Here is a 54,346-nt window from a genome sequence, read left to right as displayed (position 1 = left end):
GCAGGTGCCCTCGATGTAGCGGTCGGGCAGGGTGCGCCCGGTGGACGGGGAGATCGCGCCCATGGTGGTCTTCGGCACGATGTAGCCGTTGCGGTACATCCCCTCGAACAACTCCTGCACCACCGCGTAGTGGTTGCGGGTGGTGGTGCGGGTGAACAGGTCGTAGGAGAGACCGAGGCCGTGCAGGTCCTCGACGATCACCTTGTTGTACCGGTCGGCCAGCTCGCGCGGGGTCACCCCGTCGGCGTCGGCCTGCACCTGGATCGGGGTGCCGTGCTCGTCGGTGCCGGAGACCATGAGCACGTCGTGGCCGGCCATCCGCATGTACCGGGCGAAGACGTCGGAGGGAACGCCGAAACCGGAGACGTGGCCGATGTGGCGGGGGCCGTTGGCGTACGGCCAGGCCACTGCCGCGAGAACGTGACTCATGAGCAGTGAGCCTAGTGACCCGTCCGGGGCGTTCGCGAACCAATGGGGGGTGCCGGACCGGCGGACCGGGCCGACCACCTCGCCCGTTGGTCCGATTTGTCGTCGACACGCGGCTCACCTGCCCGTTTCACCTCCTGGCCCGGTGTGCAATGAACATCGTGACGGGCAGAGGAGCGGCACGGGACCACGAGGACCGTCCCACCGGGCCGGCGGTCGGCGACGACCCGGGGCCCGAGCCCGCCGCGTCCCGGGTCGCCGGGGTCGCGCCGCAGCCCCGGCTCGAGCCCAGCGCCGACCCGGGTGCGCAGCGGCCCACCCCGGCGGGGAGGTCCGCCCCGGCCCGCCCCACGCCGACGGCGCCGGCGCCCACACCGACCCGTCCGACCCCGGGGGCACCCGTACCCAGCCCGGTCCGGCCCGGCTCGTCGGGCCCGCCGGCCGGCGCGGCACCGGCCGGCGCGGAGCCCGTCGAGGTGGAGCCGACCACGGGCGCGCCGGTGGACGCGGTGCCGCGTCGGGTGCCGGTCCGGCAGCAGGGCCGCCGGCAGCGCGACAATGGGCCCGACGGCGACCCGCCGGACGACGCCGGCGCTTTCTGGGCGCCCATCGAGCAGGTGCACTGGGACGGCACCCCGGTCCGCAAGGACGCGGCACCGGCGCGGCTTCGCGGCTTCCGGCTGGCGCTGCGCCGGGCGCCCAGCCGCACGCCCCCACCGCCGGATCCGCTGCCCGGGCTCGCCGCGCTGGTGGTGCTGAGCCTGGTCGCGGCCTTCTTCGCCTGGGTCAGCGCCGGCCCGTTCTGGCTCGCGGTCGGGCACGCCCGGACGGGCACCGTGGTGATCGACGACTGCTCCGGCGGCGGGCTCACCCTGCGGTGCCGGGGGCTCTTCACGGCCGAGGACGGGCGGTTCATCGCCCATGGCGTCCGGGTCAGCGGCGTGCCCGTCGATCAGAGCACGGCCGGCACCGCGCTGCCGGCGCGGATGACCGGCCCGGACAGCGGCACCGCGTACGCGGACGTCGGCGTGGGCCGGCACCTGCGGTGGCTGCCCGGTCTGCTGGTGGTGGTGGCCTGCACCGGCGGCATCGTCCGGTGGACCGGGTCGGCCCGGCTGCCCGGTCGCCGGCACCGCCGCTGGGCCGTGGCCGCCGCCATCGCCGGCCCCACGCTGATCACCATCGGCTTCCTGGCCGCCGCGTGGTGAACCCGCCGTCCGGCGAACCGGACCTCCTCGGTCAGCTGTGCACGATCGTGTAGACGTCCCGGCGGCGCAGCGCGTACTCGGTGGCGACGTCGGTGATGGCGTCCCGGCGGGACCGGCCGGCGGCCTCCCGCTCGGCGACGGCGGCGCGCAGGGTGTCGTCGTCGGGGCGTTCGGCCGCGGTCACCGGGGCTCCGGCCACCACCAGGGTGATCTCTCCGCGCGGGTCCCCCTCGGTGGCCCACCGGGCCAGCTCGCCGAGGGGGCGGCGGAGCACCTCCTCGTAGGTCTTGGTGAGTTCGCGGCAGAGCGCGGCCGGCCGGTCCGCCCCGAACGTGTCCGCCAGGTCGGTGAGCGTCGCGCCGATCCGGTGCGGAGCCTCGAAGAAGACCAGGGTGCGCTCCTCGGCGGCGAGGGCGCGCAGCCGGGATCGGCGGCCGCCGGGGGTACGGGGCAGGAAGCCCTCGAAGCAGAACCGGTCGCAGGGCAGCCCGGAGACGGCCAGCGCGGTGGTGACCGCGCTGGGCCCGGGGGCGACGGTGACCGGCGCCCCGACATCCAACGTGGCACGGACCAGCCGGTAGCCGGGGTCGGAGACGCTGGGCATCCCGCCGTCGGTTACCAGCGCCACCACGTACCCGCCGAGGATGGCCTCGACCAGCTCGGGGGTGCGCCGCTCCTCGTTGCCCTCGAAGTAGGAGACGATTCGACCGCCGACGGTGAGATCGAGATCGCGGGCCAACCGGGTGAGCCGGCGGGTGTCCTCGGCGGCGACCACGTCGGCGCTGATCAGCACCTCCCGGAGTCGGGCCGAGGCGTCGGCGGGGTTGCCGAGTGGAGCACCGAGCAGAATCAGGCGCCCAACTTCGGACATTTCACCCACGGATTCGTCTCCTTCATTGCTGGGAATACCGGTATCAGGGACGACGGACGCCACCGGACACCCTGGCAGCCTACGATCGCCGGGTGACGAGTGCGTCGACAGCGCAGAGCCCGAGCGCCGATCCGGACAAGATGATCCAGATGACGGGCGAGCCCAGTGCCAACCAGGAGCCGACGCCACCGAGCGCCGAGGGCGGCGGGGTGGCCGCGGTGGTCCGGCGACGGTTCGCCACCGTCGACACCCAGGTGGACCGGTTCTCCTGGCTGGCCACGGCAGTGGTGGTGGCCATCGCGGCGATCGTGCGCTTCGTCGGGCTGTCCAGCCCGAAGGGCAAGATCTTCGACGAGACGTACTACGCCAAGGACGCCTACGGGCTGATCTCGCGTGGCGTGGAGTGGAACTACAAGGACAACGTCCCGTCGTACGTGGTGCACCCGCCGCTGGGCAAGTGGTTGATCGGCATCGGCGAGTGGGCGTTCGGCTATCAGGACGCCGATTCCAAGGTCTCCGTCCCCGGGCACCTGATGACCACCGCGCCGGAGTTCGGCTGGCGCTTCTCGGCGGCGGTGATCGGCACGCTGTCGGTGCTGCTACTGGTCCGCATCGGTCGGCGGATGTTCCGCTCGACGGTGCTCGGCTGCGCGGCCGGCCTGCTGCTCGCCCTGGACGGCTTCCACCTGGTGCTGTCCCGCGCGGCCCTGCTCGACATCTTCCTGCTCTTCTTCGTCCTGGCGGCGTTCGGCGCACTGGTGCTCGATCGGGACGCCCGCCGTCGGCGCTGGGCACGGGCCCTGGACGACGGGCTCGATCCGAGCCAGCCGGGCCGGGCCGGCCGTCCGCCGACCGGTTGGCGCACCTGGCCGTGGTGGCGGCTGGCCGCCGGGGTGCTGATCGGCTGCGCCTGTGCGGTGAAGTGGAGCGCCCTGTACTTCGTGCCGGCCTTCGCGCTGCTGGTGCTCTTCTGGGAGGTCGGCGTCCGCCGCTCGGCGGGCGTCCGCCGGCCCTGGCGGGACACGCTCGTCGACGAGCTGCCCTGGCTGGTGCTCGCCGGCGTGCTCATGCTGGGCACCTACCTCGCCACCTGGTCGGGCTGGCTGCTCACCGACGACGGTTACTACCGGCTCGCGTCGTCCTACCCGGGCTCCCGGCTCAGCGACCGGCCGGTGATCGGCCCGCTGATCAATCTCTTCGAGTACCACCGCGCGGCGTACGGGTTCCACGCCCAGCTCGACGATGCGCACAAGTACCAGTCGTGGCCGTGGCAGTGGCTGCTGTTGGGCCGGCCGGTGGCGTTCCACTACGCCGGCGACGGCGTCTGCGGCGCGGCGAGCTGCGCCTCCGAGATTCTGCTGCTCGGCACCCCGCTGCTCTGGTGGTCGTTCCTGCCGGCCCTGGTGGCGCTGGTCTGGCTGGGTGTGGCCCGTCGGGACTGGCGGGCCGGCGCGATCCTGCTCACCGTGGCCGCCGGGCTGCTGCCGTGGTTCTGGTTCGCCCTCGACGGCCGGACGATGTTCTCGTTCTACGCCGCGCCGGCGGTGCCGTTCCTGGTGCTGGCCGTGGTGTACGTGCTGGGCGCGCTGATCGCGCCCGCCGGGGGTGACGTGGGTGCGGTGGCGCCGCTGGTGCCGGGTGACCCGAGTTATGAGCGCCGGCTGGTGGGCAGCATCGCGGCGGGGGCGTACGTGCTGCTGGTGGCGCTCTGCTTCGCGTACTTCTATCCGATCTTCGTGGGTCGGGTGATTCCGTACTCGGACTGGCTGTCCCGGATGTGGCTCGACGGTCGGTGGATATAAGCATCGACACGCGACGCGCCGCACAGCGCGACGGAAGAAGGGCCCGCACGCCGAAGCGTGCGGGCCCTTCTTGACAAAGACGCGCGCCCCGATCGCCTGCCACGGGGGAAGCGGGCGATTGGGGCGCGCAAGAAGAGCTTAACCACCGCGCACCACCGGCACAACGGGTCGACTTGGGTCAGATTTCCGACGGATGCTGGCCGAGCCGACACCTTCCCTCGCACAGTTGACCGAGGGTGACCCGGCGTGGACCCTGAGCGCGGGCGCGGCCGGTCAGAGGTGGTCCCCGGCCCAGCCGGAGTCGTCGGTTCCGCACGTCCGCACCCAAACGATCATCCAAAGTGGATCTCACTACACTGCGGATCGTGATCAACTTCAGACGATCGACGGCGGTCCTTCTCGGACTGTTGGCGACCACCGCGCTGACCGGGCCGGCGCAGGCCGACGAGGAGCCGGCACCCGAGCCACCCCGCGTCGAGCTGGTGCTCGACGTCAGCGGGTCGATGCGCGCCGCCGACATCGACGGACGCACCCGGATATCGGTCGCCCAGCAGGCCTTCAACGAGGTGGTGGACGCGCTGCCCGAGGAGACACAGCTCGGCATCCGGGTGCTCGGCGCGACCTACCGCGGCAAGGACAAGAAGGTCGGTTGCCAGGACACCCAGCAGATCGTGCCGGTCGGGCCGGTGGACCGGTCCGCCGCCAAGGCGGCGGTGGCGACACTTCGACCGACCGGGTTCACTCCGGTCGGGCTGGCGCTGCGCTCCGCCGCGCAGGACCTGGGCACCGGGTCCACCACCCGGCGGATCGTGCTGATCACCGACGGCGAGGACACCTGTGCTCCGCCGGACCCGTGCGAGGTGGCCCGGGAACTGGCCGCCCAGGGCACCAGCCTGGTCGTCGACACCCTCGGTCTGGCCCCCGACGAGAAGGTTCGCCGGCAACTGCTCTGCATCGCCAGCGCGACCGGCGGGACCTACACCGCCGCGCAGAGCGCCGAGGAGCTGACCGACCGGATCAAACAGCTCGTCGAGCGGGCCGCAGACACGCACACCCGGGCCCCGACCGTGGTCGGCGGCACGAGCGCGTGCGACTCGGCGCCACTGCTCGCCCCCGGCGTCTACGCCGACCGGGAGGCGTTCTCCGAGCATCGCTACTACCGGGTGCCGATCCGCCCCGGGCAGGAGCTGCGGGCTTCGGTGAGCATGGCGTTGGACCGGGCCGTCAACCGGGACTACGGGGTGCTGCTGCGGGCCACCGCGGCCGACGGCCGGGAACTCGTCCGGGGGGCGGACGCCGGCAGCGGGCGGGCCGACGTGCTCTCCGCCGGACTGCGCTGGTCGGCTTCCGCCGACGACGAGGACGCCGCCGAGACCGAGCAGAGCTCCGCGCCGGTCATCGAACCCACCACGGTCTGCCTGGTGGTCAGCAACTCGTTCGCCCCGCGTCCCGGCACCGCGGCCACCCCGGGCATGCCGGTGGAGTTGACCATCGACGTCGTCGCCGCCGCACCCGCACCGGACGGACCGGACCTCGGCCGGGGCTGGGTGCTGCTCGCCCTGCTCACCGTCGCCGGACTGATCACCGGTCTGCTCGCCGGTCTGCTCACCCGCTGGTGGGTCGCCACCTGGAGGGAGAACTGATGCGTACCGCACTGTTCCGGTCGACGGCGGCGCTGCTCGCCGCCGGCGTGGCCGCCCTGCTCCCCGCTGCGGCCGTCGCCGCACCGACCCCCTCCCCGGGTGCCACGCCGGTGAACCGTGCCGGCACGTCGTTCCTCACCGCCACCCCGATCACCGCCGGCCAACCGGTACGGGTGGACGCCTCGATCGGTGACCACCTCTACTGGTCGTTCCCGGCGACGGCCGGCCAGGTGCACGAGATCAACGCCACCGTCACCTTCCCGAAGGGACGTAGCGGCGCCTCCACCTGGACGGTGGACGTCTTCGACGGGCTGCGCCGACGCCAGGCGTGCACGGCGGGAGCCCAGACCCCGACCGTGGACGCGAAGGCGTCGAACGTGGTGCTGGGGTGCACGCTGCGCGAGGTGCGGTCGTGGGCGGAGCCCTGGTCGGCCGACCCACTGCCCGGCACGTACGTCGTCCGGCTCTCGGTGATCGAGCTGCCCGAGCCGGATCTGGGTGCGCCAATCGACGTCGACCTGCTGGTCGGCACCATCGCCGACCGGGGCGCCTCGGCTGACGACGGCGAGTTGGCCGCCCCGCTGGTGCCGAACACCAAGGCCGGCACGGTGCTCAACGCCGTACCCCCGGTGGACGCGGAGGCCGACGACGAGAGCGGCTCGCTGGCGGACTGGTTGCCGGATCTCGGCTCGCGCTGGGTCTGGACCGGCATCGGCGGCGTGCTCGCCGCGGTGGCCGGCGTGTTCGGCTTCGCGGTGACCCGACGCCCTCGACGTCGCTGAACGCCAGTCTCTGGTGGCCCCGCCCAACGGCGGGGCCACCAGAGACTCAGCTACGCCGGGAGCCGCGCGGCAACCAACCGATGAACCGGTCCTGGAGCGACATCACCGGGGCAGCGCGCAGATCCTCGGTGGCGGCGGCGAGGCAGGAGCCCAGATAGACGCTGAGCATGGCGCGATCACCCTCGTACTCCGCCAGCAACCGGGTGCGCTTCGTCGCGCACGGCCACTCGTCACCGCAGGAGCCGCAGCTCCAGCAGGGGGTCTTCGGGGCGTGTTCGTCAGCCCGCACCCCCGGCCGTTCCAGGCCATCGGTCATCGCACGTCCTTCCAGATGTCCACGGGACTGGCGGCTGCCGCGCCGGCCAGCATTGATGGTGGTCCCCCCGGAGCCATCAGGGAAGGCGCTGCGCGTCCCTCCGGTGTTACATCTTTGCGGTACCTTCGGCGGTCGTGGGAGTCGGAAATTTGACGGTTAACTCTCTGCGTCATTCCTACCGACCAGTAGGTCAACGGAATGCGTGACCTGCTGCCATCGACTGTCGCCGTTGCCGTCGCCGGGCCGGAGGACTGGACGGGCGAATTGCTCCCCGCTGAGCAGGCATGTCTCGGCGAGCGGGCGGTGCAGACCCGTCGGCGGGACTTCGCCGCGGGGCGGATCTGCGCCCGCAGGGCATTGCGCGACCTCGGCCTGCCGACGACCGCCGTGCCGGCCGCCGCCGATCGCGCGCCGGTCTGGCCGGCCGGGGTGGTCGGCAGCATCACCCACACCGCCGGCTACTGCGCCGCCGCGGCGGCGCACACCACCGACATCCGGTCCGTCGGAATGGATGCCGAGCAGCACCGCGAGGTCAATCCGGGAGTACGCCGACTCGTGCTGCTGCCCGAGGAGGAGGCAATGTGTGTTCGGCTACCCAGCGGCACCTACTGGCCGGTCGTGCTGTTCAGTGCGAAGGAGACCGTCTACAAGGTGTGGCATCCGGTCGTCCGCGGCTGGTTGGACTTCCACGACGCCCAGCTCGACATTGATCCGGATGCCGGCACGTTCACTGCCCGGATCGCACCGGCCCGGGTGGACGCGGCGGGGGTCGACGACCCGCCGACATCGATCAGCGGCCGCTTCGTGATCGCTGACGGGCTGGTCCGCACCGCCGCCGTACTTTTGGCACGTTGACCTCGCCTGGTTACTCATGGCGATGAATAAGATACCGATCCACATTGGCGTTCGGTGACCGATTGAACACTGTCCACGCTGGCCAGAGCGGTTTCGGATCCTCGCGGTGGGAAGCCCTCCGGCGTGGCCACTGGACGCTCCGCCACCCACGGTAACGTCGAAGAGTTCCCGCACCGCACGTACCGAAGCGTCAAGGAGTACGGTGACCCACCCCCAGCCCCGCGTCAGGCCGCACGACCCCCAACAACCGAACCCGCAGCCGCCGACCCGCTCGTTCGCGGCGACACCGCAGCCGCCGTTCTCGGGGGCTGCGTACCCGGCGGCCGGCGGGTACACGGGCGCTGGCGGCGGATATCGGGCACCCGGTGGCCCCGGCTACCCGATCATCGCACCCCCCCTGGCGCAGACGGACCGCGCCAAGAAGTCCGTCGTGCTCGTCGCGGTCACCGCGGCCGTACTCACCCTGCTCACCTGCGCCGGCGGCATCGTGGCGGTCGTCATCGGCACCAAAGGCACCTCGACCACGGTGAGCGAGGCACAGGCCACCCCGCCGACCCCACCGCCGGCGAGCGGCGACACCCGCGACATGTCGCCGGGCGACACCCTTGTCGTCAACAGCTCGGCAGGCACCGTCGAGATCACCGTGACGAAGTTCAGCAGCGCCACCAAACCATGCAAGTCCCACGGACTGAAACCCGGCGAGGGCATATACGTGATCGCCGACGTGACGGTGGCCGTCACCAAGGGCACCGCCTCGACGAACCCGCTCTACTTTCAGTGGGTCGCCGCTGACGGCACCAAGACCACAGCGATCGGTGGAGCCTTCTCCGGCTGCGGCAAACCGATGCCGGCCGTCGACGACCTGACCGCTGGCACCAGACGCACGGGCAGCGTGGTGTTCGACGTGCACGACACCTCGGGCGCGTTGGAGTACCAGGACCAGTTCCAGACCGCCGGTTCCTGGAAGCCGTGACGCGCTGACGCGACGTGGGGCCGACCCCGTCCGGGCCGGCCCCACGCGGTGGGAGAGTCGGTGGGTCAGCAGCCCGTCCAGCGCACCGGAGTCAACCGGTCGGCGAGGACGTTGCGGAACCCGACGATGGTGCCCGAGTCGGAGATGGACCTCGCACCGACGGCCACCCCTTCGCCGCCACCCGGCAGGACCCGGGAGGTGGAGCCCCTGGCCACGCGGTCATCACCCACCACGACGCCCTTGGCGTTGACATCGGTCACTGCCGGTATTTCCTGGTCGAGCAACGTGTGCGAGCCGTTCCGAAGGTCCCACCGCACGCCGGTCGAGCTGGTGCCGCCGTCCAGCCATACCTGGCCGATCGCCCAGCGGCCCGCCGCCGCGCCGGCCGTGCTCCACTCGGCGCCGGGGAACGTGAGCGCGCCGATCCGGCCGTTCGGCCGGCGGACCCAGCTGTTCCAGTCTCCGAAGGGCCCGGCGCTGCCGACGATGGTCCCGTTGTCAGTGATCCCACCCGCCTGGGCGTCGACCGGGGCGTCGAGCACCTCCACAGTGCCCGGACGGGCAGCCGGCCAGCGCAGCGCGACCATTTCCCCGGAGACGATGTCGGAGCCGTGGCCGACGATGTCGCCGGCATCGTTGATGGCGCTGACATACGTGGCGGTGGACGGCAGCACCGGCAACTGCTCGAGCTTGCCGTCGCGGTACCTCCACGGCTGCCCGTAGCCGGTCTCCGCCGATCCGTTGCCGATCACGACGCCGTCGGCGTTGATGTCGACGGGGGTGGCCGAGGCCTCCGACTCCAGCTCGGTGACCCGCTGCCCGTCCCAGAACAGCAGCAGGTACTGGTTCTCGGTCTCACCGACCCGCAGCGCGGTGCCCGCGACGTAGCGACCCGTCGGGTCGACCGCGTTAGCGTCGGCGCGATAGGTGTCGGTCGGGTACGGCAGCGTACTGATCTTGCAGGTGCGGAGGGCCGCCCCGCCGGGCGCGGCGGTCGCGGTCGCGGAGACAGCGACGCCGAGAGAGGTGGCCAGCAGACCGGTTGCGGTGGCTGCGAGCATCCGGCGTCGAGTGCTTCGATTCATCCTTGCTCCCCGTGTGCAGCCCGGGTACTCCCGGGCATTCGGTTGATACTCGGCTCCACAGGTGAGCTGGCTTCCCGGTTGCGTACTGTCAGCCAAGGGACAGAAGTGGATCCGCCGGAGCTACCGTCCCCATGCCTCGGTGGCGGTGACGACCGGCTGGCCGGCGCGTATTGATTCTTCGATGGCGAGGCTGATCAGGTGGTCCTGGCAGGCCTCGGCGAGGGGATACGGAGCAGGGCCCTCCTCCCGCGCCCACGCCCCGGCGCGGGCGACGATGTCGGCCACCGCGATGTCGTCGTCGGACATCCCGCTGCCGACGAACGGATTGCGGTAGACCACGTCGCCGTCGAAGCTGATGTGCTTGAGGTCGAGCCCTTCCAGGTTGAGGTCGAGACCGGTCTGCCGCCGGGTCAGGAACGACTCCACCGGCGTGCTCGGGTCGACCAGGCGGACCAGCCGGTCGTCCACCAGCTCACCGCGCGAGCCCCGGACCACCAACCGGCGGGTGCGCAGCGGGTTCCACCACTGGTTGTCGGTGAAGTCGTACAACCCCATCCGCCCGCCGAAGTCGATGGTCGCGAGGGTGGTGGAGAGCTGCTGCGGGGTGTCGTCGCCGCTCCAGCCGGCCGGCGAGAGCGGGTTGGCCAGCGGCGTGACGAAGGCCCGCGCGCTCACCTCGGCGCTCTCGTGACCGACGCCGAGCAGACCCCGGATCAGGGAGACCGCGTGGTACAGGTGGGTCGAGGAGATCTGGACCGAGGTCGGCTCACCGAGCACCCCGGCGCGGACCAACGCCAGCCGAGCCGCGTGCCCGGGCATCAGCAGGTACTGCTCGGCGACCTGCACCAGGCCGCTGCCTCCGACGTCGGCCCAGAGCGAGCGCAGACCCGCCAGGTCGGGGGCGGGCGGCGTCTCGGCGAGCACCGGTACGCCGACAGCGACCAACTCCCGGGTCGCCTCTGGTGTCACCGGCCACGGCACCGACACGATGACGAAGTCCGGCCGCTCGTGGGCGAGCAACTCGCCCGTCGTGCGAAAGCTCGGCACACCCCAGTCGGCCGTCACGGCAGCTCCGCGCGATTCGGTACGCGTCACCACCCCGGTCACCCGGAACCGCTCGGGGAGCAGCCGGGCCAGGCGAAGGAAGAACTCACCCCGCCAGCCACTGCCGATGATGCCGAACCGGGTCTGGGCCACCGAAGTCATCTGGGCTCCTCACGTTGGGGTCCGGATGCTAACCGTTCTCCTTCGCTACGGTTGTGCTGATGACCACCGAGCCGTTGCGCGCCGTGCCCGTGCTGATGCCCGACGCGGGACCGTCCCTGGACTACTACCTGGTCCTACCTCGACTCGACAACCACGGCCCGGCCACCACTGTGGAAGGGATCGTCGTCGAGGAGTTCACCCGCCACCACGACTTCACCACGACGGGGCTGGACAGCGCCGGCTGGACGCCGGAGGCCGGCTGGTGGAGTTCCGCCGCGCTGAGTCGCGGCATGCGCACCGACCCCGAGGTGCTGGCGCGGGTGCTCCCCACGTCCCGCCGGGAGGCCGAGGACGTCCACCGCGCGCTCGGTGGTGGGCAACTGCCGGACGAGCCGCTGCTTCGTACGCACTTCCTCGACCATCAACCGATCGCCACCGCCCCGCCGCTGCGGCTCGGCCCGGCGCAGCCACCGGTCGGCTTCCACGAACGGCGGGTGTACCGGGTCCTCTTCGCCAAGGATCTCCGCGCCGAGCAGGTGGCGAGCCTCCGGACGGCCTGGCGGTCACCGGCGGGCGGCACTGTCGCGTCCGCCGCGAGCGGTCGTCTCGTCGAGCACGGCGACCAGTTCACCTGGGATCTGCGCCGGGTCGGCCACTCCCTGGCCTGGTGCCTCGACGTGACCGCGCTGCTGAGGACCGATGGCACCGCGGCGCTCGGCTCGACCCTGTCCGAGCTGACGAACGTCCTGCGACAGCACGGCTTGATACCGGTGACGACCGAACGCTTCGCCTAGGTGGATCAACGCTTGGTCTGCCCGGCGGGGACGTCGGAAGGTCGGTCACGCACCTGGAAGATCGCAAAAGGCCGTCTCCGACTCGCGGAAACGGCCTTTGACCTGGGGTGGAGCTGAGGGGATTTGAACCCCTGACCCCCTCGATGCGAACGAGGTGCGCTACCAGTCTGCGCCACAGCCCCCCGCCGGCGAACCGGCTTCGGTCCCACCCGGCTTACACCGGGCGGGCCGGCAGCAAGGCTAACAGGTCGTCGGCCTTCACCGCGAATCCGCCCCCTGCCCGGCCCTGCGACCCGCCCGAAGATCGACTCGGGTTCCTGGAAACCGGGGCATCCCGGACGCCACAACCACCCGACTTCCAGGAACCCGAGTCGATCAAGCCGGCCGGGCACGGCCGGGACCGAGGCACGGCCAAGCCCGGGGCACGGCCAAGCCCGGGGCACGGCCAAGCCCGGGGCACGGCCAAGCCCGGGGCACGGCCAAGCCCGGGGCACGGCCAAGCCCCGGGCACGGCCAAGCCCCGGGCACGGCCGGAACCAAGGCACGGCCGAGACCCGCGTCAGGCGCCTCGGCCGGCCTCGTAGGGGCGACCGCGCAGGCCGCCCGACCGCCGGTACGAGACCGATCCGCCGTTGACCGCCGCCGGCAGGTCTCCCGGACGGTCCAGGCCCATGGCGGCTCGGCGTACCCCTTCGCGCTGGGCGGCGAGGCGGCGCTGCGCCTCCCGGCGGGCCGCGGCCCGGCGGGCCTGCTCCCGGCGCACCTCGGCCTGCCGGGCGGCCAACCAGGCGGCCTCCCGGGCTCGGGCGCGGCGGCGGCGACGCCCGGCGAGGGCCTGGCCCCGCAGGTGCACGACGTACAGAGCCAGGAGCAGGAAGGTGACCCCGAAGCCGACCCAGAAGCCGGGGCTGACGAACAGCACGCCGATCAGCTCGACGACGTTGAGCAGCAGTAGGGCGGCGAGCACCCGGCGACGCCGGTACACGGCGGGGGTGTGCTGTCGGCGCGGCGGCGGGCGGCGACGGGACCGCCTCGGTGCGGCGGGCACGGCGCGCAGTCGACCGGAGCGGCGGACGGCCGGTGGCGCGGAGACCGGCGCGCTCAACGCGCCAGTAGTCGCATCTTCACTGAGGGTGACGATCAGTGAGCGCGGAGGATGGACGGGTCGCCGTCCGGGCACAGTGCGGCGCCGTCGGCGGCGCTGGAGCACCCGCGCCGTCGACTGCGCCCGCTCCGCCACCAGCCGCTCGGTGGCGTCGTACCGGCGAACCAACGCCGGGGCCAGGGCGAGCAGGCCGGCGGCGGCGAGGACGGCGAGGAGCACCGAGGTCGGCACCCTCACCCCTCCCGTCACCGAATTCGAAGCAACCGCCATCCGACCGCAGGATCTTCCATCGATCACGCCTGGGCGCGTGGATCGTCCGGCCGGGGAGCGCTTGCCGCAGCTTGCAGTTACTTGAGGTTACGGCGCACCGACCGGGATGCCACCGCGCCGCGCCGATCCCGTCCGTGGGACGAGTGGGCGGATGTCGGGAAATCCTCCTACCGCGCGTTGGCGCGAACCCGGTGCCAGCGGGCCAGCAGGCCACCCTCGGCGGCGATCTCCTCACTCGTCATCGCGTACCCGATGTGGTCCCGCCACGCGCCGTCGATGTGCATGTAGCGCACGTGGTACGCCTCCTCGCGGAAGCCCAGCTTCTCCACCACCCGGCGGGACGGCCGGTTCTCCGGACGGATGTTCACCTCCACCCGGTGCAGCCCGCCCGGCCCGAACGCGTGGTCCACGGCGAGCGCCAGCGCCGTCGGGATCACACCCTGGCCGGCGACCCGCGCGTCCACCCAGTAGCCGACGTAGCCGGAGCAGAGCGCCCGCCGCACGATGCTGCCCACGTTGATGTGCCCGACCAGCCGGTCCCGGTCGGCCTCACGCAGGCAGACCGCGAACGGCATGCCCTCACCCTCGCGGGCCGAACGCCGCTGGTCACGGTGCACCCAGCGGAACGCGGCCGGCGAGTTCATCTCGTCCCAACCGCCGGGCAGTGACGACTCCCAGGGTGCCAGCCAGGCCCGGTTGGCCCGTCGCACCTCCGACCACGCCGCCGCATCGGAGCGCCGGTAGGGCCGCAGCAGCACTGGGCCGTCTGCCAGCTCCACCGGCCAGCCCGGTGCCCGCGCGGGTCCGAAGAGACTCACCCGCACAGTCTCCCGCGCGGGACCGTGTCGCGCGCAAGTAGCCCCACCACGTTCACCGCACAGATTCGACGATCACCCGACGCGGGCCGCGAGCGGACCGGCCGGAACGCGTCACCGGCGGCGGTCCAGCAGCAGGACGTCCACTGTGGAGCCGGCCGCGGCCGTGGTGACCCGCTCGCCGAGCACCAGCAGCCCGTTGGCCTCGGCCAACCCCGAGAGGGTGAACGGCCCCCCGCTGAGCGGCTGGACCGTGTACCCGCCGCCGCGTCGCTCGGCGACGTGCGCCGGCCGGAACTCGCGCAGCCCCGTCGGCGACGACACGGTCTCCAGCAGGTGTGCCCGCACACTGGGTCGGAACACCGGCTCGGCGCCGGCGAGCAGTTGGATGGCGGGGCGGGCCAGGACCTCGAAGCCGATCAACGCAGCGCCCGGGTCGCCGGGCAGGCAGACCACCGGCACCTCCTCGGCGCCGACCGTGCCGAACCCGAGCGCGGTGCCGGGATAGAGCGCCACGTCGGTGAAGGTGACCGGCCCGGCGCGACCGCCCTCACGGCGGGAGAGGATCCGGCGCACCATGTCACCGGGGCCGGTGCCGGTGCCCCCGGTCGTGATGATCAGGTCGGCGCGCAGCGTCTGGTCCTCCAACAGCCCGCGCAGCCCCTCCGGGTCGTCGTCGCAGATTCCCACCCGGTACGCCAGCGCGCCCACCTCGGCCGCCGCGGCGGTCAGCGCGTGCGAGTTCGCGTCCACCACCTGACCGGGCTGACTGCCCCGGCCCACGTCGACGAGTTCGTCACCGGTGGCCACGATGACCACCCGTGGACTGGGCCGGACCACCACGTGCCCGATGCCGGTCGCCGCGAAGACGGCGACCAGGGCCGGGGACACGTAGGTGCCGGCCCGAGCCAGCAGGGTGCCGGCGGGCAGTTCCTCACCCGCTCGACGTACCCCGTACCCCCGTTTGGGGGTGCGGAAGATCTCCACCGCGGCCATGCCCTGGTCGGTCCACTCCACCGGGACCACGACGTCAGCGGCGACCGGCAGCGGAGCCCCGGCGGCCACCGAGAAGCACGAGCCGGGGGTGAGCCGGACCGGCCGCCAGCTCGCGGCGCCGAGATCGCCGACCACGTTGAGCCGGATGGTGCGACCACCGGGCGTGCCGGAGGGGGCCGGGACGTAGCTCGGCCCCCGACCCCCTCCGGAAATGTCCTCCCAGCGCGCGGCGTAGCCGTCCACTGCCGCCTGGTCGAAGGCCGGGAAGGCGTGCGGCGCGACGACGTCCTCGGCGAGGACGTTGCCGTGCGCCTGGGTGAGGTCGAGGTCGAGTGGCGGCAGCGCGCGCAACCTGCGCAGCACGCTGCCCAGGTAGTCGGCGAGCGGCGTCAACTCGTTCGCGGCCGCCTCGGCGTCGGCCGTCGCGGTCATGTACCAGATCCGCCTGCCGCGTCGGCCTTGACGAAGTCGGCCAGCCAGGACCGGAACTCGGCGCCCAGGTCGTCGCGCTCGGCGGCGATCTGCACCACCGTCTGGAGGTACCCCAGCGGCATGCCGGTGTCGTAGCGGGTGCCCCGGTAGACGATCGCGTGCACCGGGACGCCCTCGGTACGCAGCAGCTCCATCGCGTCGGTCAGCTGGATCTCGCCGCCGCTGCCCGGCTTGGTCCGCCGGATCGCGTCGAAGATCCTGCCCGGCAACACGTAGCGGCCGAGCACCGCGAGGTTGCTCGGGGCGTCCTCGGGCTGCGGCTTCTCCACCATCCCGGTCACCCTGACGACCTCGCCGATGTCGGTCAGCTCCGACTCGGCCGGCTCGACGGAGGCGATCCCGTACCGCTTGGTCTCGGCCGGGTCGACCTCGAAGAAGGCGAGCACCACACCGCCGGTGCGGGCCTGCAACTCCAGCATCGCCGGCAGCAGCGGCTCCGACGGCTTGACGAACTCGTCGCCGAGCAGCACCGCGAAGGGCTGGTCGCCGACGTGCGACTCGGCGTACCCGATGGCGTGGCCGAGCCCGAGTTGCTCGGGCTGCCGCACTGTGTAGATCTCGGCCAGCTCGCTCGGCCGACGTACCGCGGCCAACCGCTCGGAGTCGCCCTTCTCCTCCAACCTGGTCTCCAGGTCCGGGCGACGGTCGAAGTGGTCCACCATCGACGTCTTACCCCGACCGGTGATCAGCAACACGTCACCGATGCCGGCCTGCGTGGCCTCCTCGACGATGTACTGCAACACCGGCCGATCCACCACTGGCAGCAGTTCCTTGGGCACCGCCTTGGTGGCCGGCAGGAACCGGGTGGCCAGTCCGGCGGCCGGGATGACGGCCTTGACCGCCAGGGGACGGCCAGTTGCGGCGACCGTCGATGAGGGGTTCGCTGAGTGCTCCGACATGCCGCGAGACTATCGGCCACGGGTCTGCCGCGGCGGGTGTGGCCCAGAAGACGCGCCGCCACCCGGCCCCGGCCGCGCCGCGTCCGGGCCGGCCCGCGCCGCGCCCGTCGCGCTGTCCGGCGTGTCGTCGGCCGAATCCGGTCGGGCGTGCGCCGGGCCCGCCAGCGATGATTCCGGTACGCCCACCGCCGGGTCGGACCGGGCGGGCCCGCCCGGCTCCCGGCTGGCCTGCACCGGCTGGCCGGCGCGCGGCAGCCCGTCGGGTGGGCTCACCGCACACGCGAGCACGGGAATTTCCCGGGTCGGCAGATCCGAGCGCACCTCGGCGACCCGGTACGTGTCGCGGCCCGCCGCCTTGGCCGCGTAGAGCGCGTCGTCGGCGGCCTCCAGCACCTCCCGCCCGGTGCTGCCGTGGTCCGGGAAGACGGCGATGCCCACCGACACGGTCACCAGGACCGGCCCGGCGTACGCCTCGACGGCGATGGGCGTGTCGCGCACCGCCGCGCCGAGCCGCTCGGCCACGATCGCCGCGCCCCGCGCGTCGGTCTCCGGCAGCAGCAGCACGAACTCCTCACCACCCTGGCGGAAGGCCAGGTCGACCTCACGGATCTCCCCGCGCACCCGCCGGGCGAACTCGGCCAGGACGGTGTCCCCCGCGGCGTGCCCGTAGGTGTCGTTGACGTCCTTGAACCGGTCCAGGTCCAATGCGAGGACGCTGAGCATCCGCCCGAAGCGGCTGGCCCGTTCCACCTCCCGCCGGATCGACTCGCGCAGGTAGCGGTAGTTCCACAGCCCGGTGAGCGGGTCGGTGAGGGAGAGCCGCTGCGCCTCCTCGTGCACCCGGACGTTGTCCACTGCGACGGCCGCATGACCGGCGAAGGTGCGCAGGGTGGCCAGGTCTTCGTCGTCGAACTCGTCGGCGCCCAGCCGGTCGTAGAGAGCCAGCACGCCGAGCGCGGCCGCCGCGTCCGCCTCGTCGACCGACCCGGAGGGTCCGCCGATAGTGGCCGTGGCACCGCCGGCCGGGGCGGCGAACGGAACCGCGACGTAGGTGCGGCAGCGTGGCTCGCCCGTTGGTGCCTCGGTCGGCTCCGCCCTGCCCCGCTGCGGTTCCCCGGTGGCCGCGACCTCACCGACCACGCCGACGCCGACCGGCACCCGGAGCGTCTGCGACCCGTCCGCCTCCTCGGCCGGCCAGCGCCCGTCCAACCCCTCGGTGCACTGCGCGACGAGCACCCCGCCGGTCTCCACCAGCAGTACGGCACCGGCACGCGCGCCGGTCGCCCCGATGGCACTGCGCAGGATCACCCGCAGGATGCGTTGCAGGTCGTGCGTGCTGGCCAGCGTGTCGCCGAGCACCGCGAGATGCCCGCGCAGCTGATCCCGGTTGCTGGTCAACGCCGCGACGTAGGAGCCGGTCTCCCGGGTCATCCGGTTGAACGCGGCGGCCAACCGTCCCAACTCGTCGCGACTACGTACCGGCACCCGGGCGGTCAGGTCACCCTGGGCCACCCGGTCGACAGCACCGGCCAGCTCCGCCAGCGGCCGGGTGGTCACCCGGGCCAGCCGCCAGGCGGTCAGCACCGCGAGCAGCCCGGCCAGCACGACCACCCCGAGAAGCGTGGCGTGCAGCCCCGGTGGCCGTTCACTGGGCACGGAGAGCACCAGTGGCAGCGGCTGCGCGTCGGAGGGCCGGAGCCTGCGCACGTACCGGCCCTCGTTGGTCTCGGTGACCTGCTCGCCCCGGACGCCGACGGCTGCGGCCAGCACCGCGTCGCGGACGTCACGGGACTCGGTCGTGTGGGTGACCCGCGCGGCGCTCGCCCCACTGTCGAGCAGGGTGACCGCCACCCCGGTCACCGCCGCCAGCCGGGCCACGAAGGCCGGGTCGACCAGTTGCGCGGCGGTCACAGTGCCCAGCCGGGTGCCGGCGCGGTCGTGCAGGTCGACCTGGGCCGCCAGCGCACGGACCGGGCCGGCCGAGCCTGGGTTCGAGCCCCCGTTCGCGCCCTCGGTCGAGCCGGCGCAGTCCTGCCACGGGGTCGACGGCGCACCGGGCGACAGGTAGGTGACCTGGCCGGCCACGTCGGTGACCAGCACCGCGGCGGCCAGACCCCGGCCGACCAGTTGCGCGGCGGCGACGGCCGGATCGGCGGTGAGCGCCACCGCGTCGGCGGTGGCGCGTAGCTGCTGGCAGAGCGCGTCGACCGAGGTACGAACGGTGGACGCCGCCACCGCCAGGCGCTCGGTGGAGCGGCTGCGGTCGACCGCCGCGAGGGTGGAGGCGACGAAGAGCGCGCCGAGCAGGACCGGCCCGAGCACCACCACGAGGAAGGCTGCCGTCAACCGCCCGCGTAGCGTCACTCGGTCCCCCCGGAAGTTCCGCCTCCGTTGCTTGCGATGCTGACACAGTGCAACCGTGGGAGAGGCGTTGCGTCAGGAGTGTTGCGTGCCGGAATTTTCTGATGAAGCGGAAGTGACCCGGATGGCGAAGCGGGACGCCCGCGTCGAGCTGCTCGCTCGCCGCCGGTCGCTGCCCGCCGCCACCCGGGCAGCCGCCGCCGGGCGCGTGCAGACCGAGCTGGTAGCACTGGTACGCCGGCTGCGCCCGCACCGGATGACGGCGTACGTGCCGGTCGGTTCCGAACCGGGCGGCGGCGACCTGCCCGAGGTGCTGCGGGCGGCCCTGCCGGCGGACGCCGAGTTGCTGCTGCCGGTGCTCCTCGCCGACCTGGATCTGGACTGGGCGGCCTATACCGGGCCGGATGCCTTGATCGCGGCGGGACGGGGTATCCGAGAACCGGTCGGTGCCCGCCTCGGGGTGACCGCCGTGGCGCACGCGGAACTCGTTGTCGTACCGGCTCTCGCGGTCGACCGCCACGGTCGGCGGCTCGGGCGCGGCGGCGGCTCGTACGACCGCGCACTCGCCCGGGTACCCGAGGCGGCCGTGACGGTGGTGCCGCTGCACGATGGTGAGCTGGTCGAGGCGCTGCCGGCAGAGCCCCACGACCGTCGGGTGCGCGCAGTCGTCACTCCCGCCGACGGGGTGCGTACGCTTGACGGCGGCCCGGGTGCGGCGCGCGGTGTCGCGCCCCACACGTCCGCTGGACGAACCCGGGGCGAATGACGCACCATTGGCACTCGAATACGTCGAGTGCCAACTGGCTGAGCCCAGATCCGGAGGAGAACGTGCCCACGTACCAGTACGCCTGCACCACGTGCGGTCAGCAGCTCGAGGTGGTGCAGTCCTTCTCTGACGAGCCGTTGACCGAGTGCCCGGCGTGTCAGGGGCGGCTGCGCAAGGTCTTCAACTCGGTCGGCATTGTCTTCAAGGGTTCGGGCTTCTACCGCACCGACTCCCGGGCTTCCGGTTCCGAGACGACCGCCGGCGGCACGGCCACCAAGCCGGCGAAGTCCGAGTCGTCCTCCGGTGACAGCTCGTCGTCCTCGTCGTCCTCGTCGGGGTCCTCGTCCTCGTCCGGGTCGTCCTCGGGCTCGTCGTCCTCCTCGGGGTCGTCTTCCGGGTCGTCCTCGGGTGGATCGGGCGGCGGCAAGGCGGCGGCGGCAAGTTCCACGTCCTGATCGCCGAAGGCCCGACCCCCACGGGTCGGGCCTCGATCAACTCGGTCGCCCCCTCAGCAGGCGGGTTGATCCACTCGGGTTCCAGGAAGTCGGCCTGTCCCCGTCGCTCTGGCCACCCGGTTTCCGTGATCGCGAGTTGATCAAGGCAGGTGCCTTAGCAGGTCGAGGCGGCGGATGGGCGTTATCCACAGGCCGCGCGGTTGTCCACAGGCGTCGGCCAGAGGGTCAGTCGAGGCGGCGAAAACTGCCTAGCCTGCCGTCCATGGGTGCCACTGCGGCGCTCGGGGACGGGAGGCGGCAGAGGCGATGGTCGATCCGAATTCCGCGCGGGCGTTGCGCCCGCTGCGCCAGCTCACTCTGCCCGGCGGGCGCACCCTGCTCCGGGCCGGTCTGGTCGCCGCGCTGCTCGGCCTGGCCGCCGCAGTCCTGCACACCCCGACCGGATGCCCGCCGGCCGCCGTGCCCACCGACGCGCCATCGGTGGCAGACGACACGCGGGGAGCTGGTTGAGCCGCCGGGGTCAGTCCCAGTGCGGGGGGCGTTCGGCGAGCAACCAGTCGTCGTTGCCGCCGGACCGCTCGCCCCAACCACGGTCGGTGTCGTCAGAGGTCTGCTCGGGCAGCACCACGAAGTCCTCGCTCAGGTCGACGGCGCGGTCGTCGTCTCCACGTACGCCGCGCGTGCCGGGGTCTTCGGTGCTCACGAGCGGCAAGACTAGCGCAGCCGACGACGGTAGACCTGACCGTCGACCGTGGCACGCCGGCCAGAAGCGACCGGGCCGCCGGTGGCGTTGGTAGCGTCGGACGGCGTGACGACCCCCAGCGGTGGCAGCACCTCGGACGACTACTGGCGACGGCCCGACACCGGCGACGACACCGTGGCGGACGAACCTCCCGCCGCGCCCGCGGCCACACCGCCGGCCGGGGGTCCTGCCACCGGATACTCCGGCCCGCCGCCGAGCGTGGCGCCGCCGGCGGGTTGGCGTCCACCCGTACATCTGCAGCCGGCGCCGCCACGACAGTTGCCGCCGCAGGACATGGCCGACCTGGACGCGGCCGAGCAGCGCTCGCAGCGGGTCACCTACGGCTTCGGCGCGGCGGCCGGCGTGGTGCTGCTGGTTCTACTCTGCCTGCTCTGCTCGCGAGTGATCTTCTGATCCTCAGCCCTGGGCAGCAGCGGCACTGGCTTGGAGGAACAGGCCCGGGAGCGCAACCTCCAGCATGCGTGTTGGCTGGCCTGGCACGTCGATGTGCTGTTGAGCCGCATACCTCAGAGTCATATTCATACCTCTGAGGTATACCGCTCAATACCGTGTCCGCCCCGACGGAGGCGACCGCCGGCTGCGCCCACAGCCCCAGCCAGGCCAGTGCAGTCGATCAGTAGGGCAGCAGCTCAGAGGGTGGTGCCCCAAACCGTCTCGGCACCGGAGTGGCCGGTCAGGTAGACGTAGACCAGGGCGGCAATGGAAAGCCCCACGGCCGCTACCGCCAACACCGGGATGACCAGCGCGGGCAGCTGCGGCACCCGGGGGTGCCCACTCGTCGCCACAAGCAGCAGGATGGCCACGATCCCGAGCGGCACCACGACGCGCAACAGGATGTCACCGTAGCGGGAGTGCTCGAAGATCTGATCGAGGATCGGCCCCTGGAAGCCCCGGGCCACCAGCGCGTCGGTGAGCGCCTCACCCGACTTGACCGCGACGTACGCGGTCACCGGCGCGGCCACGGCGAGGAGGCCCAGGGCCCAGTCCAGCCGGTGCCGCCACCGCGGTAGTCCCACGTACGCGATGGCCAGCACCGCCAGCAGCGGCACGAACACGACGACCGCGTGGATTACCAGGACGTGCACCGGTAGACCCAGGATCTCCTCGAACATCGAACCCTCCAGGTGGATCATGGTCAGGGGTGGTCAGCCTATGGTCCGCCGATCGTCCCCAGGCTCTCGACCGGTGACACGCGCGCCGCGTCGATCGGGTTCATCCTCTGGGCCGTACTCCCGATCTTGCCTGGCTGTGTCGGTGGCCACCCGGAGCGGGCGACGGTTGTCGATGTGGGTCGGGCGTGTTGTCATTGGCCAATGTCGGGTGCCGAGGAGCTGCTGCGGTCGAGGGGCCTGCGTGTCACGCGGCCACGCCTCGCGGTGCTCGACGTGCTGGCCGGCGGCGGCCACCTGGAGGTCGACGAGATCACCCGGCGGGTTCGCGAACGCCTCGACTCGGTCTCCACCCAGGCGGTCTACGACGTGCTGGGCGCGCTGTCCCGGGCCGGGCTGTCACGCCGGATCGAGCCGGCGGGCAGTCCCGCCCGCTATGAGGCACGGGTGGGCGACAATCACCACCACGTGGTCTGCCGGGGCTGCGGCGAGATCGCCGACATCGACTGCGCGGTGGGCAGCGCCCCGTGCCTGGAGCCGAACAGCGCGCACGGGTTCGAGGTGGACGAGGCCGAAGTGACCTTCTGGGGTCTCTGCCCGGGCTGTCGGGCCCGCCGCTCCGCCGACGTCTGATCAGCGGCACCGGTTGGCACGTGACCGGCGAGGTCGGCCCCACCGTGGCACTCTTGGGCGGTGGACTCCGATGACCTCGGCCTTTTCGGTCCGGGTTCGGTCACGTGGAAGGTGCACGAGGAGCCGATCCTGATCGTCGCCGGCCTGCGCTCGCTCTACCTCCAGGCGTTGCACCCCCGGGCCATGGCCGGGGTCGCGCAGAACAGCAACTACCGCACCGACGCCTGGGGCCGGCTGGTCCGCACCGCGACCTACGTGGCGACCACCGTCTACGGGACCACCGCCGAGGCGGAGGCCGCCGGGGCCCGGCTGCGCCGCCTGCACAGCCGGCTGCGGGCGACCGACACGCTCACCGGTGAGCAGTTCCGGATCGACGAACCAGACCTGCTGCGCTGGGTGCACGTGACCGAGGTCGAGTCGTTCCTGAGCACGGCCCGACGGGCCGGGCTGCCGCTGAGCGACGACGAGGTGGACGGCTACTACACCGAGCAGCGCCGCGCCGCCGCCCTGGTCGGCCTGGACCCGGCCACCGTTCCGGGCACCGCCGCCGAGGTCGCCGACTTCTACGAGGCAGTACGGCCACAGTTGCGGATGACCCGGGAGGCTGCCGAGACGGCGGTGTTCCTCACCGCCCCGCCGCTGCCCTGGAAGCTCAGCCTGCCGGTCCGGTTGGGGCTCACGCTGGGCCCGCCACGTTGGGCGTACCTGGGGATCGCCGGCACCGCGTTCGCGCTGCTGCCGACGTGGGCGCACCGGATGTACGGCGGTCTCGGTCTACCGACCACCGCGCTGTCGGCGGACCTGACCGTGCGCGCGCTGCGGCTCGCGTTCGCTGCCGTCCCCCGCCGTTACCTGGAGGGGCCGTTGATCCAGGCGGCCAAGGAGCGGGCCGCGCGGCACGCCGCCGCCTCGCTGGCCGGTTGACCCGACCCTCGACAGCGGGATCAGCCGCCGGCCGGCCGGTCCATGGCCGCCCACGGCTCCTTGCCCGGGGCCTGCGCGCCCGTCGGGCAGTGCCGCCGGAAGTCGCACCAGCCACAGCGCGGGCTGGGCGCTACCGGGAAAGCCTCGTCCGCGTCGGCGCCGTCGGCGACTGCCCGCTCGGCGGCCATGATGTCGCGGGCTGTCTCTTCCGCGCGGGTCAGTTGTCGGGCCAGCGACTCGACGGTGTGGTCGTGGCCGGCGACCGTGCCGGTCGGCAGGTGGTGCAGCTCCACCCGGCGGCACGGCCGACGGAACACACGCTCGGCGGCGTACGCGTAGAGCGCCAGCGCCTGCGAGCCCCGGGCGTCGTCGGTGTCCAGCCCGGTGCGGCCGGTCTTGTAGTCGACGATGACCAGCTCCGGCCCCTCGGGGCCGGGCCGCGAGTCGATGCGGTCGGCGCGACCGTTGAACGCCAACACCGCGGTCTTGACCGCCACCACCCGCTCCACGCCGAGCGGGTCGGAATCCGGCTCCAGCGTCTCGACGTACGCCTCCAGCCATCCCAACGCCCGCCGGTAGGCGGCCCGCTCCTGCTCATCGTCGCGGTAGCCCTCGCGGACCCAGGTGCCCTTGAGCAGCGTGGCCAGCGCCTCGGGACGCCGCCGGTCGGCGGGCAGCGCATACCAGTTCTTCAGGGCGGTGTGCACGCTGGCGCCGAGCGAGTTGTGCGCCCACGGGGGGCCCTTGGGTGGGGCGGGCCGGTCGACGTAGGAGTAGCGGTAGCGACGCGGGCAGTCCGCGTACGTGCCGAGCTTGCTCGGGGTGCAGACGAACAGCCGCTCCGGCATGCCCTCGAAGCCGAGCTGCTCGGCGTCGCCGGCGCGCTGTCGCGGGGCCCGGCCGCCGGCGGCCGGCCGCCCCGCTGATGAGGATCGTCGCACGCCTGCGATCCTGCCATCCACCTCCGACATCGCGCGCGTGCCGTCAGGCCATGTTCACGTACTGCGTGACGAAGGCGGCCACCGCGTCGGCGATGAGCTGCACGGCGATCGCGGCCAGCAGCAGGCCGGCGATCCGGGTCAGCACCTCGATCCCGCCCGGCCGGAGGATCTTCACGATGCCGCCGGAGAAGCGCAGGACGATCCAGACGGCGACCATCACGGCGAGGATCGCCACGGCGATGGCGCTGAACTCTCCCAGCCCGTCGGCCTGCTGGACGAAGAGCATGGTGGCCACGATGGCGCCCGGGCCGGCCAGCAACGGCGTGCCCAGCGGCACCAGCGCGATGTTGGAGGTGACCTGCTGGCTCGGGTCGTCGGCCTTGCCGGTCAGCAGTTCCAGGGCGACGAGCACGAGCAGGAGCCCACCGGCCGCCTGCAACGCCGGAAGGTCCACGTGCAGGTAGTCGAGCAGGGTCTGCCCCGCCACCGCGAAGATCACGATGACGCCGAGCGCCAACGCGACGGCCTGCCAGGCTGCCCGGTTACGGTCGCGGGCGGGCAGCGGGCCGGTCAGCGCCAGGAAGATCGGCATCATGCCCGGCGGGTCGGTGATCACCAGCAGGGTCACGAAAACCTCGCCGAACAGCTTCAGATCCACGTGATCAACCTAGCCGCGCCGCGATGGGCGAAATACCCGGATCAGCCCGAAGCGACCTCGGTCACCCCCTCGGCGACGATCCGCTCGTACGCCTCGACGCTGGTGCTGAAAGCGCCGAGCTGGACGGTCTTGTGGGTGCCGTGAAAATCCGAGGAGCCGGTGACGAGCAGACCCAGCTCGGCGGCGAGCGCCCGCACGTGTTCCCGCTCGGCCGGGCTGTGGTCCTCGTGGTCCGTTTCGAGCCCGGCGAGCCCGGCGGCGGCCAGCTCGGCGATCAGCTCGTCGGGCACCACCCGGCCACGTCGGGTGGCGCGCGGGTGGGCGAAGACCGGCACGCCTCCGGCCTCCAGTACCAGTCGAACGGCCCGGAACACGTCGATGTCCTCCTTGGGCAGCCGGTACCGCTCGCCCAGCCAGTCCGGGCCGAACGCCTCCCGGACGCTGTCGACCAGGCCGGCGCGGATGAGTGCCTGCGCGATGTGCGGACGTCCCACGGTGCCGCCACCCGCGCCGGCCAGGATGTCCGGCCAGTTCACGTCGATGCCGTCAGCCCGCAGGAGGCCGACCATCCGTTCGCCGCGCTCCTCCCGGGCGGCCCGGACCCGCGCCAGCTCGGCCACCAGCTCCGGGTGGTCCGGATCGAACAGGTACGCGAGCAGGTGCAGCGGCACCGCCGGCTGCGCACCGGACCAGCGACACGACAACTCGGCACCCCGGATCAGACGCAGACCTGGCGGCAGCGCGCCCACGGCCGGCGCCCAGCCAGCCGTGGTGTCGTGGTCGGTGATCGCCAGCACGTCCAGCCCGGCGTCGAAGGCCGCGCCGACCAGCTCGGCCGGGGTCAGCGTGCCGTCGCTGGCTGTCGAGTGGGCGTGCAGGTCGATCCGGGGGGCAGGGCCGGTACGCGAGGTCACCGCCCGACGTTACCGAGGAAACAGCGAGCCCGGTTCACATGGGCCACCCGGGGTCAGAAGCCCTGCACCAGGATCGGCCGCTCTCCGGCTGGCACGCCGGGCACCGCAGCGGGGCTGGCGGGCTTTCCCGCCCGCACCTGGCCGACGTCGACCCGGACCAGCTCGCCGGTGCCGTCGAGGTAGGAGGCCTGGGTCCCGTCGCTCCACACGACCGCCCCGGTCATCGGCGGCCCGGCCGCAACGGCGGTCGCCGCCGGCCCGAGCCGCTGCAGGTCGACCAGCAGGGACCGACCGGCGGTGCCGCTCCCACCGTTGACCAGCAGCCAACGGCCGTCCGGCGAGACCCCGCCGACGCCGTCCCGGCTCAGGTCTGGACCGCAGCCGGTGCGTACCGGGTCCAGGCGACGTGTCGGGGCGAGGATGGCGAGGCAGGTCCGGCCCGGATCGGTCGTGGTGACCTGCCCGACGAGCCGCCCGTCGGGCAGCCGCCCGTACACGTTGAGGCTCTTCTGGTCGATGGCCTCGGGCAATGGCCCCGCACCGGGCCGCCAGAGGGTGTGACCGGCGCTGGCCGGGTCGAGCCGGACCAGCACGCTGTCAGCGACGAACCGGACGGGCTCCGCCGCCGCCGGCACCGGGGTGCGCACCGCCCCGATGAGTTGGGTACCGACCACGCCCGCCACCAGGAGATCGTCCCCGTCGCGCCAGGCGACCTGGAGGCTGTCCGGGGCCAGGACGATCGCGCCGGCACCGGCCAGCAGCACCTGCACCAGGCCGTCGTCCTGCACCACCCACAGGGAGCGTCCTGCGGTGCTCGGCGCGCCGACCACCAGCCAACCGCCGCCGCTGGGCAGCGGCTGGACGTGTTCGGCCGGCCCCACGTCGGGCAGCACCAGCCGCCGTCCGTCGGCGTTGACAAGCGTCTCACTGAAGACGAGGGAGGCCGACGTCTTGGGCGAGGGGGCCGAGCCGGGAACGCTGGCCGTCGGGAGCGGCCGGTTGGTCGGGCCCGGGTCGCCGATCACGACGATGGGTGAGCCGTCCCGCCTGGTCTCGGCACCGAGCTGGGCCATGCCGGCGCTGAGCAGCACTGTGGTGACCGCCGCGAGGGCGAGGCCGGCGGCGTTGCGTCGACGCCGGATCCGATTCGCGCGGCGGATGGCCTGACCGGCCGGATCGACGCTCAGTGGGCGGGCAACGGCGACCTGGTGCGAGAGTGTCTCCCGCACCGCACCTTCCAGCTCGTCAGGCCGCACCTGGTATGAACGCTGCGGGCCGTCCGTCAGGTTGTCGCGCCCGCCCGGGAACTGACTCACTGCTGTTCCCCGGAGCCCGTGCCGACGGGCACGGCCGCCGGGGCGGTGGGTAGTACGACCTGCTGGCTGATCGCACGCGGCACGGCGGCGCGGGGAGCGGCCGGTCGGGGCACGGGTCGGCCAGCCGCCCGTTCGGGACGGGGTGTGGCAGCGGCACCGGTGGCCGGGACTCGCCCGGTCCGGGAACCCGAGCCCGTCGTCCGGCCGGCGGCACCGGTTGCGGCCCCTGCACCGGCGGGAGCGACCGACCGGCCGGCGATGCCGGCGGCGGCTGCGAGCTCCGGTGCGTCCGCGCCCAGTCGCCGACGGAGCGTGGCGAGCGCCCGGGACGCCTGGCTCTTCACCGTGCCCGGTGAGATGTCCAGCATCGCGGCGGTCTGCGCCTCCGACATGTCCTCGTAGTAGCGCAGCACCAGCACTGCCCGCTGCCGGTTGGGCAACTCCCGGAGGTGCCGCCAGAGCAGGTCACGGTCAAGTTGCTGCTCGATCTCGTCGACGCCGGCCCGTTCGGGCAGGACCTCGGTCGGGCGTTCGCCGTGCCAGCGCCGCCGCCACCAACTGGTCGACGTGTTGACCATCACACGCCGGGCGTACGGCTCGACCGCCTCGATGCCGCCGAGCCGCTTCCACGCGAGGTAGGTCTTGGTCAGCGCCGTCTGGAGCAGATCCTCGGCCGTGGCCCAGTCGCCGGTGAGCAGATAAGCGGTGCGTAGGAGCGCGGCAGAGCGGGCCGCGACGAACTCGCGGAACTGCTCCTCCAACGAGTCCTTGCTCGCCACCGCCCACCTCCACACCCCTGCCGTCCTGGCAGAGTGCCACGTCAGGGGCGCTCTGGTCCATGACGAAAGGTGCGCACTTGCTCCGATGTTCGGTCGAAAACCTTCACGCCCCGTCGTCGGCCTTGGCCTCGTCGGCCTCCTTGCCGAGCCGCGCCTCGACGGCCTGAGGCTCGTACATCTCCTCGACGACGCGCAGGTAGAGCTCGTTCGGGTTGGGCAGATTCTTGATCTCGCGGAGCGCCTGCTCCTGGCCGGCGGACTCCAGCACGAAGGTGCCGTAGTTGAGCGCTCGGCCGGTCGGAGTCTGCTCGTACTTCATGTCGGTGACCCGGACCAGCGGCATCATCGCCACCTTGCGGGTGACGATGCCGTTGACCACCATGACCCGCTTGTTCGTCAGGATGAACCGGTCATACCACCAGTCGGCGACCTTCCACGCCACCCAGCCCATGACCGCGAACCACAGCAGCACGGCGATGGTGGTCAACGCGCCGACGTCCTGGCCGGCGAGGAAGCCGGATAGGTAGCCGAGCACGAAGGTCGCCGCGACGCCGATCAACAGCGGGTTGGTGAGGTGGATCCAGTGTCGCTTCCACTCGCCCCGGTAGCGCTCGGTGGGGAAGAGGTAGCGAGCCACCAGCGAACTGGGCTCGTCTTCCAGGGGCAGCACCCGCCGAGGGGTCGAGCCGGTCGCGTCGGCGCGCAACCCGGCCAGCTCGTCCTCGGAGATCTGCGGTGGCTGGTAGCTGGCCTCCGGATCACGGATCCACCCCCGACCGGAACGACCCTGACCGGCGTAGCCGGGCCCGTCGCCGTAGCCGACGTCGTCCGAAAGGGACGGACCGTCGGACAGGCCGGGACCGGCCCCGTAGCCCGGGCCGTCATCAGGCCCGATCCGCGGGATCGGCTCGGTGTCTCGCTCGCGACGTTCCCGGTCGGGGTCGTCCGGGTCGAAGGGTGGACCGGAGGGGCTGCCCATCGGCGGCTAGGCGACGAGGCTGGTGAAGAAGTCGCCAAACCCCTGGGCGATATCCATGATCCCGCCGCCGAGCGACTTGAACACGTCCGCCGCAGAGTTTGGCCGGTAGGCGACGAAGAAGATCAAGAATGCGATTCCGGCCCAGGTGAGGACCTTCTTGACCATGGCGGGCCATCCTCTCGCGCGGCGCCGGGTCCCATTACCGCAGCGGCACCCAGAGTATCAGTGTGGTGTCGTACAGTGAATATCTGCGTCCGTTCTCCGTCAATCCGGAAGAGTTGTCAAGCTCTACCAGGTAGATACGGGGACGGTGCGCCGTACACGAGTTCGGGCGGAGTCCACTCGGTCAGGTCGTGTAGCACGACGTCTTCCGCGAGCAGGTGACCCGCACTCGCCGGCCAGGCTATCGCATGGAGCCACATTCCCCGAGCCTCGCCGGCGTACGCGCTTCGATCCGTTGGTGAATTCACCAACCACAGTGGAGTAGGGTGCCCGCCGACCTTGATCTTCGCCTGTCCGACGTGGTCAGGGTGACCCGACCCCGGGTCGGTCAACGCGTCCACCAACTCCGGTCCCGGATCCGGGCCGGTCAGACCGGCGAGCCGGGTGCCCAGGCCGACACCGGGTTCCTCGGCCACGAAGACCAGATCGGCCGGACCACCACCGAGCGGTGCCGGGCCCGCGCAGGCCACCACTGTCGCCCGCACGCCCGTCCGGTCGTCCCCGGCGTACGCCACGCCGGTGAGTGTCCAACCGGGCGGCAGCGGCCACGGGCACCACAACGGCGTCACCGGCGGATCGCCGGTCGCGGTGATCCGTTCCACCACGCTCGCCACGATGTCCGCTCCGATGTGCTCGGGCACGTGCAACGGCGGCACCGGGCCGCAGCGCACACACCTCGAGTCGGTGTTCATCAGATCCGGCGCCCTTACCGGGCCCCCGCATCTCGGACAACTCACCGCGACACTCACATCCCCACCGTCTCCCTGGACCGCCGGCACGTCAAGCCGGAACGTCCGATTCGGCACCGTACGGGGGTCAGTCCGGTGGCGAACCGGCGTGCGCACGGATCCAGGCGTGCATGGCGATTCCGCTGGCCACGCCCGCGTTGATCGACCTCGTCGAGCCGTACTGGGCGATGGAGTAGAGCTGGTCGCAGGCGGCACGGGCCGGCGCGGAGAGGCCGGGCCCCTCCTGACCGAACAGCAGCACGCAGTCCCGCGGCAGGGTGCCGGTCTCCAGCGGACGCGACCCGGGCAGGTTGTCGATGCCGAACACCGGCAGCTGCCGCTCGGCCGCCCAGGCGACGAACTCCTCGATCGTCTCGTGGTGTCGTACGTGCTGGTACCGATCCGTCACCATCGCGCCGCGCCGGTTCCACCGTCGCCGTCCGACGATGTGCACCTCGGCGGCGTTGAACGCGTTGGCGTTGCGCACCACAGTGCCGATGTTGAAGTCGTGCTGCCAGTTCTCGATCGCGACGTGGAAGCCGTGCCGGTGCCGGTCCAGGTCGGCGACGATCGCCTCGTGCCGCCAGTAGCGGTAGCGGTCGACGACGTTGCGCCGGTCCCCCTCCGCCAGCAGTTGCCTGTCGTAACGGGGGTCGTCCGGTGGGTCCCCCGGCCAGGGGCCCACGCCCACCTCAAGCTGGTCGTCGGTCACGGTCATCAGAGGGTACGGACCGCGTCGGCGTCGGCCGCGACGACCTGCCGGTCAGCCCAGGTCGAGGGCGGCACCGAGCCGGTCCAGGAAGCGCCGGTCCGCCGGGCTGGCCGGTGGGTCCGCCCGGCGTGCGCCGGCGCCGGGCACCGCGCGACAGACCCGGGCCGCGACCGACTGCACCCACTGCCGGTACGCGGCCGAGTCGGCGGGGTCGGCCCGCCGCCGGAGGACCCGGCTCGCCGCCCGACAGGCGGCCAGCAGGTCCACCAGGTCGGTGAGCCGCTCAGCGGGTTGCGAGGTGCCGTCGTGGCGGGCGTAGATCGTGGCGACCACCGCGCGGACCAGGTCGCTGTCGGAGGCCCGGCCCGCGGCCACGGCATCCAGGCCGGCCAGGCCGGCCATCACGCCACGCTCCGTCCGGCCAGGACCGGGAGCCGCGGCGGCAACGAGAACCCGACCGGGCAGGCCGGTGAGCAGATCCCACTCAGCGGCGGAGTAGACAGCGGTGGTCAACGGTGCGGCTCGGCGGCCGGCAGAGGACGGCTCTCCCGCTACGGAGTGGCTCATCGGAACCTCCGGCGTCAGCATATGCCCCGCGACGGGCACAGGGCCCCTTCCCCAGCAGACCCGCGGTGGGGAAGGAGCCCGGTGTTCGTCGACGGTCGAGCCCGCCGCGACTGTCAGCGCGGCTCGGGGAAGCTGGGCCGCTCCGGATCCACTCCGTCGGGCACCGCAGCGGCCGCGTACTCCCGCTTGGGGACCATGACCTTGCGCCGGAAGACGCAGACCATCGTGCCGTCCTGGTTGTAGCCGCGGGTCTCCACCGACACCACGCCCCGGTCGGGTTTCGAGCCGGACTCGCGCTTGTCCAGCACCGTGGTCTCGCCGTAGATGGTGTCGCCGTGGAAGGTCGGCGCGACGTGCCGCAGCGACTCGACTTCCAGGTTGGCGATCGCCTTGCCACTCACATCGGGCACGGACATGCCGAGCAGCAGCGAGTAGATGTAGTTGCCGACCACGACGTTGCGCTTGAACTGGCTCGCCGTCGCGGCGTAGTGCGCGTCCATGTGCAGCGGGTGGTGGTTCATGGTGAGCAGGCAGAAGAGGTGGTCGTCGTACTCGGTGACGGTCTTGCCCGGCCAGTGCCGGTAGACCGCGCCGACCTCGAACTCCTCGTAGTAGCGACCGAACTGCATGCTGGTCCCTTCGACGGGCGGCGATGGAGTTCGGCACAGCATGCCTTACCGATGGTTAAGGCAACCGGCGGGGCGCGACGGCGGCGGAAATGTCACACCGGTCACTCGCCTGGGGGGAGACGCAATGAGCGGCGGGGCCCTCCCCGGCACCCGCCGCCCACGCTCTGATGTGAGGAATTCTGCCCTACGCCTGCGTAGGTTCAACAGAGATCGCGGTCACATTTATCTTTTTGTAACACTACTGAGCGTGACTAACCGGAGGTTGATCAGCGATCTCCGCAGGCCGGATACCTCCTTGTCAAGGCCCAAGTTACCGATTCGTAGTGCTCAATCGCGTGGATCTCCCTGGAAACGCTCCCATTACCGCAGGTCACGCAAGTGCGTCATGCACTTGCGTTCCGCAGGTCGGGTGTGAACAGATGCCCATCGATGACCCGCAGCACCCCCCGGCAGCCCCGGGCACGTTTCGCACCCCACCGCCCGGGAATTCGATACGGTCAGCCCTGGTTCTACGGGACGTAGATAAACCGCGGTGATCGGAGAGTGCAATGGCAACCGTTGAGCTGACCTCGGCGAACTTCGACGAGGTGACCGGCAACGACGGCATCGTCCTGGTCGACTTCTGGGCCGACTGGTGTGGTCCGTGCAAGCGGTTCGCCCCGGTCTACGAGCGCTCCTCGGAGAAGCACCAGAACATCGTCTTCGGCAAGGTCGACACGGAAGCTCAGCAGGAGCTGGGCGCGAAGTTCGACATTCGCTCGATCCCGACGATCATGGCGATCCGTGACGGCGTCATCGTCTTCGCCCAGCCGGGTGCCCTTCCCGAGTCCGCGCTGGAGAACCTGATCGAGCAGGTCGAGGCGCTGGACATGGACGACGTCCGCAAGCAGTTGGCCGAGCACAAGCACTGAGTCGTCCCCACGACGACACGCGAGGCCGGGCCCGATGCGGGCCCGGCCTTCGTCGTACCCCCACCAACTCCCGCATGATCACCTGCCTGGTCAGGCCGAACTGGCCGTCGGAGGGACCCGACGCCGTCGGTACATCCCGTATCGTCACGACCCGATGGAGAACCTGACCACCCGCGGACGCGCGACCCGGCTGGGCGCGACCGCACTGGGCCTCGTCCTGCTCGTCGTCGGCACCTTCTGGGGCAGCGACGACGACTTCCCGTTCGGCCCGTTCCGGATGTACTCCACCTCCAACCCGCCGAACGCACCCGCACCCGACACCCGTGTCGAGGGGGTGAACAGCTCCGGGGCGGTGGTCGACCTCGACCAGAACGCGACAGGCATCCGCCGCGCCGAGATCGAAGGTCAGCAGGCCCGATACGCCGCCGACCCGACGCTGCTCACCGAGGTCGCCGACGCGTACGCCGAACGCCACCCGGACGCCCCCGCGCTGGTCGAGGTCCGCATCGTCATCCGTTGGCACGGCATCCGCGCCGGCCGACCGACCGGTCAACACACCGATCAGACCGTCGTCCGCTGGCAGGCCACCCGATGAACCGCTGGCTGACCGAGGCCGTACCCCGGGGCCGGGTGGCCGCCTTCCGCACCCTGATCTACCTGTTCGTTGCCGCCGATCTGGTGATCTTCACCCCCTGGGTACGCACCCGGGTCAGCGTGCCCGGCGACCTGTACCAGCCACTCCTGATCGGCCGCCTTCTCCCACTGCCGACGCCAACCGAGACGCTGGTGACGGTGATCTTCTGGGCGTTGCTGCTGCTCGCCCTCCTCGCCGCCACCGGACGAGCGCCCCGGCTGCTCGGCTGGGCGGTGTGCGCGCTGTACCTGGAGTGGATGATCATCGCGATGAGCTACGGGAAGGTCGACCACGACCGGTTCGGGCTGCTCGTCGCACTGGCCGTGCTGCCCACCGCCGGTCGCGCCCGACACGGCGACACCATCCGCACCGAGGCCGGCGGCTGGACGCTACGCGTCACCCAGATCGCGGTGATCTGCACGTACTTCCTGGCCGCCTTCGCCAAGCTGCGCTTCGGCGGGCTGGACTGGCTGACCGGCTCGGTCCTGGCCCGCGCGATCATCCGGCGCGGCACCGACCTGGCGGACCTCATCGCCCAGGTGCCGTACCTGCTGATCGTCGCCCAGTTCGGCATCGTGGCGTTCGAGCTGCTGAGCCCGATGGTCTTCCTGCTGCCACCCCGCTGGCGACTCGCCATGGTCGGCTTCTTCTACTCGTTCCACGCGGTCACCATCGCGACCATCACGATCTCGTTCGCGCCACACCTGGCCGCGATGACCAGCTTCCTACCGCTGGAGCGGGTGCGCCCGCTGGTCTGGGCACGCCGACTGACCGGCCGCAGCCCTTCCGAGGCGGCGACGACGGATGCCCCGCAACCGCGCCCGGCCGAGGTCGACCCGGTGCCGGCCGACCAGGGCCCGGTGACAGCCGGCGCGGGGCCGGCGCTCGACGATCAGGCCCCGGTGGTCGGGCGACCGGTCGGGCCGTAGAGCCGCTCCCGGGCCTCCTGGGGCAGGGAGCAGGCCGCCGTGCCACCGGGAAGCCGGTGCCGGTTGCGCGCCACCCAGCGGTACAACGGCCAGGCCGCGACGCGTACCGGAGGAATCCGCAGGCCGGCGCCGGCGATCCGCCAGAGCGGACCACTCGCGGCGAGCAGCTTCGCGATGGCGTCCGGACCGGCCGCGCGGGAGCCGTCCGCGCCGACCCACTGCACGGCCTCCTCGCACTCGGCCACGGTGAGGCCGAGCGCTTCCAGGTCGGCGAACTGCCAGGGCACCACCCGCGCGGCGGTGGGGATGCGGCGCTCGATGAACTCCGCACAGCTCGTGCAGAACGCGCAGTCCCCGTCGTAGACGAAGGTCGACGTCTCCATGGCGTCCATCCTCCCCTCTCCGACCACCCGGACGCCCACCGGTGTACGGCGGGTCACTTGCGCTCACCTCGTACACGTGTTCGAATAGTGCCCATGCGCTGGGACAACCTCACCGCTCCCCCGGTCGAGGGAGACCCCGAGCGGGCAGCGCCAGCGACGCCACCCCTGCCGCTGGCGCTGCCCGGCGCCGTCGCCCGCACCTTCGACACCCCCGAGTTCGCCGGGATGACCTTCTACGAGGTGCAGGCCAAGTCCATCCTCAACCGGGTGCCCGGGGAGTCCCGCGTCCCGTTCGAGTGGACGATCAACCCGTACCGAGGCTGCTCCCATGCCTGCACTTACTGTTTCGCGAGAAATACTCACACCTATCTCGATCTCGATGCCGGTGCCGACTTCGACCGGAAGGTGATCGTCAAGGTCAACGCCGGTGAGCTGGTCCGGCGGGAGCTGGCCGCGCCGCGCTGGCGGGGCGCGCACGTGGCGATGGGCACCAACGTGGACTGCTACCAGCGCGCCGAGGGCCGTTACCGGCTGATGCCGCAGATCATCGGTGCCCTGCGAGACTTCGCCAACCCGTTCTCGATCCTCACCAAGGGCACGCTGATCCTGCGCGACCTGCCGCTGCTGCGCGAGGCCGCCGAGGTGGCCACCGTGGGCATCTCCTTCTCGGTGGGGTTCGTCGACGAGCACCTCTGGCGCACCGTCGAGCCGGGCACGCCGCACCCACGCCGCCGGCTCGACGCCGTCCGGGCGCTCGCCGACGCCGGCTTCTCCGTCGGCGTGCTGATGGCCCCGATCCTGCCCGGCCTCAGCGACAGCGACGAGTCGATCGACGCCACCGTCTCGGCGATCGCCGCCGCCGGTGCGACGAGCGTGACCGCACTGCCCCTGCACCTGCGTCCCGGCGCCCGGGAGTGGTACGCGCACTGGCTCGCCCGCGAGCACCCGCACCTCGTCCCCCGCTACCGCGAGCTCTACCGGGCCGGTGCGTACGCCCCACAGGCGTACCAGCGGGAGTTGACCGCACGGGTGCGGATCGCCGCCCGTCGGCACGGGCTGCACCGCGGGGAACGGGGCGACAACCGCAGCCTGCCCGAGCCGCCGCCACCGTCGGCGGCCGAGCAGCTGACGCTGCTCTAGTCGGAGCTACAGTCGGCGGGTGCGTACCGCTCAGCAGATCCTCGCCGATTCCGCCGTGATCGCCGTCGTGGGCGCGTCCCGCGACCCGTTCAAGGCCGCGCACGGCGTGCCGTTGCAGATGCAGCAGTACGGCTGGCGCATCATCCCGGTCAACCCGACGGTCGACGAACTGTTCGGGGAACGGGCCTACAGGACCCTCGCCGACATTCCGCACCCCGTCGACCTGGTGGACGTGTTCCGACCGGCGGCCGACGCCGTGCAGGTGGTCCGGGACGCGGCGGCGATCGGCGCCCCCGCGGTCTGGCTCCAACTGGGCATCGTCTCGGCCGAGGCGCGGCGGATCGCCGAGGAGGCCGGCATGGACTACGTCGAGGACCGCTGCCTCATCGTCGAACGCGCCGCCGCCAACCTGACCCGCCTGACCTGACCCTCGCGGGGCGGGGCGGGTCAGAGCTTGTATTCCTTGAGGAGACCTCGGGAGATGATTGTCTTCTGGATCTCTGAGGTGCCCTCGCCGATGAGCAGGAACGGGGCCTCCCGCATCAGCCGCTCGATCTCGTACTCCTTGGAGTAGCCGTAGCCGCCGTGGATGCGGAACGCCTCCTGGACGACCTCGGCGCAGTATTCCGAGGCGAGCAGCTTGGCCATCCCGGCCTCCACGTCGTTGCGCTGACCGGCGTCCTTGAGGCGGGCGGCGTTGACCATGAGGGCGTGCGCGGCCTCGATCTTCGTGCCCATCTCGGCGAGCTTGAAGGCGATCGCCTGGTGCTTGGCGAGGGGTTGACCGAAGGTCTTGCGCTGCTGGGCGTAGCTCACGGCCAACTCGAAGGCGCGGATGGAGATGCCGCAGGCACGAGCGGCCACGTTGACCCGGCCCACCTCGATGCCGTCCATCATCTGGTAGAAGCCACGGCCCACCTGGTCGGCGCCGCCGAGGATCGCTGAGTCGGGCACGGTCACGCCGTCGAGCACCATCTCGGTGGTCTCGACGCCCTTGTAACCCATCTTCTCGATCTTGCCGGGGATGGTGAGGCCGGGGGCGGTCTCGCCGAAGCCCGGCTCCTTCTCCAGCAGGAAGGTGCTCATGTTGCCGTAGACGGACTCCGCGCCGGTGTCGGTCTTGACCAGGGTGGCCACCACCGAGGAGTAGGCGCCGTTGGTGAGCCACATCTTCTGCCCGTTGAGCACGTAGCGGTCGCCGTCCCGGACGGCCCGGGACTTGATCGCCGAGACGTCGGAGCCGGTCTCGGGCTCGGACATGGAGAACGCTCCGCGCACCTCGCCGGTGGCCATCTTCGGCAGCAGCCGGGCCTTCTGCTCGGCGGAGCCGTGCTGGGAGATCAGGTACGCCACGATGAAGTGGGTGTTGACGATGCCGGAGATCGACATCCAGCCCCGGGACAGTTGCTCCACCACCAGCGCGTAGGTGAGCAGCGATTCACCGAGGCCGCCGTACTCCTCGTCGATGGTGAGGCCGAACAGCCCCATCTCGCGCATGCCGTCGAGGATGTCGGTGGGGTACTCGTCGGCGTGCTCCAACCGCTGGGCGTGCGGGATGATCTCCTTGTCGGCGAAGTCCCGAACGGTCTCCAGGATCGACTGTTGCACATCGGTCAGGCCGGGCGTCTGGGCGAGTCGGGCCATCTCAGCCTCCGGGGATCCGCGCACTACTCATGGGTAACTGAACGCTGGGTCAGTATCGGCCCCTCGGGTCGACGAGGCCAAGGTGACCAGTCCACACAACCGCTGTGAAAAGGTTCACCGCTGCGGGTAGCGTCCGGCAAGAGGGACTTTTCCGGCACCGGCAGGAGGAGGACAGCTGTGAGCTACCCGCCGCCGTCGGGACCGCCCGAGGACGAGCCGCCGCCGTCACCCTACGAGCCACCGAAGGACCAGTCGCCGTACGCGCCACCGCCGGCCGGTCAGTCGCCGTACGCGCCGCAGCCGGACCAGCCGGCGTACGAGCTGCCAGCGGAACGCTCACCGTACGGGCCACCGGCGGGCGAACCGTCGCCGTACGGCCACCAGGGGCCGCAGCAGTCGGCGCACTGGAGCCAGCAACCGCCGTACCCCCCGCAGGGCCCCTACGGTCAGTACGGCCCACCGCCGTCCGGGCCGGGTCGGGGCACCAACGTGCTGGCGATCCTGTCGCTGGTGTTCGCCTTCGTCTTTCCGCCGGCCGGCGCCGTCCTCGGCCACGTGGCCAAGCGGCAGATCCGCACCAGCGGCGAGGAGGGCGACCAGCTCGCGACCTGGGGGCTGATCCTTGGCTACGTCTTCACCGGGCTCACCGTGCTGGCCTGCTGTGGTTGGCTGGCACTGGTGGCCTTCAGCAACACCGGCGACAGCGGCGGCTACTGACGAACGACCCGGTGCCGGCCGGCGCGGTCAGCGGAAGCGGGCCTCGCGGACGCTGTTGCCGCCGTCCACCACAAGCATCTGCCCGGTGATGTACGAGGCGGCCGGCGAGCAGAGGAAGCTGATCGCCGCGGCGACCTCGTCCGGCGTGCCCGGTCGCCCCACCGGGGTGCCCAGCCCCTGCTTGATCTCGGCCATGGTGGACGCCGCGGTGTAGATGGTGCCGGGTGCCACCGCGTTGACGGTCACCCCGTCGGCGATCATCTCCATGGCCAGGGCCCGGGTCAGCCCGACGACCCCGGCCTTCGCCGCGGCGTACGCCGCCTCGGTGGGCAGGGCGTTGACCGGGCCGGCCGTGGCCGCCAGGTTGACGATCCGACCCCAACCCCGCTCGGCCATCCCTCCGATGAACGCCCGGCTGCACAGGAATGCGGTGGAAAGGTTGCGGTCGATCTCACCGCGCCACTCGTCGTAGGTCAGCTGCGCTACCGGCCGCAGCACTCCCTGGCTGGCGCGACTGGCCAGGCCGGCGTTGTTGACCAGCACCTCGACGTCGCCCAACTGCTCGGCGACCGCATCGGCCAGCGCGCCGACCTCGGACTCGTCGGTCAGGTCCGCGACGAAGCCGGTCACCCCCAGCTCGGTCGCCCGCTCGTGGATGCGTCGGGTGGTGGAGACGATGGCCACCCGCGCGCCCAGATCGGCGAGTCGCCGGGCGGTGGCGTAACCGATGCCGTCCGGGCTGCCGGCCCCGGTGACCAGGGCGACCCGCCCGTCGAGGCGCATGGTGACCGGGTCGGTGAGCGCGACCGGCTCATCGGGACCGGGGCTACCCGCCGGGGCGGCCGTCCGGGCGCGCCGGGCCGCACCCGGGCGGCTGACGTCCCGTCGGGGTCGACTGCCGGAGCGGTCCGCGGCGCGCGCGTCGTATGCCATGTCAGGGATCCTGCCCGTTACGACCGGCCCGAGCAACGCGGCACCCGGAAGCAGGGGCGTCGGGTTTGGGCGGCGCTGGCTACCCTGTCTCCGCACCCCAACCCGACGGAGAGTTCGCATGACCAATCCCCCGCCGCCCGGCAACTGGAGCGATCCCACGTGGTCGGCCCAGCCGTCGAGCCCCGCACCGGACCCGACCCTCGTGGCCGGTCAGCCGGTGCCCGCGCAACCTGGCCCGGTCGACCCGTACGCCCCCGATCCGTACGCCCCGGACCCGTACGCCCCGGTCGACCCGTACGCCGGCGCGAAGCAGCCAGCGGCCCAGCCGATGCCCGGCTACGCCCCACCCGGATACGCCCAGCCTGGCTACCCGCCGCAGTACCCCGGCTACGGCTACCCGCAGCCCCCGAAGACCAACGGGATGGCCATCGCGGCGTTCGTGCTGGCCCTGATCGGTTTCACGTCCTGCATCACCGCGCCGATCGGCGCGATCCTCGGCCACGTGGCGCAGAAGCAGATCCGACTCAGCGGCGAGGGCGGGGCGGGGATGGCGAAGGCCGCCATCATCGTCGGCTGGATTCTCACCGGTTTCCTGGTGCTGGTGATCGCCATCTACGCCGCCGCGATCATCTACGCGATCGCGACGAGCGACAACAGCAGCAGTTACTGACCGGCCCGCGGGCGGGCCGGCGTACCGGCGGTTGTCGGGCCGGACCGACAGCCGGCGGCGGTCGTCCCGGCCCGGCCGGTCACTGCGCCGGTTGGGTGAACGACGAGGTACGGCTCATCCCGGCGGCCCGGCCCTTGGCCGCGACCACCAGCGCCATCTTGCGGGACGCTTCGTCGATCATCTCGTCGCCGAGCATCACGGCACCGAGCCGGCCGCCGGCCTCCGAGGTGTAGTGCTCGTACGCGTCGAGGATCAGCTCGGCGTGGTCGTAGTCGGCCTGCGCCGGCTGGTAGACCTCGTTGGCGGCGTCGATCTGGCCCGGGTGCAGCACCCACTTGCCGTCGAAGCCCAGCGCGGCCGAGCGCTTGGCCACCTCACGGAACGCGTCGACGTCGCGGATCTGCAGGAACGGGCCGTCGATGGCCTGCTTGTCGTGCATCCGCGCGGCCATCAGGATCCGCATCAGGATGTAGTGGTACGGGTCGCCCGGGTAGTCCGGGATCAGGCCGCCGACCACCATCGACTTCATGTTGATCGACGCCATGAAGTCGGCCGGGCCGAAGATGATGGTCTCCACGCGCGGCGAGGCGGCGGCGATCGCGTCCACGTTGACCAGGCCGGCGGCGTTCTCAATCTGCGCCTCGATGCCGATCCGACCGACCTCCAGGCCGATGGTCTTCTCGATCTGGGTGAGCGTCAGGTCCAGCCACTGCACCTGGGCGGCGGTCTGCACCTTCGGCAGCATGATGCAGTCGAGGTTGGCGCCGGCGCCCTCGACGACCTCGATGACATCCCGGTAGGTCCACGGGGTGGTCAGGTCGTTGACCCGGACCACCCGGGTCTTGCCGGCCCAGTCACCCTCGTTGAGGGCGGCCACGATGTTCTTGCGCGCGTCCGGCTTGGCCAGCGGGGCGACGGCGTCCTCCAGGTCCAGGAAGACCTGGTCGGCCGGGAGACCCTGGGCCTTGCCGAGCATCTTCACGCTGGAACCCGGCACGGCGAGGCAGGACCTGCGGGGGCGACCGACTGCGGCCATGGATGCGCTCCTTCCAGCGTCCGGCGGGCATGCCGACGCCACCTGACGACAGATCCGGGACCTTAACGATCCCAAAGGGCGTTGTGACGCCACGGTAACCTCGCGCCATGACCGGGGTGAATGGACCTGTGGAAGATCTCACTGGGCGCCGACTGGTGGTGGTGACCGGGGCCAGCTCCGGCATCGGGCTGGCCGCCGCCGTGCACCTGGCCTGCCGGGGCGACCAGGTGGTGCTGGTCGGGCGGGACCCGGCCCGCCTGCAGGCCGCAGCCGTTCGGGTACGGGAGAACTCCGGTGAACGTCCGGAGCTGTTCCGGGCCGACTTCGCGGTCCTCGACGACGTACGCCGGCTGGCCGAGCAGCTCCGGGCGGCGTACGACCGGATCGACGTGCTCGCCAACAACGCCGGCGCGATCGCGTTGCAACCACTGAGCACTGTCGACGGCTTCGAGATGTCGATCCAGGCCAACCACCTGGCCCCGTTCCTGCTGACCAACCTGCTCGCCGACCGGGTGGGCCGGGTCGTGGTGACCGCCTCCGGCGCGCACCGCTTCGGCGCACTGGACCCGGACGACCTGAACAAGCCACTGCGTGACTACCGGCCGATGGGCGCGTACGGCACCAGCAAGCAGGCGAATGTCCTGTTCACCGCCGAGGCCGCCCGGCGCTGGCCGGACGTTGCCGCGTACAGCTTCCACCCCGGGGTGGTCCGCACCCGGTTCGCCAACGACAGCAGGCTGGTCGCGTTCGGCATGCGGTTCATGCCGTTCCGCAGCCCGGAGAAGGGCGCCGAGACCCTGGTGTGGTTGACCAACCAGGAGCGCTCCCGGCTGATCAACGGGGGTTACTACGTCGACCGTCGGCCGCGTCGACCGCTCCGCAAGGCGGCCGATCCGCAGCTCGCCGCCCGGCTGTGGGCGGCGAGCGCCAAGGCCGTCGGTCTCGATGGCTGACCGGGCCGGTGTGCTGACGCTCGTCGCGATCGTCGAGTTCGCCGTCGGGGCCGAGGCCGCCGGGCAGCGCTACGAGGACGCCGTGCTGGCCCTGCTCGAACGGCACGGCGGCCGGCTGGAGCGGCGGCTGCGCGGCACCGACGGGCAGGCCGAGGTGCACGTGATCCGGTTCGACGGGCGGGCCGGCTACGAGTCGTTCCTCGCCGACCCGGAGCGGGCGGCGCTGCGTACCGCCCTCGGTGAAGCCGCGCCGACGACCCGGGTCATCGAGGTGCACGAAGGCTGACCCGGTAGGCGGGGGGCCTCGGTCCGTTCGTGTCGCGCCGTCAGTCGGCCAGCGGGGTCGGGTCGGCCGGCAGGGCGCTGGGTTCGCTCCGCCGGCCGCCGAGCACCACCACCGCCACGCCGGCCAGCAGCAACGCCATGCCGAGCAGCGCGTACGGGCGGGGTAGCTGACCCAGCCAGGCCCAACCGAGCACTGCCGCGCCGGGCGCCTCCAGCAGGATCAGCACGCTCACAGTGGTTGCCGGGATTTTCCGCAGGGCGTAGTTGAACATCGAGTGCCCGAGCAGTTGGGCGCCGGCCACCAGGGCCAGGATGGCCAGCCAGGTACGCCCCTCGAAGCCGGTCAGCCGTACGCCACCGACCAGGCACAGGGCCAGCAGGATCAGCGCGCAGATCCCGTAGCAGATGGTGGTGTAGGTGGTGGTGCTGATGCTGGCCCGGGCCCGTTCCCCGAAGGCGGTGTAGACGGCGGCGAACACGCCGCCGGTCAGCGCCAGCACGTCGCCGAGGACGGCCCGGCCGGAGACACCCACGTCCACCCCGGTGGCGACCGCCGCGCCGCCGACCGCCACCGCGATGCCGATCCACACCACCCGGGGCAGCGGACGCCCCTGGGCGCGGGCGATCAGCCCCTGCCAGACCGGCTGGGTGGCGACCAGGGCGGTGGACGTGGCGACCGAGGTGAGCTGAGCGCTCGGCACCCAGGTCGCGAAGTGCCCGGCCAGGGCGACCCCGGACAGAACGCAGAACAGGCCCTCCCGCCGCCCCGCGCCAACTGTCAGTCTGCGGAACTCGGCGCGGCGTCGGACCAGCGCGAAGGGGCTCAGCACGGCCACCGCGAGCAGGTTGCGCCAGAACGCGATGGCCAGCGCGGGGGCGGCGGCGTACGCGATCAGCGGCGCGGACGACGACACGGCGACCACGGCCAGCCCGACCGCGCCGGTGGTCAGCGGATCCACTGATGACCGGGGTGAAGGTGGGGGCACGGGACGTAATCCTCACACGTGTGATGGCCAGCACGGACGGTCATCACTCCGTTACGATCACGCGGGTTCGCGCCGACGACCCTCGACCGCCCGGAGGCGCTCCCCCATGGCCAGCTACCAGGCGGTGCTGTTCGACTTCTTCGGCACCCTGACCCGTTCGGTACAACGCGGTGTCGCGCACGTCGGCACCGCCGAGCTGCTCGGGTGTCCCACCGAGATCTTGACCGAGGTGCTGAACCGCACCTACTACGAGCGGGCCAGCGGCCGGCTCGGCGACGCGGAGGCGACCCTGCGCTGGGTGTGCGCCCAGGCCGGCGTACAGCCCAGCGACCACGCGGTACGGGCAGCGGTGGCGTCCCGGCACCGGGCGGTCCGCGCCGACACCTGGCTGCGGGCCGACGCGGTGCCGGTGCTGGCGGCTCTGCGCCAGCGCGGCCTGCGCACCGGCGTGATCAGCGACTGTACGCACGAACTGCCGGCCTTCCTGCCGCAGCTCGCGATCGCCCCCCTGCTCGACGTACGGGTCTTCTCGGTGCAGGTCGGGCGGTGCAAACCGGATCCGGCGCTCTACCTGACGGCCTGCCAGCGGCTCGGGCTCGCGCCGGGCGACTGCCTCTACGTCGGTGACGGCGGCAGCCAGGAGCTGACCGGCGCCGAGCGGGCCGGGATGACCGCCGTCCGGCTCGCCGCACCGGATCTGGCCACGCACATGGTGTTCAACGCCGACCGGGACTGGCGCGGCCCCACGCTCGGCACCCTGGGCGAGGTGCTCGCCCTTGTCGACGCCGACGCCGCGGTGGCGGGCGTCGGCGGTCGGACCTGATCAACCGATCAGCGGCGGCGGACCCGGTGCAGGCGGAACGGCTTACGGGTGGCCCGGACCGCCGGAGTCGCCCGGGGTGGCTCGGCCTGCGCGTCGGCCGGCAACTCCGTTCCGGCCAGCGGCGTACCGGCCGGGGCGAGGCGGTTCACGGCGCATCCGTCGGCAGCCCATCGGGCCACCAGGTCAGCGGTCGGACCGGGCGCGTTGAGGCGCTTCGCCGCCACCAGCGGCGCGGTGACCTCCCACGCCTCGGTGCCCGGTTGCAACCGGCTCACCCGGGCCGGCCAGGTGACGATCCGACCGCCGTGGTCGCCGCGCAGGGTGACCTGGGCCTCGGTCGCGTCGGCCAGACCCGGTGCGGCCTGCTCGCCCGGCCCGCTGACCACCAGCAGCGCGCCCTCCAGCGGGGCGCACCAGAGCGCGAGCGCCGGCCCGCCGGCAACGCTGACCCAGGCCACTGCGGCCTTCTTCATCGCCTCGTCGACCAGTGGGGTGCCCCCGGGGGCGTCCTCGTCCGTCACACCCGCATCCTCCCGCATCGGCGCCTGCGCTCAACCCACGAACGGCGGCACGGCGATCTCGCCGCGGGCCACCGGCACCACCTGGCCGGCGACCGTCGCGCCGATCGCCACCCCGTTCGCCGCGGTGACCGTGCAGGCCAACGCTGACGGACGGTTCATCTCCACGCCCTGACGGACCGCGTACTCCGACCGCCCCTCGCCGGGCAGCAGACCGCTCGCCACCAGCCAGACACCGAGGCCGAGTGCCGCCGAACCGGTGGCCGGGTCCTCCGGGACACCCATCCCCGGCACGAAGACCCGGGCGTGCGCGGTTTGCGCGGCGGCGTCCCAGGAGAAGACGCTGACGTGCGACACCCCGTACCGCTGCGCCGCCGTTGGGTCCACCCGGGCGCGGGCCACCGACTCCGGACGCACCGGCAGGTACGGGAACTCCAGCCCGCAGCCGGCGACCCGTGGGGCGGGCCCGACGTGGTCGTCGGCGACCAGCCCGGCGATCTCCAGCAACGGCTCCGGGTCCAGCTCCGGGCCGAGGGTCGGGGTGCCACCGGTCAGCGTCGCCCCGGACGCGGTCACCTCGATCGGCAGCACACCGGCCCGGCACTCCTGGGTGACCTGCCCCACACCGAACATGCCCCGTCGGCAGGCGGTGACCGCCGCGCCGACGCTGGGGTGCCCGGCGAACGGCAACTCCTCCACCGGAGTGAAGATCCTGGCCCGGTAGGTGCTGCCGACCTGGGTCGGCGGCAGCACGAACACCGTCTCGGACAGGTTGAACTCCAGCGCGAGCGCCTGCATCTGCTCGGTGGCCAGCGCCTCCGCGCCGAACACCACCGCCAGTGGGTTGCCGGCGAAAGGGCGATCGGTGAAGACGTCCACGATCTCGTAGGCCAAGGTCGACATGTTGATAAACACTAGGCGCTTAGGCTGGTGCCCGTGAGTACGCCGACCCGGGTCTACATCGCCCGCCTCGCCGGAGTCGCCGTCTTCGACCCGAACGGCGATCAGGTGGGCCGGGTTCGTGACGCCGTGGCCCGGCTCCGGGCGACTAAACGTCCGCCGGAAGTGGTGGGACTCGTCGCCGAGATGCCGATGCGTCGTCGGATCTTCCTGTCCATCAACCGGATCACCTCCATCGACGCGGACGCCGTCGTACTCGGCTCCGGCACCCTCAACCTGCGCCGGTTCGAGAAGCGCCCGAACGAACTGCTGGTACTCCAGGAGTTGCTCGACCGGCGGGTGCAACTCGACCCGGGCGGCCAGCCCGGCGCGGTCGTGGACGTCGCGATGGAGTGCTCCCGGGGTGGCGAGTGGTCGCTGACCCGTGTCGCCGTACGCGAGCAGACCGGTCGGCTCAGCCGGCGCGGCCACCTGCACCAGGTCGAGTGGGACCGGGTGCGCGGGCTCAGCGGCATCGCCGACAACCGGGGTACGGCGAACCTGCTCGCCGTCCTGGAGGACATGCGCCCCGCCGACCTGGCCAACGCCTTGCAGGATCTGCCCGACGCGCGGCGCAACGAGGTCGCGGCCGCGCTGGACGACGAGCGCCTGGCCGACGTGCTCAGCGAGCTGCCGGAGCACGACCAGGTGGAGATCCTCGCCGCCCTCGACCGGGAACGGGCCGCCGACGTCCTGGAGGAGATGGACCCGGACGACGCCGCGGACCTGCTCAACGAACTGCCCCCACCCGAGCAGGACGTGCTGCTGGACCTGATGGAGCCGGACGAGGCCGACCCGGTACGCCAACTGCTGAAGTACACCCCCGGCACGGCAGGCAGTGTGATGACCTCGGAGCCGGTCATCCTGCCGCCGGACGCCACCGTCGCCGAGGCGCTGGCCCGGATCCGGGAGCCACAGCTCTCCCCCGCCGTCGCCGCGCAGGTCTTCGTGACCCGGGCACCGCAGAACACGCCGACCGGCCGCTACCTGGGCATGGTGCACTTCCAGGCGCTACTGCGTGAACCGCCGGCCGACCTGCTGGGCAAGGTGGTGGTCAACGACATCGACCCGCTGCGCCCCACCACCCCGTTGCCGGAGATCACCCGTCGGATGGCCACCTACGACCTGGTCGCCATGCCGGTGATCGACCGGAGCAACCGGCTGGTCGGCGCCGTGACAGTGGACGACGTGCTGGACCACTCGCTACCCCGGGACTGGCGGGACCGCGACGCCCTGGCCGCCCCGGGCACCACCGACGCGGCGCTGGACGGCGCGGATGGCTGAGCAGCGGCGGAACGAACGGCTCGACCAGCCGCGCGAGCCCCGGGGCATCAAGCTGCCCCGGTTCGACGCGGAGGCGTTCGGCCGGTGGTCGGAGGGCATCGCCCGGGGCATGGGCACCGCGAACTTCATCGTCGTCATGACGGTGGTGATCACGATCTGGTTCCTCTGGAACACCCTGGCCCCGGCGGACCTGCGCTTCGACCCGTACACCTTCACGTTCCTGACCCTGGTGCTGTCGTTGCAGGCCAGCTATGCGGCCCCGCTGATCCTGCTGGCCCAGAACCGGCAGGCCGACCGGGACCGGGTGGCCCTGGAGGAGGACCGGCGGCGAGCCACCGCGCAGAAGGCGGACACCGAGTACCTGGCCCGGGAGATCGCGGCCCTGCGGATCGCGCTGGGTGAGGTCGCCACCCGGGACTTCCTCCGCTCCGAGCTGGCCCGGCTGGCCGAGGAGCTGGACGAGATGGGGCAGCGCCGGCAGAGGCTGGAACGCCGCCAGCAGGAGAAGGACAGCCGGCAGGAGCGACGTGGCCAACGGCCGACCGACGGCGTCGGCCTGGAAGAACCCCGCGACGACCTGGACGGCGACTTCACCCGGGACGCCCGGCCGGACGGCACCGGCCCGCGCCGGTCAGAGAGCTGACCAACGGGTCATCGATTGGCTCACACCGCCCCGGGCAGCGGCGGCAACGGATGCCCCGCGACGTAGCATTGCGGGCATGTCAGCACCCGTGAGCACCGTCGAGGACGCGATCCAGGCCGCCCTGGCCACCGTCAACGACCCGGAGATCCGCCGGCCCATCACCGAGCTGGGCATGGTCCGCTCCGCCACGATCGGTGCCAGCGGTGTCGTCCGCGTCGAGCTGCTGCTCACCGTCGCCGGCTGCCCGCTGAAGGACAAGCTGCGTACGGACATCACCGCCGCCGTCGCCGCGGTGCCCGGCGTCACCGGTGTGGAGATCGACTTTGGGGTGATGACCCCCGAGCAGCGGCAGTCGTTGCAGTCGCAGCTGCGTGGCGGCGGCGCCACCGAGGAGCCCGTCATCCCGTTCGCCCAGCCCGGCTCGCGCACCCGTGTGTACGCGGTGGCCAGCGGCAAGGGTGGCGTCGGCAAGTCCAGCGTCACTGTCAACCTGGCGGCGGCGCTCGCCGCCCGTGGGCTCTCCGTCGGCGTGGTCGACGCGGACATCTACGGCCACTCGGTGCCCCGGATGCTCGGCACGGAGGCCCTGCCCACCCGGGTCGAAGACATGATCATGCCGCCGCAGTCGCACGGCGTGAAGGTGATCTCCATTGGCATGTTCACGTCCGGCAACGCCGCCGTCGTGTGGCGCGGCCCGATGCTGCACCGGGCACTGCAGCAGTTCCTGGCCGACGTCTACTGGGGCGACCTGGACGTGCTCCTGCTCGACCTGCCGCCGGGCACTGGTGACGTGGCCATCTCGCTGGCCCAACTGCTTCCCAACTCGGAGATCCTGATCGTCACCACCCCGCAGACCGCCGCCGCCGAGGTGGCGGAGCGGGCCGGGGCGATCGCCCTGCAGACCCACCAGCGGTTGGTCGGCGTCATCGAGAACATGTCCTGGCTGGAGCTGCCGGACGGCTCCCGGATGGAGATCTTCGGCGCTGGCGGTGGTGAGGCGGTGGCCGAGTCGCTGAGCCGGACCATCGGCGCCCAGGTGCCGCTGCTCGGTCAGATCCCACTGGACACCCGGGTCCGCGAAGCCGGCGACGCCGGCAACCCGATCGTGCTGGCCGAGCCGGAGTCCCCGGCCGCCCAGGCGCTCGGCACGATCGCCGACCGGCTCGCCCTGCGTCGCGAGTCACTGCTCGGCAAGCCACTCGGTCTCAAGCCCGCTGGGCGCTGACCACCCGGTACACCGTCAGCCCGTCGGCCACTGTTGGCCGGCGGGCTGAGTCGCGTCGGCGGGTGGTCCAGCCAGGCCGCCGCAACGTGGCTGGCGGTCGGCACGGGCTGGCGGCCGGCACGGGCAGGCGGCCGGTACCGGCCGGCGTGGCCGGCATGGTCAACTCGGGTTTCAGGAAGTCGGCCGCTCAAACGGCGTGGGATACCGCGACTTCCGGGAACCCGAGTCGATCAAGCCGGCGCCGGGCCCAGGCGGGCACGATCCGGCCGAGTCCGGGCAGGGCGGACTAGCCGGTCGCGGGCACCAGCCGGTCGGGGTACGGGTCGGTCAGGTGGCGTCGTCGTAGCTGGCGCGGGGGGCCGGAGCCGAGGGGCTGCTGGTGGCCGTGCCGGACCGGGCCTCGTTCGACCGCAGGTCGGCGGCGTTGGCCACGTCCTTCAGGTCGTTGTGCACGCCGCTGACGTCCGCGCGCAGGTTGTCGTAGACGCCCTGCAACGGCTTGCGGATCGCCGCCTCGTCCTCCTCGCTGAGGAGGTGCTTGCGGATGAACGCCTTCGGGTGCAGGTCTTCCAGCTGGATGTCGGTGCCCAGCTCACGGCTCAGGTCGCCGGTGGCGTTGCGGGCCATGTTGCGCAGGTTGCGCACCAACCGCAGGCCGTCGGTGATCACAGCGGGGAGCCGGTCGCCGAAGATCAGCAGCGCCAGGAGCAGCAGCGCACCGATCTCCCACCAGTTCAGGTTGTCGAGCATCCCGCGGGCCTCCTCTCGGCGTCAGCAGCAAGACTACGCACGGCGGACGGCTTTCGGGCAAGGGGTGCGCCGCTGTTCACTTCGCTTCCGCGGTGAGTCACTTCGCGTCCGCGGCGAGAGTTACCGAGGTGTTCTGCCGGGCGGAGCCCCGCCGATACTCGACGGTCACGACCGAGCCCGGCGCGTACTTGCGGACCAACGCGGTCAGATCCGTCGGCTCGGTCATCGGCCGCCCGTTGATCTTGAGGATCACGTCGCCCACCTTCAGTCCGGCGCCGTCCGCGGGGCCGGACGGCTCCACCTCGGCCAGCCGCAGGCCGCCCCCGACGACCCCGGTCGGGCCGTCCGCCCGGGCGCCGATCACCGTACGCCGGGCCTTGCCGGTGCCGATGATGTCCTGGGTCACCCGCTTGGCCTGGTTGATCGGGATGGCGAAGGCGAGCCCGATGTTGCCCGCCTCCTGCCCCTCGGCGACAAGTGACTTGATGGTGGAGTTCACGCCGACCACCCGGCCGGCGCCGTCGACAAGTGGGCCGCCCGAGTTGCCGTGGTTGACAGCGGCGTCGGTCTGGATGGCGGCGTAGTAACGCACCGGCCCGCCCGGCTCGCCGGCCTGCATCGTCCGGTCCAGCGCACTCACGATGCCGGCGGTGACCGTGTTGGCCAGCGACAACGGCGAGCCGATGGCGAGCACGGGGTCTCCGACCGCCAGCGCGTCGGAGTCGCCGAACTCCACCGGCCGCAACCCGGGACGACTCACCTTGATCACTGCGATGTCCGACTCCGCGTCCTGACCGACGATGGTCGCCGGCGCGGTGCTGCCGTCGTTGAAGACCACCGAGGCCTTTCCGGTGCCGCCGGCCACCACATGGTCATTGGTGATCACATGGCCGTCGGCGGTGGCGACGAAACCGGAGCCCTCACTGGTCCCGCCGAGGCTGCTCACCCGGACGGTGACCACGCTGGGCAGGACCCGTTCGGCGACCCCGGCCAGCGACTCCGGTTTGCGCTGCGCCAGCGCCGGCACCTCCGCGGGCGCACCGCCGAGGACCGCCGCACCAGCGCCGCCGCGCACCGCGAACGCGTAGCCCAACGCACCGCCGAGGGTGCCGGCCAGCAGCGCGGTGATCACGGGAATGAGCAACAGGTGGCGCAGTGTCGGCCGGCCCGGCGCGTCTGGGTCGGTGACCGGTTCGGGCTCGGCGCCGGGGGTCACCACCCCGGGGACCACCACAGCGGTCGGGGCCGCCGGGTCGCGCCAGGGGTCGGCGAGCGCGTCCGACCACCAGGCCGACGCGTCGGCCGAGTTGGGCCCGCCCGCAGCCGGCGCGCCGTAGGACGCCGGCCCGACGGGAGACGCCGGCCAGCCCGGTGTCGTTCCGCTGCCTGGCGAGGCGAGGGGCGTGCGGTCAGCCCCCGGCATGGTCGGCGGCCCCACCGACGGGGCTCCTGCCCCGGGCGGTCGCGCCGGAGCCGGAGTCTCACCGCCCCGGCGCCAGTCCCAGCCGTCGGTCACGTCGGTGCCTCCCAGTCCGTCCCCGGATCCCGTGCCGCGTCGCCCGGCCACGGGCCGGTCTGGTCGCGGCTGACGGGATACCGCCTCCAGGATTGCACGGATGGACGCGGTGCAGTCAGCGGTTGCCCCGGTGATCGCTTCCGGCGGAGGCGCGGCTGCGCCCCACGACGGTCGCCTCTACGCTCACAGTGCCAACCCGCCCCCGCACCACGCACCGCCCCCGGAGGTGCCCCATCGCCACGGTCGCCGGTTCCGGCAGTTCGACGACACAGGCCCAGCACTTCGCCGAGTCGTACGTCACCGAGGATCTCGTTCTGCGTACCGCCCGCAGCCTGGCCCGGGAGGTGGGCCTCGACGCGGTCACCCCCGGCGCGGGGGCGGCGCTGCGGCTGCTGGCCGCCGCCGGCAACGCCCGTGCGGTGGTGGAGATCGGCACCGGCACCGGAGTGAGCGGCGTCTGGCTGCTGCGCGGCATGCGCGTCGACGGCGTGCTCACCACCATCGACGTGGAGGTGGAGCACCAGCGGATCGCCCGGCGGATCTTCGCCGAGGCGGGTTTCGCGGCCGGGCGTACCCGGATCATCACCGGTCGGGCGCTCGACGTGCTGCCCCGGCTCGCCGACGGTGCGTACGACCTGGTCTTCGTGGACGCGGAGGCGACCGGCTTCCACGCCTGTGTGGAGGCGGCGCTGCGGCTGTTGCGCCCGGGGGGAGTGCTGGCGCTCAACGGTGTGCTGGCCAGCGACCGGATCGGCGACCCGTCCGCCCGGGACGCGGAGACGGTGACGGTCCGCGAGACGATCAAGGCGGTCCGGGAGTCGGAGCACTGGATTCCCGCGCTGCTTCCGGTCGGGCACGGGCTGCTCGCCGCGGTGAAGTGCTGATTCGAGCCCAGGACAGGTCAGAGCCCCGGTCGCGCCGAGGCTCTGACCCACGCCCTAGTTGACGTCGGCCAGCCAGCGCAGCAACGACCGGACGCCCCAGCCGGTGGCGCCACGGCTGACCTCGGCCTGGTCGCCGTCGGCCCAGGACGGGGCGGACATGTCCAGGTGCAGCCAGCGGTCCCGTAGGTCGCCGGTGAACTCGCGCAGGTAGAGCGCGGCCATCACCGAGCCGGCACCCTGCGTCGGTGCGCTGAAGAGGTCGGCGATCTCGCTGCCGAGGTACTCGACGTAGTCGGTGTGCAGCGGCATTCGCCACGCCGACTCGCCGGCGGCCTCAATCGCCGCCAGCACGCTGGCGGCCAGCTCGTCGTTCTCGCTGTACAGGGCGGCGGTGCGCTTGCCCAACGCCACCGAGTTCGCGCCGGTGAGCGTGGCCAGGTCGAGCAGCAGGTTCGGTTTGAGCTGCTGCACCGCGTACGCCAGCGCGTCGGCGAGGACCAGCCGACCCTCGGCGTCGGAGTTGGTCGTCTCGCTGGTCGTACCGCCGTAGTGCCGGATGACGTCGCCGGGGCGGAACGCCGAGCCGCTGACCATGTTCTCGGCCAGCGGGGTCAACGTGGTGATCCGGACCGGCAGTCGCAGCGCGGCAGCGCCCAGGGTGGCGGCGACGACCGCGGCCGCGCCCGCCATGTCCTTGCGCATCAGCTTCATCGACGCCACCGGCTTGATCGAGATGCCGCCGGTGTCGAAGGTGATGCCCTTGCCGATCAGCACCACGTGGGTGCGCGCGTTGGCGGGGTGCCAGTCCAGTTCGACCAGCCGGGGTCCGCTGGCGGAGCCACCGCCCACGGCGAGGATCCCGCCGAAGCCCTCGGTGGTCAGCTCGGCCGGGCCACGCACCCGCAGCCGCAGGTCCGGAAGGTCGGCTGCGGCGGAGGCCACCTGGTCGGCGAACCACTGCGGGGTCTTCACCGACGAGGGGGTGTTGGTCAGGTCCCGGGCGAGATGGGTCATCGCGGCCGTGGTCCGGGCCGTGGCGATGGTGTCCTCGTACCCGGTCGGGTCGTCGAGCAGCAGGTCGACGTCGGTGAGCGCCGGTCGGTCACCGGCCTCGGTGAGTCGGAACCGGTACGGGGCGAGCAGCAGCCCCTCGGTCAACCCGCGAACCGCGGCCGGAGTCACCCCGGCCGGCAGCGCGATGGTGATATGCGTCTCAGCTGAAGCTGAGCGGGCCAGGGCCGCGCCGGCTGTCCGCCAAGCCGCCTCGCCGCCGTCACCGATGCCGAGCAGCAGCAGCCGGCCGGGGGTACGCCCGGGGCGCAGCTGAGTGTGGATCTCGCCGGATCGGCCCGTCAGCCGGGCCGCTGACGCCAGCGCGGCCGCCTCGTCGTCCGTGCCGTCCGGGCCCGCCACGGCGGTCGGTACGGGCTCGGCCGAGGTGTCGCCTTCCGCCGTCGAATCGGCGGAGCGGACGGGCAGGACGAGGACGTCGAGCCGGTCGGGCTCGGCGATCAGACGGATGGCGAGCACGCGGAACCGTACCTCCAGGAAAGTGTCGCGGACCGGCGGCGAACCCACCTGACCGCAGCGTTGAAGACCCTGAGCCACCGGCGATTCCGGTGGCTCAGGGCCCAAAGAACGTTCCGGGCGGCGTGAGCCGCCCGGAGCACTCCTTACTCAGCCAGCCGCTGCCTTCAGTGCGTCACCGAGCGCGTTGGCCTCGTCGGGAGTCATCTCGACGACGAGCCGGCCACCGCCCTCCAGCGGGACCCGCATGACGATGCCCCGCCCCTCCTTGGTGACTTCCAGCGGACCGTCGCCCGTCCGCGGCTTCATCGCCGCCATGTTGTCTCCCCTCAGACCTACACCAGGGTCGGTGGGTTGCCCCACAGCCACTTCGTCACGACCACCCGCAACGGTCACGGGGGTGTCGACCAACGATTTTCCCTGATGAACACCGCCGGACCCAAACCGGAGCAGCATTGATGTAACAGCATCTAGCTTATCTTGAGAAGGCCTGTCACAATGTGCGGTCATGCAGGCACGGTCGGCACTCTTCGACCTGTACGGCGACCACCTCCGTCCGAGGGGTGGCCGGGCACCGGTTGCTGCCCTGGTCAAGCTACTGGCGCCGCTGGGAATCGCACCGCCGGCAGTTCGCACCGCCGTCTCCCGGATGGTGCGTCAAGGCTGGCTCGAGCCCCTCCGGTTGGTCTCCGGACCGGGATATTCGATCACACCGAAAGCTGCCCGCCGACTCGACGAGGCAGCGGCCCGGATCTACCGGACCGGCCGGGTCACCTGGGACGGCCGGTTCGATCTGCTGGTGTTGGAGGCCCCGGGCTCCCGGCGGGACCGCCAGCGGCTCGCCGCCAACCTGAGCTTCCTCGGCTACGGGACGCTCGACGAGCAGACCTGGGTCGCCACCCGTCCCGCCGAGGATGTCGACCTGCTCCTCGCCGAGACCGGCATCCGGTTCGAGCGGTTCACCGCCTCACACTTCTCCGGCACCCCCGGCGCGATGGGCGTGGTCCGACGCGCCTGGAACC

Annotated in this window: 62 protein-coding genes, 1 tRNA gene and 1 pseudogene (2 of these 64 only partly in view); 28 read left to right on the top strand and 36 right to left on the bottom strand. The window is 72.0% G+C overall.

The window, feature by feature from the left end; genetic code table 11:
• On the bottom strand, positions 1 to 429 hold the 5' portion of the coding sequence (gene metG / locus MED15_RS12305; protein ID WP_112699571.1) for a methionine--tRNA ligase. It extends 1,374 nt beyond the left edge of the window; only the first 429 of its 1,803 coding nucleotides appear in the window; the start codon lies at positions 427 to 429; the stop codon falls past the left edge of the window.
• A 149-nt stretch (positions 430 to 578) separates the two neighbouring features.
• Between metG and MED15_RS12300 the strand changes: the two genes are divergently transcribed.
• A complete protein-coding gene (locus tag MED15_RS12300) occupies positions 579 to 1,634 on the top strand; it encodes a hypothetical protein (RefSeq protein WP_373861023.1) in 1,056 nt (351 codons plus the stop codon).
• Positions 1,635 to 1,665: 31 nt separating this feature from the next.
• Here the strand turns inward: MED15_RS12300 and rsmI are convergent, their stop codons facing one another.
• Positions 1,666 to 2,505 carry a 16S rRNA (cytidine(1402)-2'-O)-methyltransferase gene (gene rsmI / locus MED15_RS12295; protein WP_247669021.1) on the bottom strand — a complete coding sequence of 280 codons (840 nt, stop codon included), beginning with the start codon at positions 2,503 to 2,505 and terminating at the stop codon, positions 1,666 to 1,668.
• Between the two features lie 149 nt (positions 2,506 to 2,654).
• Here rsmI and MED15_RS12290 point away from each other — a divergent pair, with 149 nt between their 5' ends.
• The 3 genes from MED15_RS12290 to MED15_RS12280 all read left to right on the top strand — a co-directional run bounded on the left by MED15_RS12290 (position 2,655) and on the right by MED15_RS12280 (position 6,732).
• Positions 2,655 to 4,307, top strand: a complete 1,653-nt coding sequence (locus tag MED15_RS12290) for a dolichyl-phosphate-mannose--protein mannosyltransferase (protein ID WP_373861025.1) — start codon at positions 2,655 to 2,657, stop codon at positions 4,305 to 4,307.
• A gap of 365 nt (positions 4,308 to 4,672) precedes the next feature.
• Positions 4,673 to 5,950 carry a VWA domain-containing protein gene (locus tag MED15_RS12285; RefSeq protein WP_112601739.1) on the top strand — a complete coding sequence of 426 codons (1,278 nt, stop codon included), beginning with the start codon at positions 4,673 to 4,675 and terminating at the stop codon, positions 5,948 to 5,950.
• A complete protein-coding gene (locus tag MED15_RS12280) occupies positions 5,950 to 6,732 on the top strand; it encodes a peptidase (protein WP_112735711.1) in 783 nt (260 codons plus the stop codon). Before MED15_RS12285 ends, MED15_RS12280 begins: the two co-directional genes overlap by 1 nt.
• 46 nt (positions 6,733 to 6,778) lie before the next feature.
• Here MED15_RS12280 and MED15_RS12275 read toward each other — a convergent pair whose 3' ends face one another.
• Positions 6,779 to 7,048 carry a hypothetical protein gene (locus tag MED15_RS12275; protein ID WP_112581650.1) on the bottom strand — a complete coding sequence of 90 codons (270 nt, stop codon included), beginning with the start codon at positions 7,046 to 7,048 and terminating at the stop codon, positions 6,779 to 6,781.
• Between the two features lie 198 nt (positions 7,049 to 7,246).
• Here MED15_RS12275 and MED15_RS12270 point away from each other — a divergent pair, with 198 nt between their 5' ends.
• Entirely contained in the window at positions 7,247 to 7,903 is a 657-nt protein-coding gene (locus MED15_RS12270; protein WP_112735652.1) for a 4'-phosphopantetheinyl transferase family protein, read from the top strand.
• Positions 7,904 to 8,105: 202 nt separating this feature from the next.
• The gene (locus MED15_RS12265; protein WP_112735650.1) at positions 8,106 to 8,876 is read left to right on the top strand and encodes a DUF4352 domain-containing protein; all 771 of its coding nucleotides are present in this window, start codon (positions 8,106 to 8,108) and stop codon (positions 8,874 to 8,876) included.
• 65 nt (positions 8,877 to 8,941) lie between these two features.
• On the opposite strand, the gene MED15_RS12260 is transcribed toward MED15_RS12265, so the two are convergent.
• Together MED15_RS12260 and MED15_RS12255 are read right to left on the bottom strand one after the other, a co-directional pair.
• Positions 8,942 to 9,961 (bottom strand): hypothetical protein, encoded by a 1,020-nt coding sequence (locus tag MED15_RS12260; RefSeq protein ID WP_146766711.1) that lies wholly within the window; start codon positions 9,959 to 9,961, stop codon positions 8,942 to 8,944.
• A gap of 120 nt (positions 9,962 to 10,081) precedes the next feature.
• Entirely contained in the window at positions 10,082 to 11,167 is a 1,086-nt protein-coding gene (locus MED15_RS12255; protein ID WP_112735646.1) for a Gfo/Idh/MocA family protein, read from the bottom strand.
• Positions 11,168 to 11,226: 59 nt separating this feature from the next.
• On the opposite strand from MED15_RS12255, the gene MED15_RS12250 reads away from it, so the two are divergent.
• Positions 11,227 to 11,961, top strand: a complete 735-nt coding sequence (locus tag MED15_RS12250; RefSeq protein ID WP_146763155.1) for a hypothetical protein — start codon at positions 11,227 to 11,229, stop codon at positions 11,959 to 11,961.
• 108 nt (positions 11,962 to 12,069) lie between these two features.
• Here MED15_RS12250 and MED15_RS12245 read toward each other — a convergent pair.
• From MED15_RS12245 to MED15_RS12220, 6 genes are all read right to left on the bottom strand, one after another.
• Positions 12,070 to 12,143, bottom strand: a tRNA-Ala gene (locus MED15_RS12245).
• Between the two features lie 377 nt (positions 12,144 to 12,520).
• A complete protein-coding gene (gene sepX, locus MED15_RS12240) occupies positions 12,521 to 13,303 on the bottom strand; it encodes a divisome protein SepX/GlpR (RefSeq protein ID WP_181541793.1) in 783 nt (260 codons plus the stop codon).
• Between the two features lie 200 nt (positions 13,304 to 13,503).
• Complete coding sequence (locus MED15_RS12235; protein ID WP_091397273.1) at positions 13,504 to 14,154, bottom strand: GNAT family N-acetyltransferase; 651 nt, start codon at positions 14,152 to 14,154, stop codon at positions 13,504 to 13,506.
• A 111-nt stretch (positions 14,155 to 14,265) separates the two neighbouring features.
• Entirely contained in the window at positions 14,266 to 15,579 is a 1,314-nt protein-coding gene (locus MED15_RS12230) for a molybdopterin molybdotransferase MoeA (RefSeq protein ID WP_091394702.1), read from the bottom strand.
• Positions 15,576 to 16,538 carry a UTP--glucose-1-phosphate uridylyltransferase gene (locus tag MED15_RS12225; protein WP_112581658.1) on the bottom strand — a complete coding sequence of 321 codons (963 nt, stop codon included), beginning with the start codon at positions 16,536 to 16,538 and terminating at the stop codon, positions 15,576 to 15,578. The genes MED15_RS12230 and MED15_RS12225 overlap by 4 nt, the downstream gene beginning before the upstream one ends.
• A 9-nt stretch (positions 16,539 to 16,547) precedes the next feature.
• On the bottom strand, positions 16,548 to 18,902 hold the full coding sequence (locus tag MED15_RS12220) for a GGDEF domain-containing protein (RefSeq protein ID WP_208646623.1): 2,355 nt from the start codon (positions 18,900 to 18,902) through the stop codon (positions 16,548 to 16,550).
• 85 nt (positions 18,903 to 18,987) lie between these two features.
• On the opposite strand from MED15_RS12220, the gene MED15_RS12215 reads away from it, so the two are divergent.
• Complete coding sequence (locus MED15_RS12215; RefSeq protein ID WP_112604089.1) at positions 18,988 to 19,665, top strand: 5-formyltetrahydrofolate cyclo-ligase; 678 nt, start codon at positions 18,988 to 18,990, stop codon at positions 19,663 to 19,665.
• Positions 19,662 to 19,868: pseudogene (locus MED15_RS34185) on the top strand (FmdB family zinc ribbon protein); the annotation flags it as partial. The gene MED15_RS12215 and the pseudogene MED15_RS34185, both read left to right, overlap by 4 nt.
• 14 nt (positions 19,869 to 19,882) lie before the next feature.
• Here the strand turns inward: MED15_RS34185 and MED15_RS34180 are convergent.
• Positions 19,883 to 20,113, bottom strand: a complete 231-nt coding sequence (locus tag MED15_RS34180; protein WP_225855171.1) for a hypothetical protein — start codon at positions 20,111 to 20,113, stop codon at positions 19,883 to 19,885.
• Between the two features lie 313 nt (positions 20,114 to 20,426).
• Here MED15_RS34180 and MED15_RS33815 point away from each other — a divergent pair, with 313 nt between their 5' ends.
• Positions 20,427 to 20,630, top strand: a complete 204-nt coding sequence (locus MED15_RS33815) for a hypothetical protein (RefSeq protein WP_208646621.1) — start codon at positions 20,427 to 20,429, stop codon at positions 20,628 to 20,630.
• 10 nt (positions 20,631 to 20,640) lie between these two features.
• On the opposite strand, the gene MED15_RS12200 is transcribed toward MED15_RS33815, so the two are convergent.
• Positions 20,641 to 20,823 carry a hypothetical protein gene (locus MED15_RS12200; protein WP_112735707.1) on the bottom strand — a complete coding sequence of 61 codons (183 nt, stop codon included), beginning with the start codon at positions 20,821 to 20,823 and terminating at the stop codon, positions 20,641 to 20,643.
• 105 nt (positions 20,824 to 20,928) lie between these two features.
• On the opposite strand from MED15_RS12200, the gene MED15_RS12195 reads away from it, so the two are divergent.
• On the top strand, positions 20,929 to 21,276 hold the full coding sequence (locus MED15_RS12195) for a hypothetical protein (protein WP_112735705.1): 348 nt from the start codon (positions 20,929 to 20,931) through the stop codon (positions 21,274 to 21,276).
• A gap of 236 nt (positions 21,277 to 21,512) precedes the next feature.
• Here MED15_RS12195 and MED15_RS12190 read toward each other — a convergent pair whose 3' ends face one another.
• On the bottom strand, positions 21,513 to 21,995 hold the full coding sequence (locus MED15_RS12190; protein ID WP_091397283.1) for a DUF2231 domain-containing protein: 483 nt from the start codon (positions 21,993 to 21,995) through the stop codon (positions 21,513 to 21,515).
• Positions 21,996 to 22,196: 201 nt separating this feature from the next.
• Here MED15_RS12190 and MED15_RS12185 point away from each other — a divergent pair, with 201 nt between their 5' ends.
• Together MED15_RS12185 and MED15_RS12180 are read left to right on the top strand one after the other, a co-directional pair.
• Entirely contained in the window at positions 22,197 to 22,625 is a 429-nt protein-coding gene (locus MED15_RS12185) for a Fur family transcriptional regulator (protein ID WP_112581661.1), read from the top strand.
• A gap of 60 nt (positions 22,626 to 22,685) precedes the next feature.
• The gene (locus MED15_RS12180; protein WP_112725966.1) at positions 22,686 to 23,549 is read left to right on the top strand and encodes an oxygenase MpaB family protein; all 864 of its coding nucleotides are present in this window, start codon (positions 22,686 to 22,688) and stop codon (positions 23,547 to 23,549) included.
• Positions 23,550 to 23,569: 20 nt separating this feature from the next.
• Here the strand turns inward: MED15_RS12180 and MED15_RS12175 are convergent, their stop codons facing one another.
• From MED15_RS12175 to MED15_RS12130, 11 genes are all read right to left on the bottom strand, one after another.
• The gene (locus MED15_RS12175; RefSeq protein WP_373861186.1) at positions 23,570 to 24,520 is read right to left on the bottom strand and encodes a RecB family exonuclease; all 951 of its coding nucleotides are present in this window, start codon (positions 24,518 to 24,520) and stop codon (positions 23,570 to 23,572) included.
• 13 nt (positions 24,521 to 24,533) lie between these two features.
• Positions 24,534 to 25,148 (bottom strand): MarC family protein, encoded by a 615-nt coding sequence (locus MED15_RS12170; RefSeq protein WP_091394729.1) that lies wholly within the window; start codon positions 25,146 to 25,148, stop codon positions 24,534 to 24,536.
• Between the two features lie 41 nt (positions 25,149 to 25,189).
• Positions 25,190 to 26,062 carry a PHP domain-containing protein gene (locus MED15_RS12165; protein WP_112725964.1) on the bottom strand — a complete coding sequence of 291 codons (873 nt, stop codon included), beginning with the start codon at positions 26,060 to 26,062 and terminating at the stop codon, positions 25,190 to 25,192.
• Between the two features lie 53 nt (positions 26,063 to 26,115).
• The gene (locus tag MED15_RS12160) at positions 26,116 to 27,378 is read right to left on the bottom strand and encodes a hypothetical protein (RefSeq protein ID WP_112725963.1); all 1,263 of its coding nucleotides are present in this window, start codon (positions 27,376 to 27,378) and stop codon (positions 26,116 to 26,118) included.
• Entirely contained in the window at positions 27,375 to 28,157 is a 783-nt protein-coding gene (locus tag MED15_RS12155; RefSeq protein WP_112725962.1) for a SigE family RNA polymerase sigma factor, read from the bottom strand. Before MED15_RS12155 ends, MED15_RS12160 begins: the two co-directional genes overlap by 4 nt.
• A gap of 103 nt (positions 28,158 to 28,260) precedes the next feature.
• Positions 28,261 to 29,136 carry a PH domain-containing protein gene (locus MED15_RS12150; protein ID WP_088951386.1) on the bottom strand — a complete coding sequence of 292 codons (876 nt, stop codon included), beginning with the start codon at positions 29,134 to 29,136 and terminating at the stop codon, positions 28,261 to 28,263.
• A gap of 6 nt (positions 29,137 to 29,142) precedes the next feature.
• A complete protein-coding gene (locus tag MED15_RS33440; RefSeq protein WP_007455302.1) occupies positions 29,143 to 29,301 on the bottom strand; it encodes a hypothetical protein in 159 nt (52 codons plus the stop codon).
• A 116-nt stretch (positions 29,302 to 29,417) separates the two neighbouring features.
• On the bottom strand, positions 29,418 to 30,095 hold the full coding sequence (locus MED15_RS12145) for a DUF6758 family protein (RefSeq protein ID WP_341866340.1): 678 nt from the start codon (positions 30,093 to 30,095) through the stop codon (positions 29,418 to 29,420).
• A 79-nt stretch (positions 30,096 to 30,174) separates the two neighbouring features.
• Entirely contained in the window at positions 30,175 to 30,798 is a 624-nt protein-coding gene (locus MED15_RS12140) for a TrmH family RNA methyltransferase (RefSeq protein WP_112581851.1), read from the bottom strand.
• Positions 30,799 to 30,849: 51 nt separating this feature from the next.
• Positions 30,850 to 31,386, bottom strand: coding sequence for a hypothetical protein (locus MED15_RS12135; protein WP_181518623.1), 537 nt, complete (start codon positions 31,384 to 31,386; stop codon positions 30,850 to 30,852).
• Between the two features lie 92 nt (positions 31,387 to 31,478).
• Complete coding sequence (locus MED15_RS12130) at positions 31,479 to 31,994, bottom strand: MaoC family dehydratase (protein WP_030486570.1); 516 nt, start codon at positions 31,992 to 31,994, stop codon at positions 31,479 to 31,481.
• Positions 31,995 to 32,542: 548 nt separating this feature from the next.
• Here MED15_RS12130 and trxA point away from each other — a divergent pair.
• The 3 genes from trxA to MED15_RS12115 all read left to right on the top strand — a co-directional run bounded on the left by trxA (position 32,543) and on the right by MED15_RS12115 (position 34,468).
• Positions 32,543 to 32,905 carry a thioredoxin gene (gene trxA, locus MED15_RS12125; RefSeq protein WP_074316526.1) on the top strand — a complete coding sequence of 121 codons (363 nt, stop codon included), beginning with the start codon at positions 32,543 to 32,545 and terminating at the stop codon, positions 32,903 to 32,905.
• Positions 32,906 to 33,059: 154 nt separating this feature from the next.
• Positions 33,060 to 33,500 (top strand): hypothetical protein, encoded by a 441-nt coding sequence (locus MED15_RS12120; RefSeq protein ID WP_112604099.1) that lies wholly within the window; start codon positions 33,060 to 33,062, stop codon positions 33,498 to 33,500.
• Positions 33,497 to 34,468, top strand: coding sequence for an HTTM domain-containing protein (locus MED15_RS12115; protein ID WP_112735642.1), 972 nt, complete (start codon positions 33,497 to 33,499; stop codon positions 34,466 to 34,468). The genes MED15_RS12120 and MED15_RS12115 overlap by 4 nt, the downstream gene beginning before the upstream one ends.
• Here MED15_RS12115 and MED15_RS12110 read toward each other — a convergent pair.
• A complete protein-coding gene (locus MED15_RS12110) occupies positions 34,432 to 34,851 on the bottom strand; it encodes a thiol-disulfide oxidoreductase DCC family protein (protein ID WP_112698656.1) in 420 nt (139 codons plus the stop codon). The genes MED15_RS12115 and MED15_RS12110 overlap by 37 nt on opposite strands.
• Positions 34,852 to 34,944: 93 nt before the next feature.
• Between MED15_RS12110 and MED15_RS12105 the strand changes: the two genes are divergently transcribed.
• Both MED15_RS12105 and MED15_RS12100 read left to right on the top strand, forming a co-directional pair.
• Positions 34,945 to 35,991 (top strand): Rv2578c family radical SAM protein, encoded by a 1,047-nt coding sequence (locus MED15_RS12105; protein WP_112735640.1) that lies wholly within the window; start codon positions 34,945 to 34,947, stop codon positions 35,989 to 35,991.
• A 19-nt stretch (positions 35,992 to 36,010) separates the two neighbouring features.
• Entirely contained in the window at positions 36,011 to 36,418 is a 408-nt protein-coding gene (locus MED15_RS12100; RefSeq protein WP_112581672.1) for a CoA-binding protein, read from the top strand.
• 20 nt (positions 36,419 to 36,438) lie between these two features.
• Here the strand turns inward: MED15_RS12100 and MED15_RS12095 are convergent, their stop codons facing one another.
• The gene (locus MED15_RS12095; protein WP_091394755.1) at positions 36,439 to 37,635 is read right to left on the bottom strand and encodes an acyl-CoA dehydrogenase family protein; all 1,197 of its coding nucleotides are present in this window, start codon (positions 37,633 to 37,635) and stop codon (positions 36,439 to 36,441) included.
• Between the two features lie 177 nt (positions 37,636 to 37,812).
• Here MED15_RS12095 and MED15_RS12090 point away from each other — a divergent pair, with 177 nt between their 5' ends.
• Entirely contained in the window at positions 37,813 to 38,352 is a 540-nt protein-coding gene (locus MED15_RS12090; RefSeq protein ID WP_112581673.1) for a DUF4190 domain-containing protein, read from the top strand.
• A 27-nt stretch (positions 38,353 to 38,379) separates the two neighbouring features.
• Here MED15_RS12090 and MED15_RS12085 read toward each other — a convergent pair whose 3' ends face one another.
• Positions 38,380 to 39,285 (bottom strand): SDR family NAD(P)-dependent oxidoreductase, encoded by a 906-nt coding sequence (locus MED15_RS12085; RefSeq protein ID WP_091394758.1) that lies wholly within the window; start codon positions 39,283 to 39,285, stop codon positions 38,380 to 38,382.
• A 118-nt stretch (positions 39,286 to 39,403) separates the two neighbouring features.
• Between MED15_RS12085 and MED15_RS12080 the strand changes: the two genes are divergently transcribed.
• Entirely contained in the window at positions 39,404 to 39,955 is a 552-nt protein-coding gene (locus tag MED15_RS12080; protein WP_112581674.1) for a DUF4190 domain-containing protein, read from the top strand.
• A 79-nt stretch (positions 39,956 to 40,034) separates the two neighbouring features.
• Here the strand turns inward: MED15_RS12080 and MED15_RS12075 are convergent, their stop codons facing one another.
• Positions 40,035 to 40,991, bottom strand: a complete 957-nt coding sequence (locus MED15_RS12075; RefSeq protein WP_112735638.1) for an HpcH/HpaI aldolase/citrate lyase family protein — start codon at positions 40,989 to 40,991, stop codon at positions 40,035 to 40,037.
• 128 nt (positions 40,992 to 41,119) lie between these two features.
• Between MED15_RS12075 and MED15_RS12070 the strand changes: the two genes are divergently transcribed.
• Both MED15_RS12070 and MED15_RS12065 read left to right on the top strand, forming a co-directional pair.
• Positions 41,120 to 41,944 (top strand): SDR family NAD(P)-dependent oxidoreductase, encoded by an 825-nt coding sequence (locus tag MED15_RS12070; protein ID WP_112604101.1) that lies wholly within the window; start codon positions 41,120 to 41,122, stop codon positions 41,942 to 41,944.
• Positions 41,937 to 42,230 carry a DUF1330 domain-containing protein gene (locus tag MED15_RS12065; RefSeq protein ID WP_112581676.1) on the top strand — a complete coding sequence of 98 codons (294 nt, stop codon included), beginning with the start codon at positions 41,937 to 41,939 and terminating at the stop codon, positions 42,228 to 42,230. The genes MED15_RS12070 and MED15_RS12065 overlap by 8 nt, the downstream gene beginning before the upstream one ends.
• Before the next feature lie 40 nt (positions 42,231 to 42,270).
• Here MED15_RS12065 and MED15_RS12060 read toward each other — a convergent pair whose 3' ends face one another.
• Positions 42,271 to 43,215, bottom strand: coding sequence for a DMT family transporter (locus MED15_RS12060; protein ID WP_112735636.1), 945 nt, complete (start codon positions 43,213 to 43,215; stop codon positions 42,271 to 42,273).
• Between the two features lie 106 nt (positions 43,216 to 43,321).
• On the opposite strand from MED15_RS12060, the gene MED15_RS12055 reads away from it, so the two are divergent.
• The gene (locus MED15_RS12055) at positions 43,322 to 44,038 is read left to right on the top strand and encodes an HAD family hydrolase (protein ID WP_112581678.1); all 717 of its coding nucleotides are present in this window, start codon (positions 43,322 to 43,324) and stop codon (positions 44,036 to 44,038) included.
• A gap of 8 nt (positions 44,039 to 44,046) precedes the next feature.
• Here MED15_RS12055 and MED15_RS12050 read toward each other — a convergent pair whose 3' ends face one another.
• Together MED15_RS12050 and MED15_RS12045 are read right to left on the bottom strand one after the other, a co-directional pair.
• Positions 44,047 to 44,577, bottom strand: a complete 531-nt coding sequence (locus tag MED15_RS12050) for a hypothetical protein (protein WP_112581679.1) — start codon at positions 44,575 to 44,577, stop codon at positions 44,047 to 44,049.
• 12 nt (positions 44,578 to 44,589) lie between these two features.
• Entirely contained in the window at positions 44,590 to 45,459 is an 870-nt protein-coding gene (locus tag MED15_RS12045; RefSeq protein WP_112735634.1) for a PhzF family phenazine biosynthesis protein, read from the bottom strand.
• A 33-nt stretch (positions 45,460 to 45,492) separates the two neighbouring features.
• Here MED15_RS12045 and MED15_RS12040 point away from each other — a divergent pair, with 33 nt between their 5' ends.
• The 3 genes from MED15_RS12040 to MED15_RS12030 all read left to right on the top strand — a co-directional run bounded on the left by MED15_RS12040 (position 45,493) and on the right by MED15_RS12030 (position 48,647).
• Positions 45,493 to 46,779: a magnesium transporter MgtE N-terminal domain-containing protein gene (locus tag MED15_RS12040; RefSeq protein ID WP_091394782.1), complete on the top strand. Its 1,287-nt coding sequence runs from the start codon at positions 45,493 to 45,495 to the stop codon at positions 46,777 to 46,779.
• Positions 46,772 to 47,422 (top strand): DUF1003 domain-containing protein, encoded by a 651-nt coding sequence (locus tag MED15_RS12035; RefSeq protein ID WP_112581681.1) that lies wholly within the window; start codon positions 46,772 to 46,774, stop codon positions 47,420 to 47,422. The genes MED15_RS12040 and MED15_RS12035 overlap by 8 nt, the downstream gene beginning before the upstream one ends.
• 76 nt (positions 47,423 to 47,498) lie before the next feature.
• Positions 47,499 to 48,647 carry an Mrp/NBP35 family ATP-binding protein gene (locus tag MED15_RS12030; RefSeq protein WP_112581682.1) on the top strand — a complete coding sequence of 383 codons (1,149 nt, stop codon included), beginning with the start codon at positions 47,499 to 47,501 and terminating at the stop codon, positions 48,645 to 48,647.
• Between the two features lie 327 nt (positions 48,648 to 48,974).
• On the opposite strand, the gene MED15_RS12025 is transcribed toward MED15_RS12030, so the two are convergent.
• Both MED15_RS12025 and MED15_RS12020 read right to left on the bottom strand, forming a co-directional pair.
• Complete coding sequence (locus tag MED15_RS12025) at positions 48,975 to 49,397, bottom strand: twin-arginine translocase TatA/TatE family subunit (RefSeq protein ID WP_091394791.1); 423 nt, start codon at positions 49,395 to 49,397, stop codon at positions 48,975 to 48,977.
• A gap of 97 nt (positions 49,398 to 49,494) precedes the next feature.
• Positions 49,495 to 50,928, bottom strand: a complete 1,434-nt coding sequence (locus MED15_RS12020; protein WP_373861026.1) for a S1C family serine protease — start codon at positions 50,926 to 50,928, stop codon at positions 49,495 to 49,497.
• Between the two features lie 299 nt (positions 50,929 to 51,227).
• Here MED15_RS12020 and MED15_RS12015 point away from each other — a divergent pair, with 299 nt between their 5' ends.
• Positions 51,228 to 51,797, top strand: a complete 570-nt coding sequence (locus tag MED15_RS12015; RefSeq protein ID WP_112581855.1) for an O-methyltransferase — start codon at positions 51,228 to 51,230, stop codon at positions 51,795 to 51,797.
• 54 nt (positions 51,798 to 51,851) lie between these two features.
• Here the strand turns inward: MED15_RS12015 and MED15_RS12010 are convergent, their stop codons facing one another.
• Positions 51,852 to 53,327 (bottom strand): leucyl aminopeptidase family protein, encoded by a 1,476-nt coding sequence (locus tag MED15_RS12010; protein ID WP_112735703.1) that lies wholly within the window; start codon positions 53,325 to 53,327, stop codon positions 51,852 to 51,854.
• 147 nt (positions 53,328 to 53,474) lie between these two features.
• The gene (locus MED15_RS12005; RefSeq protein ID WP_007455245.1) at positions 53,475 to 53,642 is read right to left on the bottom strand and encodes a DUF3117 domain-containing protein; all 168 of its coding nucleotides are present in this window, start codon (positions 53,640 to 53,642) and stop codon (positions 53,475 to 53,477) included.
• A 190-nt stretch (positions 53,643 to 53,832) separates the two neighbouring features.
• Between MED15_RS12005 and MED15_RS12000 the strand changes: the two genes are divergently transcribed.
• On the top strand, positions 53,833 to 54,346 hold the 5' portion of the coding sequence (locus MED15_RS12000) for a PaaX family transcriptional regulator (RefSeq protein ID WP_091394799.1). 305 nt of this gene lie beyond the right edge of the window; only the first 514 of its 819 coding nucleotides appear in the window; it begins with the start codon at positions 53,833 to 53,835; its stop codon lies beyond the right edge, outside the window.

The organism is Micromonospora noduli (assembly GCF_003264475.1).
Lineage (GTDB): Bacteria > Actinomycetota > Actinomycetes > Mycobacteriales > Micromonosporaceae > Micromonospora > Micromonospora noduli.
Note: the sequence above shows the minus strand (reverse complement) of the source record. Positions and strands in the feature narration are given on the sequence as shown.

Coding starts and splice junctions, on each gene's coding strand:
- MED15_RS12300 (WP_373861023.1), top strand. CDS start 579: ATGAACATCGTGACGGGCAGAGGAGCGGCACGGGACCACGAGGACCGT.
- rsmI (WP_247669021.1), bottom strand. CDS start 2,505: ATGTCCGAAGTTGGGCGCCTGATTCTGCTCGGTGCTCCACTCGGCAAC.
- MED15_RS12290 (WP_373861025.1), top strand. CDS start 2,655: ATGACGGGCGAGCCCAGTGCCAACCAGGAGCCGACGCCACCGAGCGCC.
- MED15_RS12280 (WP_112735711.1), top strand. CDS start 5,950: ATGCGTACCGCACTGTTCCGGTCGACGGCGGCGCTGCTCGCCGCCGGC.
- MED15_RS12275 (WP_112581650.1), bottom strand. CDS start 7,048: ATGACCGATGGCCTGGAACGGCCGGGGGTGCGGGCTGACGAACACGCC.
- MED15_RS12270 (WP_112735652.1), top strand. CDS start 7,247: ATGCGTGACCTGCTGCCATCGACTGTCGCCGTTGCCGTCGCCGGGCCG.
- MED15_RS12260 (WP_146766711.1), bottom strand. CDS start 9,961: ATGAATCGAAGCACTCGACGCCGGATGCTCGCAGCCACCGCAACCGGT.
- MED15_RS12255 (WP_112735646.1), bottom strand. CDS start 11,167: ATGACTTCGGTGGCCCAGACCCGGTTCGGCATCATCGGCAGTGGCTGG.
- MED15_RS12250 (WP_146763155.1), top strand. CDS start 11,227: ATGACCACCGAGCCGTTGCGCGCCGTGCCCGTGCTGATGCCCGACGCG.
- MED15_RS12230 (WP_091394702.1), bottom strand. CDS start 15,579: ATGACCGCGACGGCCGACGCCGAGGCGGCCGCGAACGAGTTGACGCCG.
- MED15_RS12225 (WP_112581658.1), bottom strand. CDS start 16,538: ATGTCGGAGCACTCAGCGAACCCCTCATCGACGGTCGCCGCAACTGGC.
- MED15_RS33815 (WP_208646621.1), top strand. CDS start 20,427: ATGGTCGATCCGAATTCCGCGCGGGCGTTGCGCCCGCTGCGCCAGCTC.
- MED15_RS12190 (WP_091397283.1), bottom strand. CDS start 21,995: ATGTTCGAGGAGATCCTGGGTCTACCGGTGCACGTCCTGGTAATCCAC.
- MED15_RS12185 (WP_112581661.1), top strand. CDS start 22,197: ATGTCGGGTGCCGAGGAGCTGCTGCGGTCGAGGGGCCTGCGTGTCACG.
- MED15_RS12175 (WP_373861186.1), bottom strand. CDS start 24,520: ATGTCGGAGGTGGATGGCAGGATCGCAGGCGTGCGACGATCCTCATCA.
- MED15_RS12150 (WP_088951386.1), bottom strand. CDS start 29,136: ATGGGCAGCCCCTCCGGTCCACCCTTCGACCCGGACGACCCCGACCGG.
- MED15_RS33440 (WP_007455302.1), bottom strand. CDS start 29,301: ATGGTCAAGAAGGTCCTCACCTGGGCCGGAATCGCATTCTTGATCTTC.
- MED15_RS12135 (WP_181518623.1), bottom strand. CDS start 31,386: ATGCTGACGCCGGAGGTTCCGATGAGCCACTCCGTAGCGGGAGAGCCG.
- MED15_RS12130 (WP_030486570.1), bottom strand. CDS start 31,994: ATGCAGTTCGGTCGCTACTACGAGGAGTTCGAGGTCGGCGCGGTCTAC.
- trxA (WP_074316526.1), top strand. CDS start 32,543: ATGGCAACCGTTGAGCTGACCTCGGCGAACTTCGACGAGGTGACCGGC.
- MED15_RS12120 (WP_112604099.1), top strand. CDS start 33,060: ATGGAGAACCTGACCACCCGCGGACGCGCGACCCGGCTGGGCGCGACC.
- MED15_RS12115 (WP_112735642.1), top strand. CDS start 33,497: ATGAACCGCTGGCTGACCGAGGCCGTACCCCGGGGCCGGGTGGCCGCC.
- MED15_RS12110 (WP_112698656.1), bottom strand. CDS start 34,851: ATGGAGACGTCGACCTTCGTCTACGACGGGGACTGCGCGTTCTGCACG.
- MED15_RS12105 (WP_112735640.1), top strand. CDS start 34,945: ATGCGCTGGGACAACCTCACCGCTCCCCCGGTCGAGGGAGACCCCGAG.
- MED15_RS12095 (WP_091394755.1), bottom strand. CDS start 37,635: ATGGCCCGACTCGCCCAGACGCCCGGCCTGACCGATGTGCAACAGTCG.
- MED15_RS12085 (WP_091394758.1), bottom strand. CDS start 39,285: ATGGCATACGACGCGCGCGCCGCGGACCGCTCCGGCAGTCGACCCCGA.
- MED15_RS12080 (WP_112581674.1), top strand. CDS start 39,404: ATGACCAATCCCCCGCCGCCCGGCAACTGGAGCGATCCCACGTGGTCG.
- MED15_RS12075 (WP_112735638.1), bottom strand. CDS start 40,991: ATGGCCGCAGTCGGTCGCCCCCGCAGGTCCTGCCTCGCCGTGCCGGGT.
- MED15_RS12065 (WP_112581676.1), top strand. CDS start 41,937: ATGGCTGACCGGGCCGGTGTGCTGACGCTCGTCGCGATCGTCGAGTTC.
- MED15_RS12055 (WP_112581678.1), top strand. CDS start 43,322: ATGGCCAGCTACCAGGCGGTGCTGTTCGACTTCTTCGGCACCCTGACC.
- MED15_RS12050 (WP_112581679.1), bottom strand. CDS start 44,577: ATGCGGGAGGATGCGGGTGTGACGGACGAGGACGCCCCCGGGGGCACC.
- MED15_RS12045 (WP_112735634.1), bottom strand. CDS start 45,459: ATGTCGACCTTGGCCTACGAGATCGTGGACGTCTTCACCGATCGCCCT.
- MED15_RS12035 (WP_112581681.1), top strand. CDS start 46,772: ATGGCTGAGCAGCGGCGGAACGAACGGCTCGACCAGCCGCGCGAGCCC.
- MED15_RS12030 (WP_112581682.1), top strand. CDS start 47,499: ATGTCAGCACCCGTGAGCACCGTCGAGGACGCGATCCAGGCCGCCCTG.
- MED15_RS12025 (WP_091394791.1), bottom strand. CDS start 49,397: ATGCTCGACAACCTGAACTGGTGGGAGATCGGTGCGCTGCTGCTCCTG.
- MED15_RS12005 (WP_007455245.1), bottom strand. CDS start 53,642: ATGGCGGCGATGAAGCCGCGGACGGGCGACGGTCCGCTGGAAGTCACC.